Genomic DNA, 57,671 nt, shown 5'->3' on the forward strand with positions numbered 1-57,671 from the left:
ATACACCTGTACCCATGCCGAACACAGCAGTTAAGCCCTAGAACGCCTGAAGTAGTTGGGGGTTTCCCCCTGTGAGATACGGAAGTCGCTTAGCTTTTATCCGCCATAGCTCAGTTGGTAGAGCGCATGACTGTTAATCATGATGTCACAGGTTCGAGCCCTGTTGGCGGAGTAAATAGATTCTTGGATCCTGTTTAGGATTTTTTTTATTTCCCTTTTTATTAAATGGATACTTAATAAAATTCAAAAAATAAATTAATATACTGAGATGAATCCGATTGAGCTAGTTTGGGCTGAAATTAGAAAAACTTGGCAAGGAGTTTGGTAATTGAATGATTTCCTCGGTTTCCTTGCGAATGATTTTGGATAACGTCCTGTTCATTCTAAGACAGCTGTGTCTGACGACGCCGGCACCGGAACTCCTCCTTGTTGGACTGGTTGTTTAGCTGTCCTAACATAATAAGTGTGATTCAAAATGAAAAAATCTTGCATTTTCAAGCAAAAAATTATATAATAATAATGTTGAATGTTCATTAATATCTTTATAAGTGATACATTTCACAATAAAACAAGAGGTTAACCTCTAAAATATTAATTGATTTTCATAAGGAGGAAATCACACATGGTAGTTAAAGTTGGTATTAACGGTTTTGGACGTATCGGTCGTCTTGCTCTCCGTCGTATCCAAAATGTTGAAGGTGTTGAAGTTGTTCGTATTAACGACTTGACTGATCCAGCAATGCTTGCTCACCTTTTGAAGTATGATACAACTCAAGGTCGTTTCGATGGTACTGTTGAAGTTGTTGATGGTGGTTTCAATGTGAACGGTGACTTCATCGCTGTTTCAGCTGAACCAGATCCAGCTAAAATTGATTGGGCTGCTCAAGAAGTAGATATCGTTTTAGAAGCAACAGGATTCTTTGCATCTAAAGAAGGCGCTGAAAAACACTTGCACGAAAATGGTGCTAAGAAAGTTGTGATCACTGCTCCTGGTGGTAACGATGTTAAGACAGTAGTTTTTAACGTAAACCATGATATCCTTGATGGTACTGAAACAGTTATTTCAGGTGCTTCATGTACAACTAACTGTTTGGCTCCAATGGCTAAAGTTCTTCAAGATGAATTTGGCGTACAACAAGGTTTGATGACTACTATTCACGGTTACACTGGTGACCAAATGACTTTGGATGCTCCACACCGTAAGGGTGACTTCCGTCGTGCTCGCGCTGCTGCAGCTAACATTGTTCCTAACTCAACAGGTGCTGCGAAAGCAATCGGACTTGTTATTCCTGAATTGAATGGTAAACTTGATGGTGCTGCACAACGTGTTCCAGTTCCAACTGGTTCTGTAACTGAGTTGATCACTGTTCTTAACAAAGAAGTAACAGCAGCTGAAATCAACGCAGCTATGAAAGCTGCAGCTAATGAATCTTACGGCTATACTGAAGATGAAATCGTATCATCTGATATCATCGGTAGCTCATTTGGTTCATTGTTTGATGCAACTCAAACTAAAGTGTTGACTGTTGATGGTAAGCAATTGGTTAAAACTGTTGCTTGGTATGACAACGAAATGTCATACACTGCGCAATTGGTTCGTACTCTTGAGTACTTTGCACAAATTGCTAAGTAATGAGTGATATAAAAGAAGAGCTACGGTTCTTCTTTTTCTGTTTTAGTTGACTACTTTTATTAGGTTGGCAGATCGCATGGGAGAAAAGTTTAGGGTAGAATATATTAGATATAGATAGCCAAAATCGTATTCTAACAAGTTTTAGATATGCGCCTTGGCTATTTATGATAATTGTCGGCATGTAATCATACATCGGTTTAATTTCGTGGATATCATCAAGGACTAAGTCCTTTTATATTTGATATTCAGAGAATTACTGGTTGAAGACGATGAACTAAGACAATATGCCCACTTGACTATCCCAGCCTTTGACGGACATGAGCTAGAAGAATTAGCGTTGACTCAAGGACTGAGCGTAATCACCATAACTTGGTGGTTTTTGCTTGTCTGGACAATGAACACGCCATTGAGCTTTCGCTTCAGCACCTTGAGTTTTGCTTAATCCTAAGCTGGTAGAAGTGCCAGCTTTTTTGTTTACAAATGTGAATTAGGTTTTTTCTTGCAGAAAGATAAAAAAAGAAATGGAGGTTCTTTTATGAAACTTAGAAAATTGCTTGTAGGCTTGGTAGCCTTGTTAGGTGCAATTGCGCTTGTGGCCTGTGGTGCAAAAACAGGAACAGCTGACTTCCAACTTATCACAGAAGGACAAATGGATATCCGTAATCATTTAGAATATCAAGGCGATAAGATTACGCTTCTTGAAATAACTACTACAATCTTGTATTCTGCTATGGGGGTTAATTCTAAAGAGGAAGCAATGGAAGCACAGAATATTGGAGCGTGGGATGGTATCAAGGGGGTTGACCATAAGGTTGAATACCAAGATGACCGTATCGTTGAAGTTACTTCCATTGACTTAGCCAAAGCGGATCCTGATGTTCTGGGAGAATTAATGCCAATTGAAAGTGCAAATGGTGAGAAGGTAGATTATCTTAGCTTTAAAATGACCAAAGAAAACTTTGAAAAACTTGGTCTAAAAGAAGTTAAGGACGGTCAGTTCAAAGAATTAGAATAAAAAGAGAGGCTAGGACAAAAAGTTCTAGCTTTTTCTTTACTATTGTCAATGAAGTATTGCTAGGTACTTCCCGGTTTAGAAGTTTTGAAGATGGGCAATGCTGGAAATGGGAGAAAAATCGAATTTTAACGAATAATTGATTTTTGTCCTACTTCTTTTTTGTATCAAAGGACTGGACTCGAATGTGGTATAATGGATAGGAGAAATGAGAAAGCTGAGAGTCATGTTGGAAATTTTTGATACACATACACATTTAAATGTAGAAAACTTTGCCGAGACAATCTCTGATGAATTAACGCTGGCTAAAGAAATGGGGGTAACCATCCACAATGTTGTAGGCTTTGATGCACCGACCATCGAACGGGCCATTGAGCTAGCGGACCAGCACCCTGAGATTTACCTGACCTTGGGCTGGCACCCGACGGAAGCTGGCAGCTACACCGATGATGTCGAGGCTTTTTTGCGTGATAAGCTCCGTCACCCCAAGGTCATCGCGCTTGGCGAGATTGGGCTGGATTATTACTGGATGGAGGATCCTAAGGACATGCAGGAAGCTGTCTTTCGCCGCCAGATTCAGCTATCCAAAGAGCTGGATTTGCCCTTTGTGGTCCACACGCGAGACGCCTTGGAGGACACGCTGACCATCATTGAGAGCGAGGGCGTGGGTCCTCGTGGTGGCATTATGCACTCCTTTTCAGGTTCTTGGGACATGGCAGAGCGCTTTATCAAGCTAGGGATGATGATTTCTTTGTCAGGCGTGGTCACCTTTAAGAAGTCTATTGAGCTACACGAAGTCGCGAAAAAAATCCCTCTTGATAAGTTGCTCGTCGAAACAGATGCCCCTTACCTAGCTCCAGTCCCTAAACGTGGCAAGGAAAACAAGACGGCCTACACCAGATACGTTGTGGACTATATCGCAGAGCTCAGAGGTCTGACCAGCGAAGAGGTCGCACGCGTCACGACAGAAAATGCGAAGAGTTTTTTCGGATTGGAAGTGAACGATGATTGAGGCACTGGCTGTTTTATCTTCGGAATTAAGAGCAAGGTTGGATATTGAGGCGACAAAACGAGAAAATACTTATCTCCAGAAAGAAGGGATTGATTATTTTTACTCATCGCCCCTTAATTATGATGTTGTAGCTTATGTTGCTAGAGATATTTCAACCCTTTTTGAAGTTATTACAGAATTATCGACAACTAGCCTCGAGAGCCATGTTCTAGAACAAACACCAGGCTTAGTTCCGTTTTTTTGAGACAATATTGAGTGGTTGTGATAAGGAACTTTTTAATCAATTATTTTTTAATTTCTTTGATAGAATGGCAAATGGAATGCCAATCTGTCTAACACTCCAAAGAGACCAACAAGACTTTCTTTTTCTGGAGCCGTACTGTCTATTTGGAGGGTGTCGCATTTTGGAATATGAAGATTACTATACACTTTTTACAGTTTCGATTTATGATTAGAGGTAAGGGAGGGTAGATGGTAGAAAAAATCACGATTCAAGAAGTCCTTGTCGTCGAAGGCAAGGACGATACCGCCAACCTCAAGCGTTTTTACGAGGTGGAGACCTATGAGACTCGTGGCTCGGCGATTTCGGAAGAGGATTTGGAGCGCATTGAGACGCTCCATGACCTGCGAGGGGTGATTGTCTTTACAGACCCAGACTACAATGGTGAGCGGATTCGCAAAATCATCAGCTCTGCTATTCCCACCGTCAAACATGCCTTTCTCAACCGTGATGAGGCAGCCCCACGTTCAAAAACCAAGGGGCGGTCTTTGGGGGTTGAGCACGCCAGTTTTGAGGACTTGGAAAAGGCGTTGGCTGGGGTGCGTGGGCACTATGATGATGAGGACCATTTTGACATCACGCAGGCAGACTTGATTCGGCTGGGGCTCCTGATGGGAGCAGATAGCCGACAGCGCAGGGAATACCTCGGTCAGAGCTTACGCATCGGCTACACCAATGGCAAACAGCTCCTCAAACGCCTGAGATTGTTTGGAGTAAGGTTATCAGAGGTGGAGGAAATGATGGCAATCTATCGGCAATAGGAGTTGTACAAGATTTTGACAACTCTTTTTCTTTATGCTACAATGAAGAAAACAGGAGGAATTGTTATGGAAGCCGTTGCTTATTCTCACTTTCGTAATCATCTCAAGGATTACATGAAAAAGGTCAATGATGAGTTTGAGCCTCTCATTGTGGTCAATAAAAATCCAGATGAGGACATTGTGGTCATTTCCAAAAGCGAGTGGAGCAGTATTCAAGAAACCCTTGCGGTCGCTCAAAATGCCTACCTATCAGAAAAGATTTTGCGCGGTATGGCAGCCGTTCGAGCTGACAAAACACAAGAACGCCAGCTACTAGAGGACTAGCGATGAGACTTTGTTTCACAGACGAAGCTTGGGAAGACTACCTCTATTGGCAGGGGCAGGACAAGAAAACACTCAAGCGTATTAACAAAATTATCAAGGATATTCAACGCCATCCTTTTGAAGGTATTGCTAAACCAGAGCCACTTAAATACGACTATCAAGGTACTTGGTCACGACGCATTGATGCTGAAAATCGCCTGATTTATATGGTTGAAGACGATTGCTTGTATGTTTTGTCGGTTAAGGATCATTATCGGTAAGACGACCTTGAAAGAGAAAGAGGCGTGTAAAGAATAATCAATGCGATCACTCATCACTCCTCCTATTCAACTAGAAAACATATTTAAAAATTCGAGTTCTTAATACAAGATATTTGGTAAACGTTGGAGAAATGGGATGAAAAAGCAAGAAGCGAGAACGATATTAGTAAGCATAGCTCCTAAAATTGAAATAATAGAATCTGAACGATTTTCTTTTTTGGAAGATCAGCTTAAGGAACAATACTTTATTCAAAAAGAAAAAGAATACGCCGATTGGCTACGCGGTCTTCCTGATGGTTTTTTGGATAGACTGAATAAACAAGCCTCTTTTCAAGACATTAATCTCCTTTTAAAAGATTCTTTTTATCCCACGGAATTATTTAGTAATGTCGAGTGGGTTAAAATGCTTTATACTTTAGAAAAATCTCTAGCTTATCTATCCGCCTATAAGCAATCGTTATTTCCAAAAGTTAAAGAATTGCAAAAAAACTTACAATATGTTGTTGACAATGATAAAAATTCTCTATTTAGACTTTTTCAAGACCGTACGATAAAGCATAATGTTGAATTAGCAAAAAAAGAGGTTCAGTTGAATTATGGGCTGTTGGTTGATTTAGATAATCGGCTAGAAAAGTGGAATAATTTCTCCGAACCCACTGCAGTAGTCGCTTTAAGTGAGCACAAGCTAGATTATTCAGCTAAAATTAGGCAGATTTTAAAAATAGATGATAGCAATACCGAATCGTATCTTTTTCGACAATGTTTAGAAACGTTAGCACTGGCTGAAAAATTTATTAAACAGAACTCTAAGTGGAAGCTTATTGATGATGTTAAAGAAGTTTGGAATCAAATCAGAGAAACTCAAATTAAGGCTATTGAAGCCAGTTATCCGGTAGACTTATTGGGATATGCAGATGAGCGTGTTGCTAAATTTCTTCCAAACCTTTCTAGAAATTTCGACAACTTGAGTGCTATTTGGGAATGTTCTAATGACTTTTTACAGAAGATGTGTCATATTCCTGAGGAAGATATTGAATTAATCAAAACAATAATTTCTCAAATGATGAGTCAAGGAAAGGAGCATTACTATCCTAAGTTAAGAGTGGATAATCTATCATCGTTAGAATTTAAATTACTAGGTCTGTTAAAATTCTATAAAGACTATCCTAAAGACAGAGAAGCAAGAGAGAAAGCTTTTCTTGAACATATAGAGTCTTTGAAAATTAAACTTGAAAAAATAAGAGCGTTAGCTCCTAATCGGTTCATACTTAATTTTCTATCGGAGCAACAAAGAAAAGAGTGGCTTGAGGAAGAAAAAGGGCTATATACAGCTTATAATTCATTTTTGACTGCAGACGACCAAAATGATATTCTTCAATTCCCTGCCTATAGTGAGAGAGAGTTGAAAGCTGATTTCGTAGAAAATAGTGCAACTTTTCATGCTCTAATAGAGGCACTAACGGGCTCTAAAAAAATCTATACACCAAATGACTTACCAGATTTGATTGTTGATAAAGTGAAACAAGTGAACATAAACAGAGAAGGTTTAGGCGTTACGATGCGCTCTTATCAAGAATTTGGTGCTCAATACATTTTGTTCTATAGAAACGTTCTTCTGGGCGATGAAATGGGTCTTGGTAAAACGATTCAAGCCATCTCGGTTGCCAATCATCTTTTTCAAAATGATCAACAACATACGATAGTCGTTTGTCCTTTAAGTGTTTTAGAAAATTGGAATAGGGAAGTCCAAAAATGGTCGCAATTGCCGACTTTCTTGTACAGGGGGTCTGATAGGCAACGAACATTTGACAAATGGAAAAGCGAAGGAGGTGTCCTTCTGACGAATTATGAGCAAGCTAAAGCTTTATCAGAAACCATGGCTGATACTGTTTTTGATTTTTTAGTTGTTGATGAGGCTCATTATATTAAAAATCCTGAAACAAAACGTACTATTTATACGACGTTGCTTTCTAAACTGGCGCAATACAAATTATTTATGTCGGGTACACCACTGGAAAATCGTTTAACTGAGATGAAACATCTCATAAAACTTTTAAATGTGGAATTAGGAAAAAAATTAGAAAGTAGGTACTGGACGACTAAAGAATTTAAAACTCAATTATCGACTGTCTATTTAAGACGTAAGCGGGAGGAGGTGCTTGATGAGCTTCCAGAGATGGAGGTGATTGAGCTATGGTCTCGATTCTCAGAGGAACAACAATTGTTTTACGATGATGCTGTTAGAGATGGCATTAGTGGGATGATGCGGATGAGAAGAGCTGCTTTTGTTGGTGAACGGTCGAAAAAACTATTGCAAATTATAGATATTTGCAAAGAAGCTAGAGAGAATGGTCAAAAAGTACTTGTGTTCTCCTTTTTCAAGGAGGGGGTCTTGTATCGTCTACAAGAAGAATTGCCAAACGTGGCACCAGTAATGATTTTAGGCTCCATTTCGCCAGCACAAAGACAGGATATTATTGACGAATTTAGTAAAGACCCCAATCAGACAGTATTACTCAGCCAAATAGATGCTGGTGGTGTTGGTTTGAACATTCAAGCTGCAAATATTGTGATACTATGTGAGCCGCAGTGGAAACCTTCAACTGAGCAACAAGCGATTAGCCGTGTTTATCGAATGGGGCAATTACGTGATGTCGTTGTTTATCGATTACTGACAGAGGACAGTATAGACGAATCTATGATGGCACTACTTGATGAAAAAACGGCATTATTTAACGACTTCGCTAATGATTCAAGTATAGCAGAAGCGTTTGAGCAGAGAGAAAACTTCGAGAGAGATATGAGTAATGAATCCAGACTCCGCCAAAAAGTTTTTGAAATGGAGAAAAAGCGACTTGAGACAAAGACCCTTTCTCAAACCTCAGCTGTCAACGCCTTGAAAAAAGCTGAGTAGCCAAATTGAATAAAAAAGGACGAATATCATGAGAATAGCAGATTACAGCGTGACCAAGGCGGTGCTAGACCGCCACGGGTTTACCTTTAAGAAATCTTTCGGTCAGAACTTTTTGACCGATACCAATATTTTGCAGAAGATTGTCGATACCGCCGAGATTGATGAGACCGTCAACGTCATTGAGATTGGACCTGGTATCGGGGCATTGACCGAGTTTTTGGCAGAGCGTGCCGCTGAGGTCATGGCTTTTGAGATTGATGACCGCCTGATTCCCATCTTGGCGGATACGCTGGGGCGGTTTGATAATGTCCAAGTTGTTCATGCGGACATTTTGACGGTGGACTTGCAGACGCAAATCAAGCAATTCAAGAACCCTGACCTGCCTATCAAGGTGGTGGCCAACCTTCCCTATTACATCACGACACCCATCCTCATGCACCTGATTGAGAGCAAGATTCCTTTTGCTGAGTTCGTCGTCATGATGCAAAAGGAGGTCGCTGACCGCATTTCCGCCGAGCCTAACACTAAGGCTTACGGTAGCCTCTCCATCGCAGTCCAGTACTACATGACCGCAAAGGTCGCTTTCATCGTGCCCCGCACTGTCTTTGTCCCTGCGCCAAACGTGGACAGCGCCATTCTCAAAATGGTGCGTCGTTCCGAGCCTTTGGTCAGTGTCAAAGATGAGGATTTCTTTTTCCGTGTGTCCAAGGCCTGCTTTGTCCACCGTCGAAAAACCCTCTGGAACAACCTGACCAACCACTTTGGCAAGTCAGAGGAGATTAAGGACAAGCTCACGCAGGCGCTTGGCATGGCAGAGCTGGCACCGACTGTCCGTGGTGAAGCCCTGACCCTAGCTGACTTTGCTAGATTAGCCGATAGCCTGCAAGAAGTGGGGATGTAAGATGGCAAGCTCTATTCCATTTTTGACAGTCACCACAGAGCGATTGGTCATTCGCCCGCTGCAATCAAGTGACTATGAGTCCTGGTATCAGGGGTTTGATAAAAGAAGACCCGCTCAGACACTTTTTGATGAGGGGTATCTGGATATGACACCTTGCAACCAAGTCTGGTTTGATAACTTGGTGGCTCATCATCACAAACTTTGGCAATCAGACCAGCAGTATATTTTTGCTGTTTTTACCCACGATGGTCACCACGTCGGTATGTTAAATCTAGCCACCCTCGCTCGTGCCAACATGGATTGGGCAGACTTTGGTTATTCGATCCATAATTATCTCTGGCGACAAAGCTATGCTTTTGCAGCCTTACAAGCTTTTCTTTCTCTTGCCAAAAATCAGCTCAGGTTCCATCGCTTGGATGCTCATGTTGATGAGGAAAATACCCCGTCACAAGCTCTCTTGATCAAGTTAGGATTTGAGAGAGAAGGTATCTGTAAAGCTTTTCATTATCAAGATGAGGCTTGGGTAGATCAGGTCATCTACGCCAAGAATCTCTAAGAGATGATGCCCTGCAGGACGCTGGCTTGTAATTTAAGACTGAGATAGACTTTCGTGGTTGTAGTGCAAACATGGAAGCCTATCTCTTTTTTGATTGATCATCTATCATAGTTTTTTACATAAACAGCAAAAGCTAATAAGATGAGAAGGATGCCCAAGGGACCACCGGTGGCTAGAAAGGCGACAGGGTAAGAAAAATGATCTAGTAGCCAGCCTAATAGAGGATAAATCAGCAAGGAAATACCGCCGACAAGACTGCTGTTAAGAGACAAGACGGTCGATCGAATCTCAGATGGAAGGGCTAGATTTAGGTGATGGCTGAGATAGGGAAAAATGAGATCGATAAGAAGGTTCAATAAGATAAAACCGGAGATAACTGCTGGAGCCCATCCTTGACTAAGACAGAAACTGCCAAAACAGAAAAGAAGAGCAGTAGCAAGTAGAAAGTGGCGTAAGGGAATGTTCTGGCAATACCGTGCCAGAAAGGCTCCAAGGATACCACAGAAGGTTGCTAGTCCAATGAGGCTAGAAATAGCTGTCGGACTGAGTCCCAAGACGAGCAACCCACCTTGAATAAAGCGAACGAGGGCATTGATAAAAACCTCAACAAGGACCATAACTGTAATCAGGATAGCTAGTTTTAGGTTGGAGCAGATGGACTGAACCACCTGCTTGAAATGAGCAGTGGTGCCGGTGGAAAGAGTTGTAATGGACGGAGTTGTTCTAGAGTTTACAGGAGTAGAAATCAACCCGATGGCTAAACCAGCGCCAAGGTAAAAGATAGCCTGAAAGAGAAAGATAGCCCCGTAAATCACTTGAAAGATAGGACCGCCTAGTGCGGTGGTAAAGGCTAGGAAGCAAAGGGATATGACTTGACTGTTACTTAGAATTTTGAGGTAATGCTGCTCATGCTGGTGCTGGGCCAATTCTTCGTAGAGGAAGGCTTGATCGGCTCCACTTGCTAGGACGGTACCCAAGGAGTCGAGCGCAAAGAAAATAGCCAACCAGACAAAGGGAGTTGTTACCTGTGCTATTGAAAGAACAAACAATCCTAAAGTTGCAGCTGCATTGAGGCAGGTTCCTAGAAAAAGAACAGACTTTCTTTCAATCTTATCTGCTAAAATGCCTGTTGGGATTTCTGTTATTAGTCGTACGAGGTTGTAGATAGATTGAAGGGTACCGAATTCTAGGGATGAGAGACCAAGTCTGAGACAGTAGAGCATGAGAATACCACGACTAAGTTGCCCACTCATGAAAAATTGATACAGGTAAAAAAGGGAAATATTGCGTTTCATGATCGAATTCCTTTTCAAAAATAATCTATATTTAGTATATAATAGAAGAAAGAAAAGGAGGTTTTTGTTGTGAATAAGGGAAAAATAAAATTTGGCCCTATGATTCGAGAATTGAGAAAAGATCGTGGCATGACGCTGACAGAGTTAGCAGAAGGGCTTGTGGTGAAGTCCCAATTGTCTCGCTTTGAACGCGGGGAATCAGAATTGGGAGCTGGAACGTTCTACCAGTTGTTGAACCGTTTGCAAGTCTTATTTGATGAATTTTTAGTCTTTGCAGGGATGAGAGAAGATTTTAGGCGTATTATTTTAGAGATTGCTCCTTATTATGCGGAGCGTCAGGTGATGGAGCTTTATCGTATATTAGAAGAGGTTGAGAGAGATGGTCTAGCTCCCAGCTTTTTAGACACCATGATCAAAGCCTTAATCCGCAGTTTGGATGAGCAAGAACCTGGACCGAATGATGAAGAATTGAGTGCTTTGACAAACTATTTATTTGGAGTGGAGTATTGGGGTCAGTATGAGATGACCTTATTGGGAAATTGTGCGCAGTTAATGACCTACGAAACCCTCTATCTATTGACTATGGAGGTGATCAAAAAACGGCAATCAACCCTGCCCTATGATCCAGGCAATCGAAAACTGGTCATCCAGCTGGCCATTAACTGTCTAGAAGCTAGTATTGAACGTGGCTTTCTAGATAGGGCTAAAGTTTTGATTGGGCGGATTGAGGAAATCTTAATTGTCGAATCAGAATTTTTTGAAAAGACGATTTTTGAGTTTATGAAAGGCTATTATGAAGTAAGACTAGGGATTAGTTCAGGAAAAGAACGTATTGAATCGGCCTTGACTGTTTTGAAACTCATGGCTCCCGAAGGTATCTATCAAGCCTACCAAGAGCAGTTTCATGGCTGGGCTATTTAGGAGAAATATAGGTTAAAGCCAGACTGGATAAAAAAACCAATGTGATGGGAAAACATAGGAAGTGGAAAGCGTGGATTTGCTTGTTTCTGGTCAAAAGAAGTGCTATACTATCTTTGAAAACACTTACTTAAAGGAGCCTAAAATGAAACGCTTAGGAGTAATGGTGCTGGGGTTATTTCCTTTGGTGGGTTGTCAGCAGGTCAATCAACCATCTGAGAAGAAGGTGGACTCACCTACTGCCGAACAGGTCTATCAGGCCATTGTGTCTGATTACGAGACGGCTCTTCGCGCAGAGGATCGTAAATTACCTGAAGGGTCGTTGGTCAATCCGATTAGTTTAGACATGACTTGGCGATATGGTGGTTTTGAGGAAGTGACGGTCGTTTCTCAAGAGATTGATCTAGATCAAGACGGGCAAAAAGAGCTTCTAGTTGGGGCTAAGGTTCCTGGTGATGAGCAAGAATGGACCATTTATACGGGAGCTTATGGTGTGCTGGAGGGGCAAGTGGTTGACTTATTGGCTCCGATTTTGGTTGAAGAGAGCGACAATATGCTTGTTTTCTACACTAATAATCGTCTCAGCGTTAATCAAGCCAGATCTGATGCAACTCTTGTCACTGCAGTTTATCAGCTAAAGGGAGCAAGTTTTGAGGAGTTAGCTTATTTTGAAGCGCCTCTTGCAGATGATGATTCTAGACCTCGGGATCGCAAGGGCAAGCTTTATAGTCAGGAAGAGTCAGAAACATTACTAATAAAGGCCTTGGGACATGGCTGGGAGGAAGAAGTGCTTCAGTAGGTAGACAGGTCTGGTAGATTAGGCTACAAGACCTTTATTCCTCATCGAATCATTATGTTTAGAATAACCGAAATGCCCTGTAAGAGTATTAGAAGTCTCTCACAGGGCATTTGATTTTTATTTATCGCTGAAAAAGAAGGGAGGCGTATAGTTGCTCAGGGTTTTGAAACATTCCTTTGCCGCTTCGTTATCACGACAGATGATGAGACAGACATCATCGCCACAGACGGTAGCGATCACTTCGTCCAGTTGCATGGCATCTAGGATGGAGCCAAAGGACTGGGCAAGTCCAGGTAAGGTTTTAAGGACAACCTGGTGCTGGACTGGCTTGAGCATGACAAGGGCATCTTCCATGTAAAAGCGCAGGCGATGCTCCCAACGGCTGGGAGAGATTTTATGGATTTCATAGTGGGGATCCTGATCATCTGAAATCTTGACCAGATGAAGTTCTTTCATGTCGCGGGATAAGGTGGCCTGAGTGACAGAAACACCATTCTTCAAAAGAGCTTCCTGGAGCTCTTGCTGGGTCCGAATCTTAGTCTCAGTAATCAATGAACGAATCAACTGGTGGCGGGCTTCTTTTTTATTCATAGGATCCTCGAGTGGCTTTGTTAAATTGTATGTTATAATGGTATTGTACCACAAAGTGTTTGGGAAGCAAAGCAAGTATTTGTATTGAGCTATGATAAAAAAAGGGGACTCCAATGATTTCAAAGATCCACTATCAAGAATTGCGTGCTCTAGAAGACTTTCGCTATTTTTCGATGCAACAATTTGATCAGATTGTGGCAACCATGACCTTTCGTAAGGTAAAAAAGGGTCAGATTCTCTTTTTTGAAGGGGATAAGAGGGATCGTCTATTTCTTATCTTATCCGGTTATGCTAAGATTGAGCAATTTGATATTACAGGTTCTTTTCAATACACAGATTATGTTCGGCAAAAGACGATTTTTCCCTACGGAGACCTTTTTTCACAAGAAACTTATCATTTTACGGCTACTGCAGTCACTAACCTAGAGTATATCTCATTTCCTCTAGATCTCTATGAGACGTTTTCTTTGGCCAGTAGCAGGCAGATGAAAATGCTCTACCAAAAACTGTCTCAACTTCTTCGCCAACATGAGGTGCGTTTGAGAAATCTTGTTGTTTCCAGTGCATCGGTTCGGGTGACGCAGTCTTTGGCTTTTCTCATGCATGAGATGTGCGGAAATGGCAACAAACTTCCGTTTGGGATTACGACTATTGATATTGCTAACATGAGTGGTACTACGAGGGAGACGGTCAGTCATGTGTTGAAGCAACTAAAGGAAGAAGAGGTTTTGAGCTTTAAAGGCAGGCAGTTAACCTTTTTGGACAAATCTTATTTTTCAACCTATTTGGCTTGAGCGAGATTCAATATGGAACGTTTGGTAAAAACGGACTCAGGAACAGGCCTGGGTCCTTTTTAGTTTAGAGACCAATACTATGGCGTAATAGACTTTGTATGAGGGGATCATGATGAGGCAAGGAGACAGATAGTCCATGGATAAAATACTATATGAAGTGTATATCCAAAATGAAATATGGAAGCGCTTTACTTAAAGATATTTCTTCCTTTTATTTAAAAAATAAAAAAATCAATGATTTTATAAATTTATAAAAATTCTTTTTGTTGAATAAAAGGATAAACTAACAAAACTATTTAACTGGTTTTTGTATATTGATTGAAGCTGAGCGATAAAATCGTGAATTCCGTCACAGTTTCCTTGTGAAAACGCTTAATCAGAGAGCTTAGAAAACGGTTACAATATAGATGTAAATAAATGAGAGTTATGACTCTCCTCAAGAATATTTTTAAAGAAAGGAGCCACTATGGCAACTAAACACCCTATTCATGTCTTTTCTGAGATTGGCAAGCTCAAGAAAGTAATGCTTCATCGTCCTGGAAAGGAAATTGAGAACCTTATGCCAGACTACTTGGAACGTCTCTTGTTTGATGATATTCCATTCCTAGAAGATGCTCAAAAAGAGCATGATGCTTTTGCACAAGCTCTTCGCGATGAAGGCGTAGAAGTTCTTTACTTGGAAGACTTAGCGGCTGAATCACTGGTTACTCCAGAAATTCGTGAGCAATTTATCGACGAATACTTGGAAGAAGCCAATATTCGTGGTCGGGCGACTAAGAAATCGATTCGCAAGCTCTTGTTATCTATCGAAGACAATCGCGAGTTGATAGATAAGACCATGGCAGGTATTCAGAAGTCTGAATTACCAGAAATTCCATCTGAGGAAAAAGGGTTGACAGACTTGGTTGAGTCTAATTACCCATTTGCCATTGATCCAATGCCAAACCTCTACTTCACACGCGACCCATTTGCGACGATTGGTAATGGGGTTTCTCTAAACCACATGTATGCCGATACCCGTAACCGTGAAACGCTTTATGGGAAGTACATTTTCACCTATCACCCAGAATACGGTGGAAAAGTACCTTTGGTTTATGATCGTGATGAGACCACTCGTATCGAGGGTGGGGATGAATTGGTCCTTTCAAAAGATGTCTTGGCAGTTGGTATTTCTCAACGGACAGATGCGGCATCTATTGAAAAACTCTTGGTTAATATTTTCAAAGAAAACCTCGGCTTCAAGAAAGTTTTGGCCTTTGAATTTGCCAATAACCGTAAATTCATGCACTTGGACACTGTCTTTACTATGGTAGACTATGACAAGTTTACCATTCACCCAGAAATCGAAGGCGATCTTCGTGTGTACTCTGTGACTTATGAAAACGAAGCGCTTCGGATTGAGGAAGAAAAAGGCGATTTAGCAGAGCTTCTGGCAGAAAACCTCGGTGTTGAAAAAGTTGACTTGATCCGTTGCGGTGGTGATAACTTGGTTGCTGCTGGTCGTGAACAATGGAACGATGGTTCTAACACCTTGACCATTGCACCGGGTGTCGTAGTGGTTTACAAACGTAATACCATCACCAATGCTATCCTAGAATCCAAAGGCCTTCGCTTGATCAAGATTTCAGGAAGTGAATTGGTTCGGGGCCGTGGTGGACCACGTTGTATGTCAATGCCGTTTGAGCGCGAAGACATTTAAGGCCTATGGTGAAGACAATCGTAGGAAGTGAGCCATTTCAGCGAGCTGCCAGTCTCTATATCCGTTTTCAGGTATTCGTGATAGATAAGAAAATGGATATGGCAGACGAGTTTGATGGACATGATGAGGCGGGAACGGTCTATGCTGTCGTCTATGACGGCAATAGACCTCTTGCTACCGGACGCTTCCTTCCAGAGACGGACACCTGTGCTCGCCTGACGAGAATTGCCACCCTAGCTCCTCATCGTGGACAAGGGTATGGCACCCTGGTGATGGATGCTCTGGAAAACCATGCCAAGAAAGAAGGGTTTAAGGAGCTAGTGATCCACAGCGAACTAACCGCCAAAAGCTTTTACGAAGGTCTAGGCTATGTGGCTTTTGGGCCACGCTATTTAGAGGATGGCGAACCCTGCCAATCACTTAACAAACTATTATAGAATGAACGGATAAGATATTTTCAGGAGGAAACGATTAAATGACAAACGTATTTAAAGGCAAAAGCTTCTTAGCAGAAAAAGACTTCTCACGTGCAGAATTGGAATTCTTGATTGACTTCTCTGCTCACTTGAAAGATTTGAAAAAACGCAACATTTCTCACCGTTATTTAGAAGGTAAGAATATTGCGCTCTTGTTTGAAAAAACTTCTACTCGTACACGTGCTGCTTTCACTGTGGCTTCTATTGACCTCGGTGCTCATCCAGAATACCTCGGTGCCAACGATATCCAGCTTGGTAAAAAAGAGTCCACTGAAGATACTGCTAAAGTATTGGGCCGCATGTTTGACGGGATTGAATTCCGTGGTTTCAGCCAAGCCATGGTAGAGGAATTAGCAGAACACTCTGGTGTACCAGTATGGAACGGTTTGACAGACGCATGGCACCCAACTCAAATGCTGGCTGACTATTTGACCGTTAAAGAAAACTTCGGCAAGTTGGAAGGTTTGACCTTGGTTTACTGTGGTGATGGCCGTAACAACGTTGCCAACTCACTCTTGGTAACCGGTGCCATTCTTGGTGTGAACGTTCATATCTTCTCACCAAAAGAACTCTTCCCAGAAGAAGAAGTAGTAGCCCTGGCAGAAGGATTTGCCAAGGAATCTGGTGCACATGTCCTCATCACAGACAATGCAGATGAAGCAGTAAAAGGTGCGGACGTACTCTATACAGACGTTTGGGTATCTATGGGTGAAGAAGACAAGTTCGAAGAGCGGGTGAATCTCTTGAAACCTTACCAAGTTAACATGGACTTGGTGAAAAAAGCCGACAATGAAGATTTGATCTTCTTGCATTGCTTGCCAGCCTTCCATGATACGAATACAGTTTATGGTAAGGACGTCGCTGATAAATTCGGTGTTGAAGAGATGGAAGTAACAGACGAAGTCTTCCGCAGCAAGTATGCACGTCACTTTGATCAAGCTGAAAACCGTATGCACACCATCAAGGCTGTGATGGCGGCTACGCTTAGCGATAACCTCTTTATTCCAAAGGTTTAATCGCCTTTTAATAGCTTGTGTAACCAACCAAAAAGCCAAACGGGCTGAGACTAGACTTAGTCCCAGTCCGTTTTTGGACCTTGTTGGATGTAGAGGATGCTCTTAGCATCCAGTTGAGAAAGGATTGATTTGAATTTATGACAAAACGGAAAATTGTAGTAGCCTTGGGTGGCAATGCCATCCTCTCATCTGATCCATCGGCCAAAGCTCAGCAGGAGGCCTTGGTGGAAACAGCCAACCACTTGGTCAAATTGATTAAAAATGGCGATGATCTCATCATCACTCACGGAAATGGGCCGCAGGTCGGCAACCTCCTCCTTCAGCACTTGGCTGCTGATTCTGAGAAAAACCCAGCCTTCCCACTTGATTCATTGGTTGCCATGACCGAAGGTTCTATCGGCTTCTGGCTCCAGCAAGCTCTGCAAAATGCTCTCTTGAAAGAAGGCATTGACAAAGACGTGGCTTCTGTGGTGACCCAGGTCGTGGTTGATAAAAATGATCCAGCCTTTACCAACTTGACCAAGCCAATCGGCCCATTCTACACAGAAGAAGAGGCAAAAGCAGAAAGTGAGCGTACAGGTGCCACCTTCAAAGAAGATGCTGGTCGTGGATGGAGAAAAGTCGTTGCGTCACCAAAACCTGTTGCTATCAAGGAAATCGAAACCATTCGTACCCTGATTGATGCTGGGCAAGTCGTTGTTGCAGCTGGTGGTGGTGGTATTCCAGTTATCAAGGAAGACGACGGCAGTCTGCGTGGTGTTGAAGCGGTTATTGACAAGGATTTTGCATCACAACGTCTGGCAGAATTGGTGGATGCGGACCTCTTTATCGTCTTGACAGGTGTAGACTATGTCTTTGTTAATTTCAATAAACCAGATCAAGCGCGATTGGAAAAAGTAACCGTGACCGAGTTGGAAGAATACATTGCGCAAAACCAATTTGCACCAGGCTCTATGCTGCCTAAAGTTGAAGCGACCATTGCCTTTGTTAACAACAAGCCAAGTTCAAAGGCCGTTATCACTTCACTGGAAAATCTGGGTGCTCTGATCGAGTCCGAGAGTGGCACGATTATCGAAAAAGGAAATTAAAACGGATGTATAGACAGCTGTTCTAAGGGAGCAGAAGGGCTGTCTATACTGTCTTGTGATCACAATGAGGAGGATCTAAAATGAGTGATCAAACTAAAAAAGGCTTTAAGTTGCCTTCGTCTTATACTATATTGATGCTCATTATTGCCTTTATGGCAGTGATGACATGGATTATTCCTGCTGGTCAGTATCAGGTTGATGATGCCGGAAACTTGGTAGCAGGGACCTATGAAAAAGTGGCCCAAAACCCACAGGGGATTTATGATGTCTTTATGGCACCTGTCCGTGCCATGTTGGGTCATGGGGCGACTGATGCCGCCATTAGCGTTGCCTTCTTCATCATCATGGTTGGTGCCTTCCTTGGCGTTGTCAATGAAACAGGTGCTCTCGATGTGGGGATCGCTTCGATTGTCAAACGCTTTAAAGGACGTGAAAAATGGTTGATTTATGTCCTGATGTTCCTCTTTGCCCTAGGTGGTTCTACCTACGGTATGGGGGAAGAAACCATGGCCTTCTTCCCACTGATTGTCCCTGTTATGATGGCGGTTGGTTATGATTCGATCACAGGGGTAGCGATTATCCTGCTGGGATCTCAGATTGGCTGTTTGGCGTCGACTGTTAACCCATTTGCAACCGTTGTGGCGGCCGATGCGGCTGGTGTCAGTGTAGCTGATGGCATGATTTGGCGCTTGGTATTCTTTGTTGTCATCTTAGCGATGGGGATGGCCTTTGTTGCGAATTATGCAGAAAAAGTTAAGAAAGACCCAACTAAATCACTGACTTATCACCAGCGTGAGGCAGACATGGCCCACTTCAATGTAGCAGCGACTCAAGAAGTGAAGGCGGAATTGTCTCCAGCCCAAAGACGTGTTCTATGTGTCTTCGTTATGACCTTTGTCTTGATGATTTGTAGCTTTATTCCATGGGAAGATCTGGGTGTCAGTCTCTTTAGTCAATTTAACGACTGGTTGATTGGCCTGCCAGTGATTGGTCAGGTGATTGGTTCATCGACAGCTGCCTTGGGGACTTGGTACTTCCCAGAAGGCGCTATGCTCTTTGGTATCGCAGCCATTATCATCGGTTTGGTTTATGGCATGAGCGAGGAGCGTTTGGTTAAGTCCTTCATGTTTGGTGCGGCGGATATCTTCAGTGTTGCGCTGATCTGTGCCATTGCCCGTGGTATCCAAGTTATCATGAACGATGGGATGATTACAGCAAGTATCCTACACATGGGTGAGGCTGGCTTGAAGGGACTGTCGTCTCAAGTCTTTATCGTCTTGACCTACCTCTTCTACCTGCCAATGTCCTTCTTGATCCCATCTACTTCAGGGCTTGCAGGGGCATCTATGGGGATCATGGCCCCTCTGGGTGAGTTTGTCAATGTGCCAGCTAGCTTGGTTATCACAGCCTTCCAGGCAGCATCAGGTGTCTTGAACCTTGTAGCACCAACTTCTGGTATCGTAATGGGAGCTCTTGCTCTTGGACGTGTTGAAATTGGGACTTGGTACAAGTTTGTCGGGAAATTGATTGCAGGCATTATCGTCGCATCAATTGCTATCTTGGTTATCGCCACCTTCTTTTAGAAAGGTATGAATAGGTGTTGAGGCTGGGACGAAGGTACCCAGCTTCTCATTTTAGGGTTGGCTAATGAAAAAATCATTTATCAGTTATGATTAATATGATAGAATGGAAGACATATCAGAATAGAGCGATCTCTATCTGAGCGGAAAAAGCGTAAGAGAAAACAAGTGCGATAGGAGAAACAGGATGAAAACAGTTGTAACCCCACTCATCGAGCAGGAATGTGTAGCCGCAATACAAGAGCTGGTGACCTTTCCTTCGGTGCTCAATGAAGGCGAAAATGGCACGCCTTTTGGCCAGGCGATTCAAGATGTCTTGGAGCATACCTTACGGCTAACAGAAGGCCTGGGGTTCCAGACTTATCTGGATCCTGAAGGCTATTATGGTTATGCCGAAATTGGCCAGGGTGAAGAGACCTTGGCAGTCTTGTGTCACTTGGACGTGGTTCCTGCAGGGGACTTGACCAAGTGGGAGACGCCACCTTTTGAAGGTGTTATTCGCGATGGTCGACTCTATGGTCGTGGTACCCAGGATGATAAGGGGCCTTCTATGATGGCCCTGTATGCGGTTAAAGCCCTCTTGGATGCTGGTGTGACATTTACTAAGAAAATCCGCTTTATCTTTGGAACGGATGAAGAAACACTATGGCGGTGTATGAACCGCTACAATGCTCTTGAAAAACCAGCTACAATGGGATTTGCTCCAGATGCCAGTTTTCCTCTAACTTATGCAGAAAAAGGGCTTTTACAGGCTAAGTTACTGGGGCCAGGTGCGGCAGACCTTGAACTGGAAGTCGGTCAAGCCTACAATGTTGTCCCTGCCAAAGCTAGCTACCGAGGCCAGTGGCTCTCGGAAGTTAAGGCAGAGCTAGACCGTCTTAACTTTGCCTACGAGGAGGATGGCGATACTATTACAGTCTTGGGGTTTTCTCGCCATGCCAAGGATGCTGCCAAAGGTATCAACGCCTTAGTCCGCCTAGCCAAGGCCTTGCAAATCAAATCTGATCACCCAGTCCTGCGCTTTATAGCAGAAGCGGTTGGTGAAGATGCGACAGCGTCTAAGCTCTTTGGCCTGATTACGGATGAGCCATCTGGTGATTTGAGTTTCAATATCGCTGGCTTGACGCTCACAAAAGATCGCTCGGAGATCCGTTTGGACTTGCGTTTGCCGGTTTTGGCGGATAAGGAGGCCTTAGTGGCTAAGTTGACGGAGGTCGCAGCAGACTACGGCTTGACCTACCAAGAATTTGACTACCTGGCCTCGCTTTATGTGCCTCTGGATAGTGAATTGATCACTACCTTGATGGCAGTTTATCAGGAAAAGACAGGTGACCTGACACCTGCTAAATCGTCTGGAGGGGCTACTTTTGCCAGAACCATGCCTAATTGTGTGGCGTATGGGGCTTGCTTCCCAGGAGGCCTCCAGACAGAACATCAGGAAAATGAGTGCATCTCACTAGCAGACATGGTCCGCGCCATGGACATTTATGCCGAAGCCATTTACCGTTTGGCGGGACAATAGAGAGCTGACTTGCTCGGTTCATTTCAGTTGTCGTAAAATAAGAGTGGCTGTCTGGGCCATTTACAGGCTTACGACCCACTAGGACTAGCTGCACTCGGTCAGTGAAAATTCGGAGCAGGATTGTGTGCTGGTTTTGCCAGTAAACGAAGGAGAGACAATGGACATTAAAGCTTTTGGTGTGGAAGAATGGCTCAATGAGTGGGAGAATGATGCGCTTTATGATATTGCGGGCAGCTCTATTGCTTCCATGAGTCTGGATGAGATCTTAAGCCTGGGCGCAGTGGGCAAGGACAAGCTCATAGAAGACTTGCTGACGCAACAGATGAATTATGGGTGGATTGAGGGCTCGCCAGACTTCAAAGCAGAAGTCGCCAAGCTCTACCAGACCGTGACCCCAAATCAGATTTTGCAGACCAATGGTGCAACAGGGGCTAATTACTTGGCGCTTTATGCCCTGATTGAGCCTGGCGACCATGTGGTCTCCCTTTATCCCACCTATCAACAGTTGACCGATATTCCAAGATCTCTGGGGGCAGATGTTTCCTTGTGGCGGATCGATGAGGAGCAGGACTGGCTCCCGTCTCTGGCTGATTTGAGAGAATTAATCCGTCCAAATACTAAGATGATTTGCATCAATAATGCCAATAACCCAACCGGGGCAGTCATGCAGAGAGCCTTTTTGGAAGAAGTGGTAGCTATAGCAAAATCGGTTGGAGCCTATATTCTAGCTGACGAGGTTTACCAGCCCTTGGAGTTGGGTGTAGATGCCCCAGCCATTGTTGATCTCTATGACCGAGGGATTTCGGTGAATAGTCTTTCAAAAACTTACTCTGCACCTGGTTTGCGGGTGGGCTGGGTAGCTGCCAGTGAGTCACTCACAGAGCTGTTTAGGAAGTACCGTGACTACACCATGATTTGCGCAGGGGTCTTTAGTGACTATGTGGCGACCCACTTATTGAGGCATAAAGAAGAAGTGCTGGAGAGAAATCGGGCTATTGTGGCAGAGAATCTAGCGCTTGTCCGCACCTGGGTAGCTCAGGAACCACGGGTGTCCTTGGTCTTTCCCAAACACGTTTCGACGGCCTTTATCCGCTTAGATATTCCTGAGGAGACAGAATCTTTCTGTCTTCGCCTTCTAAAGGAAAAAGGGGTCTTGCTGGTGCCTGGGAACCGTTTTGATCTGCCAGGCTACGCCCGCCTAGGCTATTGCGCACCAAGAGAAGTCTTGGAGAAAGGGTTGACAGAGCTGTCTTCCTTTTTGAGGCAATACGATAAGTAAAGACAGAACTTCAGATCCATAAAAGACTTAAGGATAATAAGAGCAGGACCGTCAAGGACACGCAAAGCCGAGACGAGCCCTGCTTTTTTGGGACTCCTTTTCTAACAGTCTTTCCTGTGACGGAGAGGAGACGTCTATGGCTCTAATGGTGCAAGGTTCAGGGGATGCCCGTCTTGGGGTTCAATCATCAGATTCCTGGTCTTTCTCCATCATCCTTTGTCTAGCCATATGGTTAGGATTTCTGAAAAACAGCCTCTCGAATGAGCAAAGCTTAGCCATCTTTTCGAGATGGCAGAGGCATAGAGGTTTTGAAGGCAGCATCTGTAGATTGCCTGTTTTTTATTCAGACGGTCCTCTCTTTACAGTTGTTCTGCGATGGCTGGGGCAAAAGTGTGCTATAATAGGACTCAAAGAAAATCTGGTCAAGGCCAAAATTGGTATGATACGCTCAACTTGGATGTTGGCCTTGTCTTTCGGATTAATCACATCACGAAAAGGAGAAAACGATGACAGCAGTTGAACGGTTGATTGAAGGGTTTGTCCCTGAACATTATGACCTCTTTTTAGATATTGAGCGTCAGACAAAAACGTTTAGCGGTGAGGTGAAAATTAAGGGACAAATACTCAAAGAAACCTTTGCCCTTCATCAGTATGAATTGTCTGTTGACAAGGTAGTAGTAGCAGGCCAAGCGGTGCCTTTTAGCTTAGTTTCAGACAAGGAGATTGTCCTGATCGAAGGAGGAAGGCTAGGAGAGGTTACGTTAGAATTACGTTTTTCTGGCCATATTACGGACAATATGGACGGGATTTATCCGTCTTATTACACTGTCAATGGTCTCAAGAAGGAAGTAATCTCTACCCAGTTTGAGAGCCATTTTGCCCGTAAAGCCTTTCCTTGTGTGGACGAACCTGAGGCTAAGGCGACGTTTGATCTTGCTATTCGTTTTGATCAAGAAGAAGGTGAGCTGGTTCTTTCCAACATGCCTGAGATCCATGTAGAAGAGCGTAAGACAACAGGGATCTGGCGTTTTGATCGGACACCTCGCATGTCTTCGTATCTTTTAGCGTTTGCTATTGGTGACTTGCATGGGAAGACGGTTAAGACTAAGAATGGGACGGAAGTCGGTGTTTTTGGGACCAAGGCGCATCCTTTGACCAGTATGGATTTTGCCTTGGACATTGCGGTGCGTGTGATTGAGCACTATGAAGATTACTTTGGCGTGAAGTACCCGATTCCTCTGTCCTATCATGTAGGGTTACCTGATTTTTCTGCTGGTGCTATGGAAAACTGGGGCTTGATTACCTACCGTGAGATCTATCTGCTGGCAGATCAAAACACCACGCTCAAGAGCCGTCAAATGATTGCCCTAGTGATTGCTCATGAAGTGGCTCATCAGTGGTTTGGTAATTTGGTTACCATGAAGTGGTGGGACGACCTTTGGCTCAATGAGAGCTTTGCCAATATGATGGAATATCTGGCTATTGATGCGATTGAACCGTCTTGGAATATTTTGGAGGACTTCCAGACTAGCGGTGTACCAGCTTCTCTTTATCGAGATGCGACGGACGGGGTTCAGTCGGTTCATGTCCATGTTCACCACCCAGATGAGATCAACACACTCTTTGATGCGGCGATTGTCTATGCCAAAGGGAGTCGTCTCATGCATATGCTCCATCGGTGGTTAGGAGATGATGCTTTTCGTGATGGCTTACGGACCTATTTTGAGAGACATCAGTATGGCAATACGGTCGGCTTTGACCTTTGGCAGGCCCTTAGCCAAGCCTCTGGTAAGGATGTGGCAGGTTTCATGGACTCGTGGTTGGAACAACCTGGTTACCCTCTGGTAAGGGCTCGTGTGGAGGATGACACCCTCATTCTCAGTCAAAGTCAGTTCTTTATCGGTGAGCATGAGGATAAGAAGCGTGTTTGGCATATTCCTCTTAACAGCAACTGGACAGGTTTGCCAGATACCTTGGATACTAAGGAACTCCGGATACCAGGCTATGGTGAATTGGCTAAGGCAAACTCAGGAGCACTACGCTTAAACGATGGGAATACAGCGCACTACTTAACCAGCTACGAAGGTGAATTGTTAGATGCTATTCTAGCAGATCTTCAGGCGCTTGATCCGATCAGCAAGCGTCAAATCCTCCAAGAACGTCAGTTACTAGCTGAAGGTGGGCAGATTGCTTATGCTGATCTGATACCAATGATTGAGCCCTTGGCGGATGAAACGTCCTACCTAGTGACCTCAATGACCTCCCAACTATTAGGCGGTTTGAGCATTTTTGTTGAGGAAGACACAGAGATGTATCAAGCTTTTATGGCTCTGCGCCGTAAGGCATTTGTGCCAAGCTATGAGCGTCTGGGCTGGGAAGAAGGCGCAGCTGATTCAGAAGAGACGACTATCCTACGTCCAATGGTCTTGAATGGGGTAATCACTAGCCACTATCCACCGGCCCAAGAGCAGGCATCGGCTATTTTTAGAAAATACCAAGACCATTTAGAAGCGATTCCTGCGCATATGCGGACTGCAGTGCTTCTCAATGAAATGATTACCAATCCTTCGGATGATTTAGTCAAAACGTTCTTCAAAGCTTATGTGAAAACGGTCGATACGCGTTTCCGCTATGACTTGGTGGCTGCGATTACCAGAACCAAATCAAAAGCGTCTCTGACCTATATTTTAGAACAATTGCAAAACAAGGAAGTCATCAAGCCACAGGATCTTAAAGCGTGGTACCAATCTCTCTTAAGCCGTCCATTTAGCCAAGACCGTGTGTGGGAGTGGGCTTGTGATGAGTGGGAGTGGATCACTAAGACTTTAGGAGGTGACATGGCTTTTGAAGGTTTTGTCACAATACCTGCTGGTCTTTTCCAAACCCAAGAAAAACTGGATAGTTATAAGGCTTTCTTTGAGCCACAATTGGATGATATGGCGATTAGTCGGTCAATTGGTATGGGGATTAAGGAAATCGCAGCGCGTGTTGACTTGATTGAAAAGGAAGCAGATGCCGTCCATCAAGCCCTTCGCCCTTACTTAGAAGCCTAATGCCTAAAAAGTTCTTCTCAGCTATGCTGGGGAGAGCTTTTATTTAGCTGGAGAATATCTTTGCCGGTTGAGCTAGCCTTATGTTCTTTAAAGATTAAAGTCAGCCCTTGTCAGGTCGCTTCGATGAAGGGCAGTTCTATCATCGGTTGCATTTCCTAGGCTAGATGGATATTCTTTGAGCATTATCTGCTAAGATATCTACAAAAAAACAGAACCTTTTCACGAAATTTTTGAAAAATGATAGTTATTTTCTGAAGATTGTGATATACTGAATGAAATTCTTTTTTGGAGGTCTGATATGGTGGTCTATAATTTTTCAGCAGGGCCTGCTGTCCTGCCTAAAGAAGTGCTTAAAAAGGCTCAGGCTGAGTTTTTAGACTATGCTGGGACAGGCATGAGCGTCATGGAGTTGTCTCATCGTTCCAAGCCTTTTGAGGACATTATCCAGTCGGCAGAGCAGCTTTTGCGCGAGCTGATGGGCATTCCTGACAATTACAAGGTGCTTTTCTTACAGGGGGGAGCTTCGACCCAGTTTTCCATGATTCCCCTTAATCTGGCTCTGGGCAAGAAGGCTTACTACCACGTGGCTGGTTCCTGGGGCAAGAAGGCCTATACAGAGGCAGTTCTCTTGTCTAAGACGTTGCCTTTTGAGCCGATTTTGCTGGCTTCATCTGAAGACAGCAACTTTGACCACATTCCGAGCTTTGACGCTTCTAGCATTGACCCTCAAGCGGCCTACGTTCATATCACAACCAACAACACTATCGAGGGCACAGCGATCTACGACTTGCCCGACACCAAGGGGGTTCCGATCGTGGCGGACATGAGTTCCAATATTTTGGCGGCCCAGTATCGGGTAGCGGACTTCGGCATGATTTATGCCGGGGCTCAGAAGAACATCGGGCCTGCGGGTGTAACCATCGTCATCATTCGTGAGGACCTCATCAACACAACGCCTGCCCTGTCGTCTATGCTGGACTACAAGATCCAGGCCGACAACGAGAGCCTCTACAACACCCCGCCGACCTTTGGCATCTACATGGCCAAGCTGGTCTTTGAGCACGTTAAGAGCCTGGGCGGTGTTGTGAAAATGGCAGAGCTCAACCGACATAAGTCTGGTTTGCTCTATGACTACATTGACCGCTCAGCATTTTACCAAAACCCTGTGAAAAATCCAGCGGACCGTTCCGTGGCTAATATTCCTTTCACGACACCGAGCCCCGAACTGGATAAACTTTTCTGCCAGGAGGCGGAAAGCCAAGGTTTTGTCAATATTAAAGGGCACCGCAGCGTGGGTGGTATGCGAGCCAGCCTCTACAATGCTTTTCCGCTGGAAGGGGTGGAGGCTCTATTGAACTTTATGAAGGAGTTTGAAGACAAACATGGACATTAGACTAGCCCATCCCAATGAAGTGAAGCCGATTATGGCTGTGATTGAGGACGCTCGTGCCTTTCTGAAAGCATCAGGTAGCGACCAATGGCAGGGGGCAAATGGTTATCCTGCTGAAACAGACATCATCGATGATATCCTGCTGGGTCAGGGCTGGGTAGCTTTAATTGACCAGGACATTGTAGCCTATGCGGCTGTGATTACCGGCCAAGAGGAGGCCTATGAGAACATCTATGACGGCAAGTGGAAACACAACCATCCCCGCTACACCGTTTTTCACCGGATTGCCGTATCTGCCAAGGCCAGCGGACAAAAAGTAGCCCAGACCTTTATGCAGGGCTTGATTGAAGGGACCAAGGGGCAGGACTTCCGTTGCGACACCCACGAGAAAAATCTTATCATGCAACACATTCTTGAGAAATTAGGTTATGTCTACTGTGGTAAGGTGCCCATTGACGGCGAACGCCTGGCCTACCAAAAAATCAAACCCCGACAAGAACAGGCTTTTTATCAAGAAGTGGCAGAATTGGCCAGTTTGGACTGAAGTGTTTTAGAATGAACGCGTTAAGCGCTCAGATAGAGATATTTTCCGCAGTGCTGAAGGTAGGAGTGGGAAAGAACTCCAATAAATGAAAAAGAGTTCGTCTTCGCTATCTTATTTCAAGGCTCAGACCTGAAACTGTCCACTGGATAGTTTCACTCCTACCCCCGCACAGTTGAGTAGGGCTGTAAAAGCTGGCGAAATCAGCGCATTAGAGACCACTAGCAGTGGTTCATTGGTGCTAAAGCACCTAATGAACTGTGCAGGGGCAACTCTAAAATTGGCAAAGCCAGTAAGAGTTGCTACCAACCACTGCGTCAAGCTATTTTTTATACCATGGTTTCAACAGAGCTGACTTTTTGCACAGCCTTACTTGGAAATTTTTGGGGTGCAACAGTCCAGTGGACTGTTGAAGCTCCGAACTTGAAAAACAAAACAGCGAGGAGGGCTCAAAAGTTAGCCATGGAACTGCGATAGCAGGTCGCTGGCGCCCGTAGCACAGCCAAGCTGGTTTTCACTATCCAACTTTCAGACGCCGAACGGTTAGATTATGACTTATCAGCTAAGTAACATTATCGGGAAGTTTAGGCGACGCAGTCGCCCCAATCAGCTCGCCGCCGCGTGGTCAAGGTCTTGTTAGCAGGGCTAACAAGACAGGCAACTGGAAAGACTCTAGGTTTTCCAGTTAGCCATGAGATGCGTGGAGCAGCTGCTGGCGTGCCTGACCACCTTAGGCAGACGAGCAAAAAAATAAGACAAGAGGAATTTATGGTATTTAACATCACGACCTACAACAATATCAATAAGATTGGTCTGGCTGAGCTGGGTGACCAGTTTGCCATCGACCAGACGGGTAATGACCAAGCAGATGCCTACATCATTCGCAGTCAGAATTTGCACGGCGAGATCCTACCAAGTTCACTGAAAGCTATCGCTCGAGCAGGGGCTGGGACAAACAATATTCCTATCGACCAAGCAACCGCTCAGGGCATCGTCGTCTTCAACACACCTGGTGCCAATGCCAATGCGGTGAAAGAAGCTGTTCTGACCTCTCTCTTTCTGTCCGCTCGCGATTATTTTTCAGCGACACAGTGGGCTAACACATTGACTGGTAGCGATGTGCCTAAGCAAATCGAGGCGGGCAAGAGTCAGTTTGCAGGGACAGAGATTGCTGGTAAGACCCTTGGCATCATTGGTCTGGGGGCCATCGGGGCTCGTATTGCCAACGATGCCCGCCGTCTGGGGATGAATGTCTTGGGCTACGACCCTTATGTCTCCATTGAAACGGCTTGGAATATTTCTAGCCATGTCAAGCGGGTCGATGATTTGAAGGCGATTTTCGGTCAATCAGACTACATCACGATCCATGTGCCCTTGACAGCTGACACGGCCAATATGATTGACAGCTCTGCTATTGCCCTGATGAAAAAAGGGACGGTGCTCATCAACTTTGCGCGTGCGGAATTGGTGGACCATGCAGCTCTTTTTGATGCGATTGAGGCAGGGACCATCAAGCGTTATATCACTGACTTTGGGACGGAGGAACTCCTTAATCGTGAGGGGGTGACGGTCTTTCCGCATGTGGGTGGGTCGACCGAGGAGGCAGAGCTCAACTGTGCCATCATGGCGAGCCAGACGGTGCGTCAGTTTCTAGAGACGGGGGAAATCACCAATGCCGTCAACTTCCCTAATATGCATCAGGTCCTGTCAGCGCCGTACCGAATTACCTTGATTAACAAGAACGTGCCCAATATGGTGGCGTCCATCACAGCAGCGGTATCCGATTTGGGCATCAACATCGACAACATCATCAACCGCTCTAAGGGCGATTTTGCCTATACCATTTTGGATCTGGAGGAGCAGGACAGAAGCAAGATTGACCAGTTAGTCACAGCTTTTGAGGCGGATGAACAAATTGTCCGCGTGCGGATGATTGAGAAGGCATAGGCCTAGCTCTCTCTCTCATTTGTCGGGAGGGAGCTTTTTTGGTATAATTTTAGGAAAATAGCAGAGCAAAGGAGCAGGATATGTTTTTTGATGAGGATAAAAAGGAGCAAAAACGGGTCAAGCAAGCAGCAGCTCTTGAGCAACAAGTCTATCTACAAGAGCGGTTTGAGGTGGTTTATTTTGTGCCTGAGGGCATGGCGACGGCACCCTATTATATTCGAGATAGGGAAACAGGTGTCGAATACCTGCACCTCAATGGAGCTATTACACCTCTCCTGACTCCAGATGGCAAGCCTAAGGTTAGACAATGATTTGTTACAAGCAATTGTATCCTTCTCCTATCGGCGACTTGTCCCTGGTGGCCAGTGATCTTGGCCTGCTTGGGGTCTGGTTTATCGGTCAGGCCCACTTTGAACGAGGACTGACAGGGGAGCTTGTGCTGGCTGATCATCCTGTACTGGCGCAGACGGTTGACTGGCTGGATAGGTATTTTGCAGGACAAGAGCCTGCTCCAACTGACCTGCCTCTGGCAGTTGTGGGAACTGATTTTCAGCAGCGGGTCTGGGCAGAATTAGCTAAGATTCCCTATGGGCAGACAACGACCTATAAAGCTTTGGCTGACAAGCTCAATTGCCCTTCTGCTCAGGCAGTCGGCGGTGCGGTGGGGCGAAATCCTCTGTCCATCATCGTCCCATGTCATCGGGTTCTGGGGGCTGATGGTAGTCTGACAGGCTATGCTGGTGGCTTGGACAAGAAAATCTGGCTTCTGGAACATGAAGGGGGCGGGCTAAAACGGGATGCCTAGCTCTGCTATTTTCCCAAAAAATGAAAGGATAAGAGATGCCCTATATTTACTACGAATACCCCAAATGCAGCACCTGCAAGGCGGCCAAGAAGGAGTTGACTCAGTTGGGGGTGGACTTTACCGCCATCGACATCAAGGCGACTCCGCCATCAAGTGAGGAGTTGAAGAGCTGGATGGAAGCGACTGGTCTTGAGTTGAAAAAATACTTCAACACTAGTGGCAACAGTTATCGGGCTTTGGGCCTCAAGGACAAGTTTGACAGTCTGACGGTTGATGAGGCTCTTAACTTGCTGGCGGCAGATGGGATGCTGATTAAGCGTCCTTTACTCATCAAGGATGGTCAAATTCTGCAAATCGGCTACAAGACCCCCTATGCGGATCTTTTAAACTAAGAAAAACTCTCCCGCCTTGTCCGGTCTTAGCCTGACGAGGTAGGAGAGTTTATTTTGTGCGAAGAGCATTTGGTTGACGGGCGAAGGGCTTCCCATTTCTTAGGGGGGATGTCCGTCTTATCGCATGGTGACGAATTCTTCGGCGCCAGTTGGGTGAATGGCAACTGTGGCGTCAAAGTCTGCCTTGGTAGCCCCCATCTTGATCGCAACAGCAAAGCCTTGGAGCATCTCGTCAAGGCCGTAACCGATTCCGTGGAGGCCGACAATTTTTTCGTCAGCTCCAACAGTCACCAGTTTTAGCTTGGTCATTTGGCGATGCTGGGTAACGGCCGAATACATGGAGGCAAAGCTAGAGGTATAACTCTTGACAGCCTCTTGGCCATATTGCGCTACGGCTTGGGGCTCGGTCAGACCGACGGTTCCAATGGCTGGGTGAGAGAAAACAACCGTCGGGATATTGTCGTAATCCATCTTGGCCTGTGCTTGACCGTTAAAGAGGCGTTCTGCCAGAGTGCGCCCAGCCTTGATAGCAACAGGGGTCAACTCCTTCTCACCCGTCACATCGCCAAGGGCGTAGATATGAGGGACAACAGTGTTTTGGAAGGCATCTACTGCGATGAAGCCTCTGTCGTTTAAGGTAACACCAGCAGCTTCAAGATTAAGTTGATCGACATTGGGTTTACGTCCAATCGCCCAGATCACATGTTCTGCAGTGTGGGAGCTACCGTCTTCAAACTGCAGCTTCAACTGGCCGTCAGCTAATTTTTCAAGTGATGTAGGGACCTTGTGGGGATGCAAGCTAAGACCGGTACGGGCCATCTCCTCAACCAGGGCTTCCACAATATAGGGGTCAAAGTTACGAAGAGGGCTCTCCTTGCGCACAAAGAGGTCTGTCTTGACCCCTAGGCTATGAAGAACACCAGCTAACTCGACAGCGATGTAGCCTGCTCCAATAACTGCGACAGATTTTGGCAAACTTTCCCAAGCAAAGAAATCATCAGAAGTTTCGCCCAACTCTGCTCCTGGGATGTCAGGAATAGCAGGGACAGAACCTGTAGCGATGAGGATATGGTCTGCGGAGACTTGCTCGCCATTGACAGTTACCGTTTTATGGTCGATAAAGCTTGCGTAGCCTTCAATGTGGGTAACGCCATTTCGAGCCCAGTTGTTGGCGTAGCCATTACGGGAACGCTCTACATAAGCATCACGATTTTGGCGGAGGGTTGCAAAGTCAAATTGGATTTCTGTTGGGGTGAAACCATAGTCTGGTCCATAGTGCTGAAAGGTTTCAGCGACTTGGGCGCCGTACCACATAATTTTCTTGGGAACGCAACCGAGATTGACACAGGTCCCGCCGACCTGACCACCTTCAATGACAGCAACCTTGGCACCGTGCATGGCAGCGCGGTTGGCAAAGCCTGATCCGCCTGATCCGCCTCCAATGACAATCACATCAAACTGTTTATGCATTGTTTCAAACTCCTTTTAGTCTTTAGAGGTATTGTAGCCTTTTTTAAAGGAAAGGTCAAAAATCTGCTATGACTGGGAGAAATCTAGACCGTGAAGCAAGGGATAGGGCCCTTAGGAAATAACGACTGGAAGTCGGACTTGGAATGCAGCTCTCAGTAATTGATTAGGAATCTTACAGAATTGTAAGGCAAATCTTGCCAAATGAAAGGTTAGACAGTCTAAGTCTGAGGTATAATAAGCTTAAAGTTAATCGCTTTATAAAAAATAGCTTCAAAAATGAGTTAAGTCTTGCTAAATGGTACAAGTTATTGTATTATATAAACAAGACAAAGATACAAAAAGGAGATTCTTATGTTCAGAGGAAAAGGAAAGGCCTTTAAGGGGCTTATGATTGGTCTAGGGGGCCTGGCGGTAGTTGCTTTGGTGGCTATTTTGGGGCTTGGTTTTCTAGGGGGAAATAAGGCAGAACCTGCCGATGAATCGAGTTATACAACAGCTGAAGTCAAGGAGGGGAAGCTGACCTCAGCGACCCTTCTAACCGGGACAGTGAGAGCCAATGAAGAGCAACACGTCTATTATGATGCCAGTAAAGGAGATATTGCCAATATTGCGGTCAATGTTGGTGACCAGGTCCAGGTTGGTCAGGTCCTACTGTCTTATGATGGTAAAGATGCTCAGATGGCCTATGATGCAGCTGTCCGCGCCTTGAATAAGATTGACCGGCAAATTTATGAACTGAACACCTACGGCGTGACGGTGACGGAGACAGGGGATGAAGCGACCGATCAAGAGGCTACAGCCACAGCCCAACGTACAGTTAACTCTCAGATGAGTGATCTCCAAGATGCGCGAGCAGATGCGGTTGATGGGGTCAATAAGGCTCAGGCAGCCCTGAACGAGGCACAAGTCAAGAGCACCGTAGCTGGGACAGTGGTCGAAGTTAACCGTTCAGTTGCTAAGAGTACCACTGGTTCTGCTCAAACGGTTATCCATATCGTCAATAACAGTAGTCTGGTAGTTGCCGGAGAAATGTCTGAGTACAACTTGGCCAATATCAAGCTAGATCAGGAAGTTAGCATGACTTCCAAGGTTTATCCAGATAAGACTTGGACAGGGAAGGTCAGCTATATTTCGGACTACCCGTCCAGTGCTGGTGGAGATAGTTCATCTGCGACAGCAGGTGGATCAGGAGCAAAATACCCATTTAAGGTCCAGCTGACGAGCGACCTAGGCGAATTAAAGCAAGGCTTTACCGTCAGCATCCAGGTCAATAATAATCAAAAAGGCCTAGTCGTGCCTGTCGGAGCAGTCCTGACAGATGATGAGACCACCTATTATGTCTATACCTATGACAAGACCAGTCACAAAATTAAACGCACAGTTGTTGAAATAGGTAGCGCGGATGGCGCTAATCAGCAGATTTTGAGCGGTTTGAAGGCTGGGGATAAGGTCATCGAAAATCCGACCATGGATTTGACAGATGGTCAGGAGGTGACAGTTGATGAGCAAGCCACTAATTGATATCAAAAATATTAACAAAAGCTATCGTAATGGCGATCAGGATCTTCAAGTCTTGAAGGACATCAGTCTGACCATTGAAGAAGGGGAGTTTGTGGCTATTATGGGCCCGTCTGGTTCTGGGAAATCAACCCTGATGAATATCATCGGCCTCCTAGACCAGCCGACCTCTGGTCAGTACCAATTGGAAGGTCAAGAGGTGGAGCACTTGGGAGACAAGGATTTGGCCAAGGTCCGCAACAAGCAAATCGGTTTTGTTTTTCAGCAGTTTTTCTTGCTTTCTAAGCTCAACGCCGTTCAAAATGTGGAATTACCCCTGATTTACGCAGGTGTTTCCCAAGGCAAGCGCAAGCGTTTGGCTGAGCAGTATCTTGATAAGGTGGAACTTTCTGCGCGTAAGCATCATCTGCCATCGGAACTTTCGGGTGGTCAAAAGCAGCGGGTAGCTATTGCCCGTGCGCTCGTCAATGATCCGGCTATCATCCTTGCCGATGAGCCAACAGGAGCCTTGGATACGAAGACTGGAGCGCAAATCATGGATTTAATGACAGAACTTAACCGTGAAGGTCGGACCATTGTCATGGTTACCCATGAGCCGGAAATCGCAGCCTATGCTAGCCGAAGAATTGTTCTGAGGGACGGCGTGATTACAGAAGATGTGAGAGAGGGGGAGTAAAATGGAAAACTGGAAATTTGCCCTAACCTCTATCTGGAGTCACAAAATGCGGTCTTTTCTGACCATGTTGGGGATCATCATTGGTGTTGCTGCGGTAGTTGTCATCATGGCATTGGGAAATGGGATGAAAGAGCAGGTGATCAGTAGCTTTTCTAAAGATCAGCAGGATATCCAACTCTATTATCAACCGGAAGAATCTGAAGAAGATGGCTTTATGTTCCCCGGAGCCTTCTATGGTGAGGATGCCACGCAGATTAAGGAAGAGTGGCTACCCTCTTTGTTGGAAATTGATGGGGTTGAAAATTACTATGTCACTAACGGGGCTAATGATACGGTCAGCTATGGCAATAAAAAGGCAGAATCGGTCAATTTGATAGGTGGAAACCTGACCTACTTTGATGTGAAGGATTACAAGGTTTTGGCAGGACGTTCGTTTAGAGCTGAGGATTACCAGACTTATGCGAGTATCATCATGGTGGATCAGACTTTGGCTGAGAAATTATTTGGAGACATGACTTCCGCTCTGAATCAGATTGTGACGGTGGGGAGTCGTAGTTTCTTGATTATTGGGGTCTTTGAAGACCCAGATGCGGGGACATCCATCTATGGGATGAAGTCTGGGGGGAGTGCCCTGATGACCAATGTCCAGTTGGCAGCAGAGTTCGGGACTCCGGAGGTTGGCAGTGCCTATATTCATATCAAGGATGTGAAACAGGCAACCAACATTGGTAATCTAGCTGCGGCTAAGCTGACTGAAATCTCTGGAGTCGCTGAAAAAGGTGGGAAATTTACCACTTTTGATATGTCAGGTCTAGTGGAAGATATCAACAGTCAGTTCGGGATCATGACAACGATTATCGGTTCTATTGCAGGAATCTCACTCCTAGTCGGAGGAATCGGGGTCATGAACATCATGCTGGTCTCTGTGACCGAGCGGACACGGGAGATCGGCCTGCGAAAGGCACTTGGAGCGACTCGATTTAAAATCTTGAACCAGTTTTTGATCGAGGCCATGGTTCTGACCATGATTGGTGGTGCCATCGGGCTAGGTATCGCCTTTGGTCTGACTAAGATTTTAGAGGGAGTTTTTGCGGCTAATCCAGATATGGCTATGCCGGTCAGAGTTTCCTTGGATGTTGGCCTAGGTGCCATGCTCTTTTCTGCCTTCATCGGGGTTGTTTTTGGGATTTTGCCAGCTAATAAGGCAAGCAAGCTCAACCCAATCGAAGCCTTGCGCTATGAATGATGATTGGCTTGTTGGAGGCAGTTGTTCCCCATTCGGCGAAACGTTTTCTGCCCCAATACGATTGGCGTTAGTGTGGCTCCTTGAGAGCCACAGAGAGTTATAGTCATAAAATAGAGCTACTAGGCCTTTTAGAGGAGTTCTAGTGACTCTATTTTTATTTTCTGAAGACCTACTCCCTAATGTGTTGAGTGTGGTATTTAAAGAATAAAAAAGAAGTTTAGCAAGATTAGAGAAAACGCTTTACAAAGCTACCTAAAAAGATTATAATTGTTATAACAACATGTCACAAAAAACTATCTTTAGGAGAATGACTTATGAAAACGATTATTTTGGCTTGCTCAGCAGGTATGAGTACTAGTTTATTAGTAACAAAAATGCAAGAAGCAGCGGCAAATCAAGATTATCCTGCAACAATTTTTGCGGTCTCGGTTAGTGAACTAATTCTAGAGCTTGAAAAAACAAAAGCTGATGTTGTCTTGCTAGGACCACAGGTTGGTTATATGGAAGAGGAATTCAAAGGAAATCCTAAACTTCAAGGAATTCCGCTAGCTGTTATCAATATGATGGACTATGGCATGATGAATGGAAAAAAAGTCTTACAACAGGCAAAAGACTTGATAGGAGAACTAGAATGACAGATGAATTAGAATTAATCTGCTTTCAAATTATTTCCAGTAGTGGTATGGCTAAAACTTGTTATATAGAAGCCTTAAGAGCAGCTAAAAAAGGTAATGAAGAGTTAACCAGATTAAAGGTAGAGGAGGCGAGTAACTTTTTTGTCCAAGGTCATAAGATTCATGCTGAGTTAATTCAGAAAGAAGCAGCAGGTCAAAGTTTGGATTTTTCCTTGATTTTAATGCATGCGGAAGATCAAATGGCAAGTGTTGAAACTGTTAAGTTGTTATCAGAAGAATTGATTGAACTTTACTTGAAAAAATCAAATGAGGCTGGGCAAAAAGATTTTTAGTTTTTGAAATCACATACTATTAGCCCCTGTTGAAATAACAAAAGCGAAAAAACGAACAAAGAGAGATTATGACGTTTAGAAATCCTTCTTTGTTCGTTTTTAATGTTGGATTTTGGACTTTTTTCCCAGCTTCATTCGAGATTAGTCCAGATAAAATTTTTGTAAGTGAGAGTGTGGCTCAATAATTTCTGAATACTAATGAGAATGAGATTATTATCATGATCGTAGACAAACTTAGTGATAGTTAAAACAAGTCTTTGTTCATCATATCCCGTATCCTTTTCTGCCAAAGGAGCAATCGTATACTGTTCTTCAATAGCTTTAATACTGATATTTTTCTCCCTTAAAATTTGCTCCAAAGAATATTGTTCAATAGTTTGGGGAGAAATATTATAGAAGTGAGAATCTTTGAGAATAAGGTGCTCAGAGGCGATTATTTTTTTGTTGAGATGATGCTGGAATTTGATATGTATAAGTTTACTATCTTTCGTTAATCTCATTTTTTGTTGTAAATCAAGGGAAGCCTTTTCGAGGTTGTAGGAATAAACTGATCGGCTTATGTCAACTTCACGAGTCATATCAAAATGATTTTTGAGATCTAACATTAGGAAAGTATTTGAATTTTCCGTTTTTATATCAGAGACAAAGGAACCTTTTCCTTGAACGCGGTATATGTAACCCCGCTTTTCTAATTCTTTTAGGGCCAATCTGACTGTCATGCGGCTAACCGAATACTCTTCACCGATTTCTTTTTCAGTAGGAAGTTTATCATCGGGCTTTAAATCTTGCTGGATTGTAGAAAGCAAACTTTCAAATAGTTGGAAATATAAGGGCTGTTTATTAGAATTATCTAACACAAGTATACTCCTACATCATATTGGTTATAACATTATTTTGAACGAAAAATGGAAAATAGTCAAGAGAAAGTTAAATATTTTCTAAGAAAATATTGACAACGTTTACAATATGTATTAAAATATATTTGGTGATATGTTGTTATAACAAATAAGGAGATAATAAATGGCGAAACGATTACTGGATTTTAGCGCAAGTGATTTTTTAACAGTTACACCCTTAGAATTAAAACAGGCTATCTTAGCTTCTGAAGGGAGAACTATCATGGCAGAGAATGTGCCAACTCATCCTCCATTCCTGATGGGAGTAACTAACGCAGAGTTAGAGAGAGCTGCTGGTGCAGATTTAATATTGTTCAACGCTTTAGATGTTTTTCATCCGTTTATTAATGGAATTCCTAAAGAAGCAGAAGAAAATCCAGTCACTTGGATTAAAAAAGCTGTGGGAAGAAGTATTGGCATTAACTTAGAGCCGGTTGATCCAAATGCTTCAATGCATGAGACGCGTTCAGAAATATCCATTGGTCGACTCGTCTCTCCCAAAACACTTAAACGAGCTAATGATTTGGGTTTCGATTTCATTTGCTTGACGGGGAATCCAGGAACAGGTGTCTCTAATGATTCTATTTTTCGATCCATCTCTTTGGCTAAACAATATTTTAAGGGGCTTGTTATTGCAGGTAAAATGCATGGGGCCGGTGTAGATGAGCCTGTGATGACAATTGATATTGCAAAACGTTTCGTAGAAACAGGAATTGATGTCTTATTGGTACCTGCACCATATACTGTACCCCATTTTATGGAACAAGATCTAAGGGAAATTGTAGACTATATAAAATCTTACAATGTTGGAAAATCTATCCAAGAAAAAGTTTTAGTTTTGGCAGCGAATGGTACAAGTCAAGATTCTTCTGATACAGATACTATTCGTCAGATAGCTTTAGCTTCTAAAGCTTGTGGTGCAGATATTCAACATATTGGAGATTCGTTTAATGGTATGGCTCTACCAGAAAATATTTTTTGTCTCGGTCAAGCGATTAGAGGGCGTCGTCATCAGTTGACTATGTTGGGACGATCAAACCTAAGGTAAGTCAAATTATTTATTAACCCAATAAAGTTGGGTAGAGGAGGAAATAATGAATTTCAATACAGCTAAAGTTCAGAAATTTGCTGGTAAAATAAGTAATCAGCGGCATCTGATTGCGCTACGGGATGGTATGGCTACAGCAATGCCTTTAATCATTATCGGATCTGTTTTTATGCTAATTGCTAATTTTCCGGTAGAGTCATTTTCAAAGTGGTTGGCGTCAGTTGGCGTCTCGTTATGGCTTAATAAAGCAACAGATGCGACCTTCGGTATTGTTGGTTTAGTAGTTACTTTTGCAGTCGCCTATCATCTGGCTAAACACTATGATGTGGATCGTATGTCAGCAGGAATGATTTCACTAGCTTCTTTGGTGCTATTGACACCAATACTAACATCAGAAAGTGGGAATGGCTTTCCGACGAAATACCTTGGAACACCCGGGCTGTTTGTCGGTATTGTTGTGGCGATTGTTTCAACAGAAGTTTTTAAATTTTTTGTTAAACGAAATATCGTCATTAAAATGCCTGATACCGTACCACCAAATGTTGCTAAAGCTTTTTCAGCCATTATTCCTGGTGGAGCAATTATTGCTATATGGCTGATTGTTTTGATGATTTTAAAAGCTATGGGAGTGGATAATGTTCATGCCCTAATTGCAGATACAATTGCACAACCCTTAAGTCTATTAACTAAAACCTTGCCGGGAATTCTTCTTGTAATTCTTATACAATGTTTCTTCTGGATGTTTGGCATTCATGGGGCTCAGGTGACGGGTCCGATTTTAGAGCCACTTCTTTTGATGAACTCAGATGCTAACCGTGTAGCTTTTCAAGCTGGAGAAGAATTACCCAATATCATCACCTATGAATTCTTGTACAACTTTGTATTTTCAGGAGGTGCTGGTTGCGTTATGGCACTAGCTATTCTTGTCTTTTTAAGGTCTAAGAGTCAAGAAAATAAGACCTTGGGAAAATTATCTATAGCACCAGTCAGCTTTCAAGTTGCTGAGCCTATTCTATTTGGTTTTCCGACTATCTTAAACTTTCGCATGGTAATTCCATTTGTCATGGCTCCTGTAGTAAGTACCTTGATTACCTACTATGCCATGTACTTTGGATGGGTAGCAAAACCAATTGGTGCAGTAGTTCCTTGGACAACTCCGCCAGTTATTGCAGGTTATCTAGCTTCAGGTAATAAAATCAGTGGCGCAGTTATTCAAATCATCACTATTTTGGTTAGCATGCTAATTTATTATCCATTCTTTAAGATGGATGATGATGAAAAATTACGTAGAGAGCAAGCTTCAAAGTAAGGTTAAAAATGAGTGTAAATTAAGTTTGAAAAAAGAAAGTCCATCTCTACTGTTTAGTGTTCAACTGAATTGTGAGGTGGGCTTTTATCACAGAGCGAAAAGTGTTTCAAAGGAGAAAACTTATGAAGAAACATGTACGATATTTTATAATAGTGCTATTAATTTTCGTTAATGTACCGTGTGTGAAAGCTTATCGCAATCAAATAATAGGAATTGATCAAAGCACATTACCAAAGGAAAATACAGCAGGCTTAATAAATAATCGTTTAAGCTTGCAGGTTAATGACGGTTATCAAGCTGATGAACTACTAGCGTCAAATTTAGCTAGTATTGAGGTAAGCAAGTTGCATTTGTCGACACTAAATCATTATATAGGTGGTTTAGCTAGTGTTTCAAAAATAAGACTCTATATTACAGACGGCAAAATATCTTCGGAACCCAAGGTGAGTATTTCAGTTGATTCTCGTCAAGATGTTACCTATTATGCAGTTGATTGCCAGATTAACGAGGATGAGCACGGGGCCTATTATGAAATTTCCATTTCAGGTAATTATTTATCGCATGCTTACCAAGTAGAATTTTTGGAGAAAATAAATTTAAAATCTATTGAGGTATTTGGAAAAGTTTTTAATGAAAATATTTTCCAAGATGCTATCATAAAGCAAGATGGTAAATTGATAGATGCTTATTCTATGCTGGATCAGACTATTAAAACAGATATAACTTTACCTACCCATACTGAATTGGAGATAATTGCCCCTAAAGGAAGAGGGTATTTAATTAGTCAACTTATTTTTGCTTCAAACTTTTCCAGTGACCAAGGTGCTAGATCTATACAACTGTCTTATAGAGACTTAAATACGCGAGAATGGGTCAACTTAGAAAGTGCAGATGCAATCTACACTGAGGAGCAGGATCAACGTAGGCAATTATGGACAGTGGAACTCCCGGATATTTATACGAATCATATTAAAGTAAATATAGTCTTCAATGATAAATGGGGCAAAGGGATTTTGACAGAGCTCAATGCTATAGGAGTTCAGCGAATTGACGCGATTTCTTTAGCTGACATAATTGATCATGTTGATAAAGTTTCTCCCAGCACTACCGTCTTAAGTTTAAACTGGTTGAGAGATTATGGACTTTCTCTTGAGGATTATTCTGTTAAGTTGAAAACCACTTCAGATGCTAGTGTTATTTCTTTAGATCAACATGTTTATCATTCCACAGTAGATCAAACAGTCTCGGTGGTATATGAAATTAGTGATGCTTCTGGGACACAAGTTGAATCTCCTATGATTCAGGTCCAGGTTCCAAGAGAAGATACAAGTAAAACATATGTAGACTTAGTAAGTGATAGAACAAGCTTTATAAAAAATCCTGCCACAGGTTGGGTGGCCTATGTAGAAGGTTTTGAATCATCTGTTTATAATTTGTATGGGAAAACGGTCCATAATCCTAACGCTAGAAATAAAGGCTTAAGTTTGCAAATTGATACGGCTGTAGAAGCTAAAGAATATTGGCGACAAATTGATGAATTGACTCAAGAAGGAATGCCGATCAGTATTCTTTATATTAGACAACCGTGGTCTTGGTTTGAACCACTAGAAGGGCAGTATGCTTGGAAAGATTCTGATAGCGCTTTATATGGCCTTGTTGAAGGAGCTAGACAAAGAGGAATACAATTAGCGTTTCGTGTTTTGACCAATTCTGCTAGTGGAGGCAGACAAGCGACTCCTCAGTTTGTTTTTGATGCAGGGGCACGGAGTAAATATGTAGATGCGGGAGCATATATCGGAAAAACGAATGAACCGTATTTGGATGACAGTATCTTTGTAGAAAAATTTGATAGCTTTATAAAAGCATTTGCAGACGAATATGATAACGAAGGCACAGCGTTTATTGATGCTCATGGTCACGGAGAGTGGGGAGAGATGAACAATGGTATGTATATATCATTTCTTTCTAATATGAATCGGACAGTAGCTGTATTGCAGAATATTTATGAGAAGCACTTTGGTAATGTCCTCTTGGGAGGGCAACTAATGAGTTTAAAAGGGCAGGATACCATTCAAGAGTCTTTCAACCCTAATGGGGCAAATTTTGTGATGCGTCGAGATGCTTTTGGATCCTCCGTTTATTTAGATCCTCATAGGAAGGTTATTCAATATCTTAGAGGGGAAGGAATACCTCTTTTTGCTGAAAACTGTTATCATCATTTTCAATCTAGAGATTTTCGATGGTCTGTTGCAATAGACTTGCCTGAAGGTGGAGGCAGGAATGAATACAGTGGAGATGATCCGTTCTATACAATGAGAGCTATGATGAAGAAAGTGGTTGATGATGCTATCGATCTGAGAGCTAATACGTTGGATTTAAGGACTCTGGAAGATTGCAAGTTATTTACATATTATGGAAAAAGCTTATTGGATTATTTTAATAGAGAAGGGGGATATAGAATTTCGTTACAAGATTTATCATTTACACCATATGAAGAGAATCAGCCCGTAATTATAGAGAGCACTTGGACTAACTATGGAGAAGGGATTGTTCCAAATAAGAATAAAAGATGGGGGAATAAGATTAAAATTACCTTTGCACTGATTGACGAAAATGATGAAGTAATATATAAAGATATTGTGGGAACCGATGAAATAAACATCGGAGATTTTGAGAAGGGACACATGTACAAAAATATTCATTTATTGGATATAGATTCAGCTGTTAAAAAGGGCCAATACCGTCTGGCAGTTGCTCTCACTAATGAAAAAATGGACTATTTACCTTATATTAAGTTAGCTAACAGGGATAAAGAGACCCCAAACGGTTGGTTGGTTCTAGGAGATATTAACATTCCGTAATAAGTGTGTTATGAAAAATTGCATGTTATTGATTCTCTAAATCAAAACTATATAGGCATTTTGGTTTAAAGTCGGATGTCTAACAGGAGATTGAAGTCCTCCAGCCACCAGTTTTTTTAGAGTACCTGCTTCCTCAGTTGTAGCTTGATTGGAGGGATGACCTAACTAAAAACTAGGTAAGGCTAATGCCTCAAAATCGTAGAGTTTTGTAGAAAATGCCTATCCATAACAGTGTGGATAGGCATTTGGGGGCTGAGATTCTTTTCTAAGTTGGTGCAAAAGTATTGATAATCGTGAGGCCATTATTTAAGCTATGCAACAGTTGGTTTTTGAGGTATTTCCCTCAAAAACCAGTCTAGACACAGGGATTTTTCGGTTACTTGCTCTTGTTGCAATGGCGTGTTGCTCTAGTTCTGGCTATATTTTAAACGGTTGAGAGCGCGAAAAAATCAAGGAAGGTTAAAAATAGAGATTTCTGTGTTAAAAGACTCGATAAACGTAAGGGTTGTCAGGTTCGCTTACAGGTGTTATGGTGTCTAGGGCTACAGATGGCAAGGACTGGTTCAGCCCTTGGTGGTAGGTGACCTGAATGATCCCCGTGACGGTCACCCAAGTGTTGTCAGGATAGGGCGTCGGACTGCCTGTGACCAAGAGCCCAAAGACCCCTGAGTCGGCAATGCAGTGGATGATACCAAAACGAAAGACAAAGAGATTATTTGCCTTATCCGGATCCTGGTAGACAAAGCCTGTAAAACTGATGGTTTTTCCGACAAACTGATCTGGATAGTCGTAGATAACCTCCATCACCTCCATATAGTTTTCCGTGTTGACCTGGATATGGTCCAGATGACCATACTTGGCCAGACTCTTTTTCATTTCTTTGGTGTAGGCAGATTTGGTGAAAAAGGAGGAGGTGTCTGGGCGCAAGTACTGGGTGCTGGTGCCTTCTTGTTCTTGAGTGCCCGGATCGTTTTCGGCCGCCAGTGGAAAGCTGTAGCCCTTGGCAGAGACCGTTGTGGCATCCAAGGTGACGGTTGGGAAAAATAGTCCGACAATTAAGGGAACGAGGAGAAAGCCGAAACTGCTGATTTTAGCAGATTTGCTGGTTAAATGGCTGTGCGTTTTGAGCTGTTTGACCCAGATGATGAGTTGGACAACTGCTAGAATGAAAGACAGCACCATAGACAGGTAAGCCAGATAAGAATAGTGCAGATTGATGTACTGGTTTAATTTTCCAGACAAATGGAGGTACATGGTCAACTCAAAGTACCCCATTAAAATGAGAAAGCGAAGCATCAGAAACCTCCAAGAACAAGTGTATAGGCGATGACGACTAGGCTGGAAATGGCCAGAAACTGGATAATAGCCTTGGTCTTGAAATAATTTTTCATCATCAGCAGGTTTTTAATATCGATGATGGGGCCGATAACGAGGAAGGCCATGACAGGAGCCATGCCAAAGCTGGATAGGAGAGAGGCACCGATAAAGGCATCCGCTTCGCTACACAGTGAAAGCAAGAAGGCCAGGATCATCATCAGTAAGATAGCTGTCAAGGGATTGGTGGTCAAACTGAGCAGAATCCTGGTCGGAACATAGACCTGGACGAGACTGGCAAAGAGACAACCAAAGACCAGGTAACGCCCAGTATCAAAGAATTCATCGATGGCCTGGACCAGGACTTGAAAGAGCTTGGCTCTAGGGCTGAGGTGGGAGAAGTCGTGGTCATGAACAAGCTTGCGATCGGGCTTTAGGATAGGCTCTTCTTGGACAAAAGCCAGAAGCAGGCCGAGAACTAGGGCTACCAAAATAGCTCCTAAGGCTCGAAAGGCTAGAAAGCGCCAGCTATTTCCAAAAGCGGTGTAAGTGGCGAGTAAAACGATGGGGTTGATCACTGGGGCTGTCGCTAGGAAGGGGATAGCGGTGTAGCTGGGAACCTTTTTCTCCAAAAAGCGATTGACGATGGAAACGATGCCGCACTCGCAAGACGGAAAGAAAAAGCCGATAAAGGTCCCAAAGATAATCCGTAAAACCTTATGCTGGGGCAGGTGCTGGTGCACCTTGTCAGGGGTAACATAGACCTCTATAGCCCCTGAAATCAAGCTCCCAATCAGGACAAAGGGCAAGGCCTCAATAATGATGGATAAAAAAATGGCGCCTGCTTGGAGCAGGCTGGTCGGTAACTGGGAAAACATGGCTAAACGTCCTCAGTATCGGAAGGAGACAGTTCAGACGCTTCAGGGTCGGGGAAGGTGATAGCTTCCAGTTCATCGAACTTGGCAAATTTTTCAAAGAGTTTATCCCATTCGTCTTGTTTATGGTAGGTTACTGGCATGGTGGTGTCTCCTTTTTCTATGATCTGTTGAGGCTGGGCAAAAAGTTTAGCGGCTGTTAAAGGAATGCTTTGCCCCTTGTCTTACGATGCGGCCTAGGAAGCTCATCTTGCTGGGTTTGGCGAGGTCATCAGGTATTTAGCAATCTTACCATAGCGCTTGGCCTAGCAAATTCAGTTGGCAGATCTTGCTTAAAGCCTTGCCTAGTCCTTTTTAGTCTTCTATATTATACTACAAATGGCCAGAGAAAAACAGTCTCAGCCGTGGCTTGCTTGAGACAAAGAGAGAGGCGGTTTGTTTCTTCTTTTTAGCTGGTAAAAGGTGGCTTACTCGTGCTATAATAGGTTTTATGGATAAGAAATATTTTCAAATGGCTGAGACTTTGGGGCTCAGTCTCAAACAGATTGACACAGTGCTCAGCTTGACTGCAGAAGGCAATACCATCCCCTTCATCGCGCGTTACCGCAAGGAGGCAACGGGAGATTTGGACGAAGTGGCCATTAAGGCCGTGATTGACCTCGACAAGAGCTTGACAGCCCTCGCTGATCGTAAGGCTAGTGTTCTGGCCAAGATTGAATCGCTCGGTAAGCTGACAGAAGGTTTGAAGGAAGCGATCGAAGGGGCGGAAAAATTAGCGGATGTTGAGGAACTCTACCTGCCATATAAGGAGAAGCGTCGCACTAAGGCAACCGTTGCGCGTGAAGCAGGTTTATTGGCTTTGACACGGTTAATCTTGCAAAATGTTTCAGATTTGCAAGAGCAGGCAGTAAACTTTGTCTCAGAGAGCTTTTCTAGTGCAGATAAGGCTTTGGCTGGAGCGGTTGATATTTTGGCGGAGAGCTTGTCTGAGGATGCGAAGTTGCGGGCATGGACTTATAATGAAATCTGGACTTACTCTAGCCTGGTTTCCAGCCTAAAGGATGAGAGTCTGGACGATAAGCAGGTGTTTCAGCTTTATTATGCCTTTTCAGAGCCTGTGCAGAAGTTACAAGGCTATAAGATTTTGGCCATCAACCGTGGTGAAAATTTGGGAATCCTAAAGGTTAGCTTTGAGCACCATTTTGAGAAGATGCAACGATTTTACCAAGCGCGGTTTAAGGTGTTAAATCCTTATATTGAAGCAGCCATTACGGATGCTATTAAGAAAAAGATTGTTCCGGCCATGGAACGTCGCGTACGGGCAGAGTTGACCGAGAGTGCAGAAGATGGTGCGATTCGCCTCTTTTCAACGAATCTGAGAAACCTTCTCCTGGTGCCACCGCTTAAGGGCAAGACCGTTTTAGGGTTTGACCCAGCCTTCCGGACGGGGGCTAAGTTGGCCGTTGTGGATGCCACAGGCAAACTCCTGACAACCCATGTCATTCATCCGGTCAAACCAGCTTCCGCTCGTCAAATCGAAGAAGCCAAGCAAGAACTGTCTCAATTGATTGACCAGTATGGTGTGGAAATTATCGCTATTGGCAATGGAACAGCGAGTCGTGAAAGCGAAGCTTTTGTGGCAGAGCTTTTGCCAGCCCACGATGGTGTGAGTTATGTGATTGTCAATGAAAGTGGGGCTTCTGTTTACTCGGCTTCTGAACTTGCGCGACATGAATTCCCAGATCTGACTGTTGAAAAGCGCTCTGCCATTTCCATCGCCCGTCGTCTGCAAGACCCTCTGGCGGAACTGGTCAAAATCGATCCGAAATCCATCGGTGTCGGCCAGTACCAGCATGATGTCAGCCAGAAAAAGCTTAGTGAAGAGCTGGACTTTGTAGTGGACACGGTGGTTAACCAGGTCGGGGTCAATGTCAATACGGCCAGTCCTGCACTTTTGGCGCACGTTGCTGGCCTCAACAAGACCATTTCTGAGAATATTGTCAAATACCGTGAGGAAAATGGCGAACTCAAGAGCCGTGCCGAACTCAAGAAGGTGCCCCGTCTAGGCGATAAGGCCTTTGAGCAGGCGGCAGGTTTCTTGCGCCTGCCAAATAGCGATAACTTCCTTGATAATACTGGGGTTCACCCAGAGTCTTATCAGGCGGTCGGGGAATTGCTGGCGCTGCTAGAAATTACCAGCCTTGATGAGAAGGCTCAGGAAAAACTTAGAAAACTTGACATTGAAAGCACCGCAGAACAAATTGGTCTTGGTCAGGCGACCCTCAAAGATATCGTGGCAGACCTTCTAAAGCCAGGCCGAGACCTTCGAGATGAATTTGCGGCACCGATTCTCCGCCAGGATGTCCTTGACATGAAAGACCTGCAAATAGGACAGGAGCTGGAAGGTGTGGTTCGCAATATCGTGGACTTCGGGGCCTTTGTTGATATCGGCGTTCATGAAGACGGCCTCATCCACGTGTCTCGGATGCAGGAGCGTAAGCGCGATAAGAAGACAGGACGTCTGCCCCAGCTTCCCCACCCTAGTCAAATCTTGTCTGTCGGGGACATTGTGACCGTCTGGGTGACAGAAGTGGACATTAAGCGCAGCCGGATTGGCCTAAGCCTTGTAAAACCAAAAGTTCAAGAATAGGGAGAGACCATGAAACCATTTTCGACCAAGGACCTGAAATGGACAAGGGAGCCTGCCGTCTATGAGATTGCAGAGGATCGCATTACAATCACGACCCAACCCCATACGGATTTGTGGCAGAAGACTTACTATCAGTTTGTTAACGACAATGCTCCTGTTTTACAGATGGAGACCGAGGAACTTTATTTTTCCTTCACCGTTAAGACGGAGTTTTCAGATAGTCATACCCGCTTTGACCAGTGCGGCGTCGTAGTTTACCTAGATTCGGAAAATTGGCTCAAGGGTTCCATCGAGTATGAAAACGAGACCTATCAGCATCTGGGAAGTGTCGTGACCAATCATGGCTATTCAGATTGGGCGACAACCGCTCTTCCAGCTACTGTTAAGACCATGTGGTATCGTTTGAGCAGGCGGGGGTCAGATTATTGCCTTGAAAATTCTGAGGATGGGATCCATTTCCAGCAGATGCGGATCTGCCACTTGCATGAGGGAACAGAAAAGATTCGGTTTGGGCTCTATGCCTGCTCGCCAGAAGACTCCTCTTTTACAGCAGTGTTTACCGAGATGGCGCTGGGAGAGTGCCAATGGTTAGCCCATGATGGCCAAGCGCCAGACGAGGCCTAGGGTCATGGATTTATTGGCTTATGTTTGCGAGGTATCGCTGGAGGATTTTGGGAAACCATTTGTGCATGAGGCTTTTTGGAATAATCGCTTGCGCAGCACAGGAGGACGCTTTTTTCCAAAAGATGGGCATCTGGATTTTAACCCTAAAATTTTGGATGAGCAAGGCTTAGACGTCTTTCGGAAAATTGTCCGCCACGAACTCTGCCACTACCATCTTTACCATGCTGGAAAGGGCTACAAGCATGGGGACAAGGATTTCAAGGAACTGCTTCAGCGGGTTGACGGCCTGAGGTTCGTCCCTCACCTATCCCAGCAGACTCTGTATAAAACTTACCGCTGTGAAAGTTGTGGACAGCTTTATAGCCGTAAACGCCAGATAGACACTACAAAATACCGCTGTGGCCGTTGCCGAGGGAAACTCTGTTTTTTGGGAGAAGAACTCGCCTGAGCAGATCCAAACCAGCTCTTGTTTCTGAGCAAGTCTAAGGAGATTCTTAGGGGCTGGGTCAAAGTCTTACTTCTCTGGTTGAGGACAATTCTGCTGGTAAATTTCTAAGATTATGGTATAATATACCCTGCTGTGATTTTTAGAAATCAGAACTGAAAGTGAACAAGATGTAATGAAGAAAATTAAAATTAAGGGTAACCGTCCTTTAAAAGGAGAAATTACGATTTCGGGAGCTAAAAACTCGGTGGTTGCCTTGATACCGGCGGCTGTTTTGGCGGATGATTTAGTCATTTTAGATGGGGTGCCACAGATTTCAGATGTGGATAGCCTGATTGATATCCTCAATGTGATGGGGGTCACCGTTGAGCAGGATGGTGAGACCTTGATTATTGATCCTCGTGGCCTCAAAAGCATGCCAATGCCTTATGGTAAAATCAATAGTTTGCGTGCCTCTTACTATTTCTACGGAAGTCTTTTGGGACGTTTTGGGATCGCAACAGTCGGTCTACCAGGCGGCTGTGATTTAGGACCTCGGCCGATTGACCTGCACCTCAAGGCTTTTGAAGCCATGGGAGCGACCATTAGCTATGAGGGCGAGAACATGACCCTCGAGGCTAGAGATGGTCAGCTGCACGGTGCTACTATTTTTATGGATACAGTCTCCGTCGGTGCTACCATCAATACGATCTTGGCAGCGGTTAAAGCCAAGGGCCGGACGGTCATTGAGAATGCAGCCCGTGAACCTGAAATCATTGATGTGGCGACCCTTCTCAACAATATGGGAGCTCGTATTCGTGGGGCAGGAACGGATGTCATTACCATCGAAGGGGTGGAGCGCCTGTCAGGTACCCGCCACCAGGTTATTCCAGACAGGATTGAGGCAGGGACCTACATTGCTTTAGCTGCAGCTGTTGGCCAAGGGGTCAAGATCAACAATGTTCTTTATGAGCACCTGGAGTCCTTCATTGCCAAGCTAGAAGAGATGGGAGTCCGCATGACTGTTTCAGAAGATAGTGTCTTTGTGGAACCACAAGGAGACCTAAAGGCGGTCAGTGTCAAGACAGCTCCTTACCCAGGCTTTGCGACAGACTTGCAGCAACCCTTGACGGCCCTCTTGTTGAAGGCTACCGGCCAGGGGATCATCCATGATACCATCTATGAGAAGCGGGTGGGCCATGTTCCAGAATTAGCCCGTATGGGTGCTGAGATCAGTGTGAAGGGCGATCGAATTGCCTACCGTGGCGCCAGTCCGCTGGAAGGAGCTGAAGTGAAAGCGACCGATCTTCGGGCAGGGGCTACCTTGGTGATTGCAGGCTTGATGGCCCAAGGAGAGACAACCATCACCAATGTTGAATTTATTTTACGTGGCTATTCAAACATTATCGATAAGTTGCAGGCCTTAGGTGCAGATATTGAGCTGGTCGAAGAAGCCTAGTCCTATCCCCTCAGTTTTTGATTTAGCTGAGGGGTTTTGTCACAGACTCTGAGCCAGCCCTTAGCGAAAAAAGTGATGAAAAAAGAATTGCGTCTTGTGATAGGTTTTGTAAGTGGCCTTGCACAGGTTAGGTTAGAAATGGGGGAGATGCTATGTGGAACGCTTTAGCCAAGTGGGCATGGGTTGAGACGGAACGCTTGATTCTGCGTCCTTTCCGTTATACAGACGCCCAAGACCTCTATGCGATTTTATCCGATCCTGACAATACGCGCTTTATTCATCCCAGTCTAGATAGCCTTGAGCTATGTCAGACCCTTTTGGTGGAAGCCTTCATGCGTCAACCTCTGGGGATTTGGGCCCTGGAGGACAAGGCTAGCGGCCGCATGATTGGCTCGATTCGTTTAGAGAATATTCAAGCTAGGACAGGCCAAGCAGAGATTGGCTACTTTTTACACAGAGATTTTTGGCGAAGGGGACTGGGAAAGGAAGCTCTGGAACAGCTGGTTTTCCTGAGTTTTAGCCAATTTCCCTTAAGAAGATTGATCATCAAAACCCATGAGGAAAATAGGGCGAGTCAGGCCTTGGCTGAGAGTGTTGGCTTTGAGTTTGACCGTCAGTACAAGGGGAGTGACCGTTATTCTCACCGTATGAGCCCCTTTAAAGACTACCGTTACGACCGAAAAAATTACCAGTTAAAGGAGACAATATGATTACCATAAAATCAGCTAGAGAAATCGAATTAATGGACAAGGCAGGAGATGTTTTGGCCAGTATCCATGTCGGCCTAAGAGACTTGATCAAGCCAGGCATCGACATGTGGGACATTGAATTGTATGTAAGAAAACGCTGCAAGGAAGAAAATGTGTTGCCCTTGCAAATCGGTGTGGATGGCCATCTGATGGACTATCCTTATGCAACTTGCTGCTCCATCAATGATGAAGTTGCCCATGCCTTTCCTCGTCACCGTCGATTGGTTGAGGGAGACATGATCAGTGTAGACATGGTTCTGGGGTTAGCAGATAAGGCAGATGTAGATGTATCCAAGTTAGATTTTGACAATGTGCCTGCCATGAAGCAAGTGACTCAAAGCTTCGCCGGTGGTGTGGCGGATTCCTGTTGGACCTATGCAGTTGGGGAAGTCTCTGAAGAGGTTAAAGCCCTCATGCAAATCACCAAGGAATGCCTCTATAAGGGAATTGAGCAAGCCGTTGTTGGGAATCGGATCGGAGATATCGGTGCTGCCATTCAGGCTCATGCAGAAGGTCATGGTTATGGTGTCGTTCGTGATTTAGTTGGGCACGGGGTCGGACCAACCATGCACGAAGAGCCGATGGTGCCTCACTATGGCCGTGCAGGGCGAGGACTTCGCTTGCGTGAGGGAATGGTCCTCACGATTGAGCCCATGATCAATACAGGAACCTGGGAGATTGACACAGATCCTAAAACAGGCTGGGCCCATAAGACCATAGATGGCGGGCTGTCTTGCCAGTACGAACACCAATTTGTCATCACCAAGGATGGTCCAGTGATCTTGACTAGCCAAGGAGAAGAAGGAACCTACTAGGAGGTCGAATGTGAAAGCCCTTATCCAAAAAATCCAAAATCACCCCTTTGTTCAGAACTTTCTTCGCTTCTTCCAAGGGGCTGAGATGGATTTGAGCAGTATTGCAGTCGCTTATTACTTACTCGTAGCGATCTTTCCTGTTTTTTTCCTCCTCAGTTCGCTCTTGCCTTACTTACCCATCCAGGTGGAGGATGTCTTGGACTTCCTCAAAAATGCCTTGCCTGGAGAAATTTACGATTATCTCGGCGCTATGGTTAAAAATATTTTGACCAATCCTTCCTCTGGCTGGTTGGGACTATCGATTGCTACGACGCTTTGGACCTTCTCCCAGTCCATGATTATCCTCCAAAAAGCCTTTAACAAGGCTTATGGCATGGAAGATCACCGCGATATGATTGTGGGTCGCTTGGTCGGGATTGTGGTCGGTGTCATCTTGCAGGTCGGCTTGTTTTTGCTGGTGTCTGTCGGTTTCTTTGGCGAGACCATCATTTCCTTTGTGAACCGTTTTGTCGATCTGGATATGAAGGCCTTGAAAGCTATCCTTTCATGGACCCAGCCGTGGATCTTTTTGGGCTTTATTTTAATCATTATGATGCTTTATGCCTTCTTACCCAATGTCCGCATCAAAAAAGTCCGCTATGTTCTGCCAGGTACGGTCTTTGTGGTGGGGGTCTTAGCAGGAACCACCAACCTGGTTTCTCTTTATTTGGACCAGTACATGGATAAGTTTGAAAGCTTCCAGCTGGTTTCTTATGTCTTATTGTTAGTGGTGATGGTCTGGTTTATCCTGATTGCGCAGTTGCTGATTGTTGGTGCAGTCCTGAACGCCAGTTTCCAAGCCCTGGATGAACCTAGTTTTACAGCCCGCCGTGGGACTTTAGCAGGGCTTATCGAAAAGCTGAAAATTTTCAAACGTAAAAAGGAAAAAGGTGTCAAAGGAACGCAAGGGCTATTGGTCATGGATGTTGATAGCACGCTCATTCAGGAAGAAGCCATTGATATTCTGGGCGAATTAGCCGGTGTCGGACCTCAGGTCGCAGCGATCACAGAGAGAGCCATGCAGGGAGAACTAGACTTCGAAGAAGCGTTGAAGGCGCGTGTTGCTCTATTGAAAGGCTTGCCAGAGACCGTTTTTGACCTGGTTTTGACCAAGCTTCACTTCAATGAAGGAGCTGAGAAGTTGGTCGAAGAACTGCATGCCAGAGGCTACAAGGTTGGTCTGGTCTCGGGCGGTTTCCATGAAAATGTAGACCCCTTAGCCAAGAAGTTGGGAATTGACTATGTCAAGGCCAATAAGCTGGAAGTCAAGGATGGTCAGCTAACAGGCCAGGTCGAAGGCGACATCGTAACCAAGACGACCAAATTGGCCATGCTGATGGCCTGGGCCAAGGAAAATAACCTTGAACTATCGCAAACGATCGCTATGGGGGACGGTGCCAATGACCTTCCCATGATTGAAAATGCAGGTATCGGCATTGCCTATAATGCTAAGCCCATGGTGAAGGCCATAGCGCCTTATCAGATTGATACACCAGACCTTTATCAGGTCATTGAGATTTTGGATAAAGTGGCTCAGAACCCTCACGAAAAGGACACTTAAAAGCTTTGATTAGAACTATAAAGATAGAAGCAATTGTGCAGATGGCGCAATTGCTTCTATCTTTTTTGTCAGGAAAACCAGAGATATTTTTGACGAATTTCTCCAAAACAAGTAGAATAAGGGAGTGGGAAAGAACTCCAATAAACGAAAAAGAGTTCGTCTTCGCTATCTTATTTCAAGGCTCAGACCTGAAACTGTCCACTGGACAGTTTCACTCCCACCCCCGCACAGTTGATTAGGCCAGTTTTGGAGCTTATAAAGCGAACAAAACTACCAATCAACCACTGCGTCAAGCTATTTTTTAGAGCATGGTTTCAATAGAGCTGACTTTTTGCCCAGCCTCATTCCACTTCAAAAAGTACTTATTATAGTTTAGGAAAACAATTTTCTTTTCTCATACTTTTCTGAGCTTTCTTATTTCTAGGCTCAGACCTCAAACGGTCTATCCCCAGACCGTTTGAGTAAGTAGCACGGACGCAAGCAACCACCTTCGATGTTTCATTGCTAAATTTTGAGCCAAAGTCTCAAAATCTCCGTCGTAACCTAAGCTAAAGGATCTTAAGTCCACTTCACTTTTTTATTTCTAGGCTCAGTGCTTCAACTGTCCACTGGACAGTTGAACTGCTACGGCGTCAGTATCGCTTTTGCTCGCTATCGCTCGTACTCCACATTTTTCAAGTGGAAAAACTATAATACTCAAAGAAAATCAATCTAGCCTAGGAAACGAAGCTGATGATAGAACTGAGGTTCATTGAAGCAAGTTGACAAGGGCCATCCTTGGTTTCCAAAGAGTAAAAGTCAAAGAAAATTAAAAGCAAGGCTAAGGTGGTGTTTATCGCCAAGTCCGCTAGGGTTTGGGCTAAGAGCTGCACCTGGTTAGCAAGGCGAGTTATAGTCGTGCTGTCGCTGACGACTACCTCCATTTAAGGTTAATTTTCAAAGAGTATAAGTTTGTCAGAGGAGGTTTGTGATGGATCAATACCAATTAGTGATGGATTGCTTAGATAGACTGGGAATAGAGACAGAGCTTGTGGAACATCCACCAGCCTATACGACAGAAGAGGCAGACCGCTATATCGAGGGTATTCCAGGCGTCCGTACCAAGTCCATGTTTTTGACCAATAAGAAAAAGACAGCCTACTATCTAGTTATCATGGATGACCAAAAACGGCTCGACATGGAGAAACTCACGGACCTTCTTGCTACCACGCGTCTGCGAATGGCTTCTACCAATAGCCTAAAGGAGAAATTGGGCATAGAACCAGGTTCGGTTTCAATCTTCGGACTGTTGAATAACCGAGAAAGGGATGTCCAGGTCTTTCTGGATAAGGAAATACTGTCAGAAGACAGAATGAGTTTCCATCCCAATGACAATACCAAGACTGTTTTCTTGTCAACGATAGATATGTTAGATTTCATTGAAAATCAAGGCTATTCTTATCAGGTGATTGATTTGTAGGACTTCCCATAAATGGGTTAGGTTTTTGACATTAAAGATAGAGGCAGGGGCTAGGATCTTCTGCTTTTTTGCTGTCTAATAGTCTTTGACAATCAAAGATAGCTCTTGCCAATTCGCATCGATCGCCTCCGGTTCTATCATCAGCTTGTTTTTTTAAGCTAGATTGATTATAAATACAGAACTTTAGAACGAATCGGCTGAATACAAAAGGGGATAGGTACGATGGTTCTGCCTGTGCACTTCACAAAAGCCTAGCGCTCGGCTTTTGTTATCCGTGGATTTGTGGTAAAATAAGGAGATAATGAATGAGTGAGGGACTATTATGCGGTGTCCAAAATGTAACGGTTTAAAATCTAGCGTGATTGACAGTCGTCAGGCAGAAGATGGCAATACCATCCGTCGTCGTAGAGAGTGTGAAGAATGTGATCACCGCTTCACCACCTATGAACGGGTAGAAGAAAAAACCCTGGTAGTGGTTAAAAAAGATGGTACGCGGGAACAGTTCTCGCGGGATAAGATTTTTAATGGGATTATCCGGTCTGCCCAGAAGCGACCAGTATCCAGTAGCGAGATTGATGAAGTGGTGAACCGAATTGAGCAAAAAATCCGTAGCCAGCACGATGGTGAAGTTGAGAGCGACGTGATCGGAAATCTGGTTATGGCAGAGTTGGCAGACCTTGATGAGATCACCTATGTTCGTTTTGCCAGTGTCTACCGGAGTTTCAAAGATGTTGGTGAATTAGAGAACCTGCTCAAGGAAATTATCAAGGGCAATAAGAAAAAAGGATAAAATTATGCGACCAAACGAGACCTTTTTCTATGTGAAAAACCGACGCACTCATCAGGATATGGAGAGTTTGACGCGCTACTATTTGCCCTTGATCGGCCCTCTGGGATTGTCTCTATATGCCTACCTTATCAGCTTCCAGGATGAGGGAGAAAAGGGCCACTTGTTCAGTGATATCTTGTCTTATCTCAATGTTGGAATGTCTGAATTTGAAAAGAGTTTGGGGGCCCTGACAGCCTTACGCCTGGTTGATTTTGCGCAATTGGAAAATGGTCACTACCGCTTGGTTCTGCATCCGCCTTTAACGGCCTCTTCCTTTTTTGAGCACCAGGTTCTGGTTAATCTTTTGATGAGAAGGTTGGGAGAAAGCAAGGTAGAAAGCTTAAAACCTTCTCCTTTGGCAGCAGCCAAGTCCCTCAACCAGTCCTTGTCTTCTACTTTCAGTCAGGTGGAATCAATCAACATTAAGAAGGAAGAAGGTCCAGAAGATTTTGACTTGGACCATTTTAAGCAGTTGATGGCTCGGGACAATTTACGCTTTGACAAAGAATCTGACGATATTTTGGAACTTTTCCGCTTTTCAGCAAAAGCTCGGAAAACTTGGTATGACACCTACCAGCTCGCTAAGGAAACAGCTGTCGGCCAGGTGATCTCGACCAAGCGCCTCTTTAACAGCTTAGAGGCTCAGTCGGTACCAAATCAAACTTTCTCAGACGCAGAAAAGTCCTTGATTCGCTGGGCAAACAGCCGAGACCCCTTGGGCTTCTTAGCGGATATCAAGCAGGCCAGACAGGCCGTTGTGACAAACTCAGAGCGCCAGCTGATCAAGGAATTGACTCAGCTTGGGCTTCTGGATGGTGTGATTAATGTCGCCCTCTTTTATACTTTTCAAAAGTTAGATAGCGCTAATCTCAATGAAAAATACGCCCTGAAATTAGCCAACGACCTGTCCTATCAGAAGATAGCCAGCGCAGAGGCAGCGATTGCCTATCTACGAGCAGATCGCTCTAAGATAACTGATGCGAAGAGCAAACAGGCCAACTCGAAAAAGACATCAAGCAATGTCCCTGAGTGGAGCAAAGAAAGCTATCGAACAGAGGCGACTCCAGAAGAGTTAGAGAGATTAGAGGCTCTCAGACGTAGAATGTTAGGCGATAAGGAGGTGGAATAATGCAGGCAGTTTCTAGCCAGATGGCCAATCGGCCAACAAAAACAAACAAGACTTATGAGGAATTGAAGGCAGAGATTCTTGCAGACCAGGAAGTTCAAGCCTTTATTACCAAGCATGATATGACAGAGGAAGAAATCCTTCGTTCGGTTTCTAAGTTTTTTGAATTTATCAAGGAGCGAGATAATTACCTAACCAAGTCGGCGGCCTATATTTTAAAGGGTTATCAACCTAAGCTGATCATGAATAAGGGCTACGCTGATGTTAGCTATGAAGAGACTGAGGAACTCCTAGAAGCCGTTTCTCAAAAGGCCATTAACCAGCGTATCAATCTGGTTAATCTTCCCAAGAGCCTTCGCCAGATTTCTGCCAGAGATATGGATTTTAGTGACCCTAATCGCGAAAGTACCTACCTTTATCTGGCTGATTTTGTGGACAGTTACGGCCAGGCTTATCGGCCAGGCCTCTATCTCTATGGCTCTTTTGGGGTTGGCAAGACCTTTGTGATGGCTTATCTGGCTCGCGAACTGTCTGAAAAATGTCAGGTGGCGACCACCTTGCTTCATTTTCCAAGCTTTGCAGTTGATATTAAAAATGCCATCAACACGGGAAGTGTCAAGGCCATGATTGATGAGATCAAGGCGGCACCTGTCTTAGTGCTAGATGATATAGGAGCTGAGCAATTCAGCGCTTGGATCCGTGACGATGTTTTGCAGGTTATCCTGCAACATCGCATGCAAGAAGAGCTACCGACCTTCTTCACCTCCAACTTTAGCTTAGAAGATTTGGAGCGGCATTTTGCCAATGGCAGAGCAGGTGACGAGACCTGGCAGGCCAAACGATTGATGGAGCGAATCAAGTTTTTAGCCCAACCCATGCATCTGAAAGGAGACAACCGCAGATGAACGAAACCATTAA

The 57,671-nt window shown here is 44.3% G+C and carries 55 protein-coding genes, 1 tRNA gene, 1 rRNA gene and 1 pseudogene (1 of these 58 running past the window's edge); 51 read left to right on the plus strand and 7 right to left on the minus strand.

The genetic code is table 11. The features are described from left to right. From rrf to ABID29_RS07315, 12 genes are all read left to right on the plus strand, one after another. Positions 1-94 (plus strand): 5S ribosomal RNA (gene rrf, locus ABID29_RS07260); the annotation flags it as partial. A gap of 5 nt (positions 95-99) precedes the next feature. After that, positions 100-172, plus strand: a tRNA-Asn gene (locus ABID29_RS07265). Positions 173-622: 450 nt separating this feature from the next. Beyond that, the gene (gap, locus tag ABID29_RS07270; protein ID WP_354365494.1) at positions 623-1,633 is read left to right on the plus strand and encodes a type I glyceraldehyde-3-phosphate dehydrogenase; all 1,011 of its coding nucleotides are present in this window, start codon (positions 623-625) and stop codon (positions 1,631-1,633) included. 535 nt (positions 1,634-2,168) lie between these two features. Continuing rightward, positions 2,169-2,648, plus strand: a complete 480-nt coding sequence (locus ABID29_RS07275; protein ID WP_354365496.1) for a DUF1307 domain-containing protein — start codon at positions 2,169-2,171, stop codon at positions 2,646-2,648. Positions 2,649-2,874: 226 nt separating this feature from the next. After that, positions 2,875-3,657: a TatD family hydrolase gene (locus ABID29_RS07280; RefSeq protein ID WP_354365555.1), complete on the plus strand. Its 783-nt coding sequence runs from the start codon at positions 2,875-2,877 to the stop codon at positions 3,655-3,657. Continuing rightward, positions 3,650-3,901, plus strand: coding sequence for a hypothetical protein (locus ABID29_RS07285; protein ID WP_354365497.1), 252 nt, complete (start codon positions 3,650-3,652; stop codon positions 3,899-3,901). The genes ABID29_RS07280 and ABID29_RS07285 overlap by 8 nt, the downstream gene beginning before the upstream one ends. A gap of 227 nt (positions 3,902-4,128) precedes the next feature. Continuing rightward, the gene (gene rnmV, locus ABID29_RS07290) at positions 4,129-4,698 is read left to right on the plus strand and encodes a ribonuclease M5 (RefSeq protein WP_354365498.1); all 570 of its coding nucleotides are present in this window, start codon (positions 4,129-4,131) and stop codon (positions 4,696-4,698) included. A 66-nt stretch (positions 4,699-4,764) separates the two neighbouring features. Then, positions 4,765-5,022 carry a type II toxin-antitoxin system Phd/YefM family antitoxin gene (locus tag ABID29_RS07295; protein ID WP_354365556.1) on the plus strand — a complete coding sequence of 86 codons (258 nt, stop codon included), beginning with the start codon at positions 4,765-4,767 and terminating at the stop codon, positions 5,020-5,022. A 2-nt stretch (positions 5,023-5,024) separates the two neighbouring features. Further along, positions 5,025-5,282 carry a Txe/YoeB family addiction module toxin gene (locus ABID29_RS07300; RefSeq protein ID WP_354365499.1) on the plus strand — a complete coding sequence of 86 codons (258 nt, stop codon included), beginning with the start codon at positions 5,025-5,027 and terminating at the stop codon, positions 5,280-5,282. Between the two features lie 136 nt (positions 5,283-5,418). After that, positions 5,419-8,196, plus strand: a complete 2,778-nt coding sequence (locus ABID29_RS07305) for a DEAD/DEAH box helicase (protein ID WP_354365500.1) — start codon at positions 5,419-5,421, stop codon at positions 8,194-8,196. A 28-nt stretch (positions 8,197-8,224) separates the two neighbouring features. Beyond that, the gene (gene rsmA, locus ABID29_RS07310; RefSeq protein WP_354365501.1) at positions 8,225-9,097 is read left to right on the plus strand and encodes a 16S rRNA (adenine(1518)-N(6)/adenine(1519)-N(6))-dimethyltransferase RsmA; all 873 of its coding nucleotides are present in this window, start codon (positions 8,225-8,227) and stop codon (positions 9,095-9,097) included. A 1-nt stretch (position 9,098) separates the two neighbouring features. After that, positions 9,099-9,653: a GNAT family N-acetyltransferase gene (locus ABID29_RS07315; protein WP_354365502.1), complete on the plus strand. Its 555-nt coding sequence runs from the start codon at positions 9,099-9,101 to the stop codon at positions 9,651-9,653. A 98-nt stretch (positions 9,654-9,751) separates the two neighbouring features. Here ABID29_RS07315 and ABID29_RS07320 read toward each other — a convergent pair whose 3' ends face one another. After that, a complete protein-coding gene (locus tag ABID29_RS07320) occupies positions 9,752-10,948 on the minus strand; it encodes an MFS transporter (protein ID WP_354365503.1) in 1,197 nt (398 codons plus the stop codon). 69 nt (positions 10,949-11,017) lie between these two features. Between ABID29_RS07320 and ABID29_RS07325 the strand changes: the two genes are divergently transcribed. Beyond that, positions 11,018-11,869: a helix-turn-helix domain-containing protein gene (locus ABID29_RS07325; protein ID WP_354365504.1), complete on the plus strand. Its 852-nt coding sequence runs from the start codon at positions 11,018-11,020 to the stop codon at positions 11,867-11,869. Positions 11,870-12,011: 142 nt separating this feature from the next. Next, positions 12,012-12,665, plus strand: a complete 654-nt coding sequence (locus ABID29_RS07330; protein ID WP_354365505.1) for a hypothetical protein — start codon at positions 12,012-12,014, stop codon at positions 12,663-12,665. Positions 12,666-12,782: 117 nt separating this feature from the next. On the opposite strand, the gene ABID29_RS07335 is transcribed toward ABID29_RS07330, so the two are convergent. Continuing rightward, positions 12,783-13,256 (minus strand): arginine repressor, encoded by a 474-nt coding sequence (locus ABID29_RS07335; protein WP_354365506.1) that lies wholly within the window; start codon positions 13,254-13,256, stop codon positions 12,783-12,785. A 113-nt stretch (positions 13,257-13,369) separates the two neighbouring features. On the opposite strand from ABID29_RS07335, the gene ABID29_RS07340 reads away from it, so the two are divergent. From ABID29_RS07340 to ABID29_RS07415, 16 genes are all read left to right on the plus strand, one after another. Next, a complete protein-coding gene (locus tag ABID29_RS07340; RefSeq protein WP_354365507.1) occupies positions 13,370-14,050 on the plus strand; it encodes a Crp/Fnr family transcriptional regulator in 681 nt (226 codons plus the stop codon). 466 nt (positions 14,051-14,516) lie between these two features. Beyond that, entirely contained in the window at positions 14,517-15,749 is a 1,233-nt protein-coding gene (gene arcA, locus ABID29_RS07345; protein WP_354365508.1) for an arginine deiminase, read from the plus strand. A 5-nt stretch (positions 15,750-15,754) separates the two neighbouring features. Further along, positions 15,755-16,186 (plus strand): GNAT family N-acetyltransferase, encoded by a 432-nt coding sequence (locus ABID29_RS07350; RefSeq protein ID WP_354365509.1) that lies wholly within the window; start codon positions 15,755-15,757, stop codon positions 16,184-16,186. A gap of 38 nt (positions 16,187-16,224) precedes the next feature. Then, positions 16,225-17,241 carry an ornithine carbamoyltransferase gene (gene argF, locus ABID29_RS07355; protein WP_354365510.1) on the plus strand — a complete coding sequence of 339 codons (1,017 nt, stop codon included), beginning with the start codon at positions 16,225-16,227 and terminating at the stop codon, positions 17,239-17,241. A 137-nt stretch (positions 17,242-17,378) separates the two neighbouring features. Next, on the plus strand, positions 17,379-18,329 hold the full coding sequence (arcC, locus tag ABID29_RS07360; protein ID WP_354365511.1) for a carbamate kinase: 951 nt from the start codon (positions 17,379-17,381) through the stop codon (positions 18,327-18,329). Between the two features lie 80 nt (positions 18,330-18,409). After that, complete coding sequence (locus ABID29_RS07365; RefSeq protein WP_354365512.1) at positions 18,410-19,912, plus strand: YfcC family protein; 1,503 nt, start codon at positions 18,410-18,412, stop codon at positions 19,910-19,912. A 184-nt stretch (positions 19,913-20,096) separates the two neighbouring features. Beyond that, positions 20,097-21,431, plus strand: a complete 1,335-nt coding sequence (locus ABID29_RS07370; protein WP_354365513.1) for a dipeptidase — start codon at positions 20,097-20,099, stop codon at positions 21,429-21,431. A gap of 157 nt (positions 21,432-21,588) precedes the next feature. Further along, positions 21,589-22,710: an aminotransferase gene (locus ABID29_RS07375; protein WP_354365514.1), complete on the plus strand. Its 1,122-nt coding sequence runs from the start codon at positions 21,589-21,591 to the stop codon at positions 22,708-22,710. 136 nt (positions 22,711-22,846) lie between these two features. Next, entirely contained in the window at positions 22,847-23,230 is a 384-nt protein-coding gene (locus ABID29_RS07380; protein WP_354365515.1) for a hypothetical protein, read from the plus strand. Further along, complete coding sequence (locus tag ABID29_RS07385; protein WP_354365516.1) at positions 23,217-25,763, plus strand: M1 family metallopeptidase; 2,547 nt, start codon at positions 23,217-23,219, stop codon at positions 25,761-25,763. Before ABID29_RS07380 ends, ABID29_RS07385 begins: the two co-directional genes overlap by 14 nt. Positions 25,764-26,061: 298 nt before the next feature. After that, on the plus strand, positions 26,062-27,156 hold the full coding sequence (gene serC / locus ABID29_RS07390) for a 3-phosphoserine/phosphohydroxythreonine transaminase (RefSeq protein WP_354365517.1): 1,095 nt from the start codon (positions 26,062-26,064) through the stop codon (positions 27,154-27,156). Next, positions 27,146-27,697: a GNAT family N-acetyltransferase gene (locus ABID29_RS07395; protein WP_354365518.1), complete on the plus strand. Its 552-nt coding sequence runs from the start codon at positions 27,146-27,148 to the stop codon at positions 27,695-27,697. The genes serC and ABID29_RS07395 overlap by 11 nt, the downstream gene beginning before the upstream one ends. 765 nt (positions 27,698-28,462) lie before the next feature. After that, the gene (locus ABID29_RS07400; RefSeq protein ID WP_354365519.1) at positions 28,463-29,641 is read left to right on the plus strand and encodes a 3-phosphoglycerate dehydrogenase family protein; all 1,179 of its coding nucleotides are present in this window, start codon (positions 28,463-28,465) and stop codon (positions 29,639-29,641) included. An 80-nt stretch (positions 29,642-29,721) separates the two neighbouring features. Beyond that, the gene (locus tag ABID29_RS07405; RefSeq protein ID WP_354365520.1) at positions 29,722-29,952 is read left to right on the plus strand and encodes a DUF6440 family protein; all 231 of its coding nucleotides are present in this window, start codon (positions 29,722-29,724) and stop codon (positions 29,950-29,952) included. Next, positions 29,949-30,446: a methylated-DNA--[protein]-cysteine S-methyltransferase gene (locus tag ABID29_RS07410; protein ID WP_354365521.1), complete on the plus strand. Its 498-nt coding sequence runs from the start codon at positions 29,949-29,951 to the stop codon at positions 30,444-30,446. Before ABID29_RS07405 ends, ABID29_RS07410 begins: the two co-directional genes overlap by 4 nt. 35 nt (positions 30,447-30,481) lie before the next feature. Next, positions 30,482-30,838 (plus strand): arsenate reductase family protein, encoded by a 357-nt coding sequence (locus ABID29_RS07415; protein WP_354365522.1) that lies wholly within the window; start codon positions 30,482-30,484, stop codon positions 30,836-30,838. 117 nt (positions 30,839-30,955) lie between these two features. Here ABID29_RS07415 and gorA read toward each other — a convergent pair whose 3' ends face one another. Continuing rightward, positions 30,956-32,308 (minus strand): glutathione-disulfide reductase, encoded by a 1,353-nt coding sequence (gene gorA / locus ABID29_RS07420; protein WP_354365523.1) that lies wholly within the window; start codon positions 32,306-32,308, stop codon positions 30,956-30,958. Positions 32,309-32,659: 351 nt separating this feature from the next. Here gorA and ABID29_RS07425 point away from each other — a divergent pair, with 351 nt between their 5' ends. From ABID29_RS07425 to ABID29_RS07445, 5 genes are all read left to right on the plus strand, one after another. Further along, entirely contained in the window at positions 32,660-33,829 is a 1,170-nt protein-coding gene (locus ABID29_RS07425; protein ID WP_354365524.1) for an efflux RND transporter periplasmic adaptor subunit, read from the plus strand. Continuing rightward, positions 33,810-34,502 (plus strand): ABC transporter ATP-binding protein, encoded by a 693-nt coding sequence (locus ABID29_RS07430; protein WP_354365525.1) that lies wholly within the window; start codon positions 33,810-33,812, stop codon positions 34,500-34,502. The genes ABID29_RS07425 and ABID29_RS07430 overlap by 20 nt, the downstream gene beginning before the upstream one ends. 1 nt (position 34,503) lies before the next feature. Continuing rightward, positions 34,504-35,748 carry an ABC transporter permease gene (locus ABID29_RS07435; protein WP_354365526.1) on the plus strand — a complete coding sequence of 415 codons (1,245 nt, stop codon included), beginning with the start codon at positions 34,504-34,506 and terminating at the stop codon, positions 35,746-35,748. A gap of 314 nt (positions 35,749-36,062) precedes the next feature. Beyond that, entirely contained in the window at positions 36,063-36,383 is a 321-nt protein-coding gene (locus ABID29_RS07440; RefSeq protein WP_354365527.1) for a PTS sugar transporter subunit IIB, read from the plus strand. Continuing rightward, positions 36,380-36,715, plus strand: coding sequence for a PTS lactose/cellobiose transporter subunit IIA (locus ABID29_RS07445; RefSeq protein WP_354365528.1), 336 nt, complete (start codon positions 36,380-36,382; stop codon positions 36,713-36,715). Before ABID29_RS07440 ends, ABID29_RS07445 begins: the two co-directional genes overlap by 4 nt. Positions 36,716-36,846: 131 nt before the next feature. Here the strand turns inward: ABID29_RS07445 and ABID29_RS07450 are convergent, their stop codons facing one another. Then, entirely contained in the window at positions 36,847-37,572 is a 726-nt protein-coding gene (locus tag ABID29_RS07450; protein WP_354365529.1) for a GntR family transcriptional regulator, read from the minus strand. A 163-nt stretch (positions 37,573-37,735) separates the two neighbouring features. Here ABID29_RS07450 and ABID29_RS07455 point away from each other — a divergent pair, with 163 nt between their 5' ends. From ABID29_RS07455 to ABID29_RS07465, 3 genes are all read left to right on the plus strand, one after another. Further along, positions 37,736-38,659, plus strand: a complete 924-nt coding sequence (locus tag ABID29_RS07455) for a DUF7916 family protein (RefSeq protein WP_354365530.1) — start codon at positions 37,736-37,738, stop codon at positions 38,657-38,659. A gap of 46 nt (positions 38,660-38,705) precedes the next feature. After that, positions 38,706-39,968: a PTS sugar transporter subunit IIC gene (locus ABID29_RS07460; protein ID WP_354365531.1), complete on the plus strand. Its 1,263-nt coding sequence runs from the start codon at positions 38,706-38,708 to the stop codon at positions 39,966-39,968. A 122-nt stretch (positions 39,969-40,090) separates the two neighbouring features. Next, entirely contained in the window at positions 40,091-42,829 is a 2,739-nt protein-coding gene (locus ABID29_RS07465) for a hypothetical protein (protein WP_354365532.1), read from the plus strand. A gap of 480 nt (positions 42,830-43,309) precedes the next feature. Here ABID29_RS07465 and ABID29_RS07470 read toward each other — a convergent pair whose 3' ends face one another. From ABID29_RS07470 to ABID29_RS07480, 3 genes are read right to left on the minus strand one after another with little or no spacing between them, the layout of a single operon-like run. Next, positions 43,310-44,125 carry a TIGR03943 family putative permease subunit gene (locus ABID29_RS07470; protein ID WP_354365533.1) on the minus strand — a complete coding sequence of 272 codons (816 nt, stop codon included), beginning with the start codon at positions 44,123-44,125 and terminating at the stop codon, positions 43,310-43,312. Beyond that, a complete protein-coding gene (locus ABID29_RS07475) occupies positions 44,125-45,021 on the minus strand; it encodes a permease (RefSeq protein ID WP_354365534.1) in 897 nt (298 codons plus the stop codon). The genes ABID29_RS07470 and ABID29_RS07475 overlap by 1 nt, the downstream gene beginning before the upstream one ends. Positions 45,022-45,023: 2 nt before the next feature. Further along, complete coding sequence (locus ABID29_RS07480; RefSeq protein WP_354365535.1) at positions 45,024-45,161, minus strand: SPJ_0845 family protein; 138 nt, start codon at positions 45,159-45,161, stop codon at positions 45,024-45,026. A gap of 347 nt (positions 45,162-45,508) precedes the next feature. Between ABID29_RS07480 and ABID29_RS07485 the strand changes: the two genes are divergently transcribed. The 13 genes and pseudogenes from ABID29_RS07485 to ABID29_RS07545 all read left to right on the plus strand — a co-directional run. Further along, entirely contained in the window at positions 45,509-47,668 is a 2,160-nt protein-coding gene (locus ABID29_RS07485) for a Tex family protein (protein ID WP_354365536.1), read from the plus strand. Between the two features lie 9 nt (positions 47,669-47,677). After that, complete coding sequence (locus ABID29_RS07490; RefSeq protein ID WP_354365537.1) at positions 47,678-48,292, plus strand: DUF1349 domain-containing protein; 615 nt, start codon at positions 47,678-47,680, stop codon at positions 48,290-48,292. 4 nt (positions 48,293-48,296) lie between these two features. Then, on the plus strand, positions 48,297-48,740 hold the full coding sequence (locus ABID29_RS07495; RefSeq protein ID WP_354365538.1) for a SprT family protein: 444 nt from the start codon (positions 48,297-48,299) through the stop codon (positions 48,738-48,740). Positions 48,741-48,912: 172 nt separating this feature from the next. Next, entirely contained in the window at positions 48,913-50,175 is a 1,263-nt protein-coding gene (locus ABID29_RS07500; protein ID WP_354365539.1) for a UDP-N-acetylglucosamine 1-carboxyvinyltransferase, read from the plus strand. A 152-nt stretch (positions 50,176-50,327) separates the two neighbouring features. After that, positions 50,328-50,885 (plus strand): GNAT family N-acetyltransferase, encoded by a 558-nt coding sequence (locus ABID29_RS07505; protein ID WP_354365540.1) that lies wholly within the window; start codon positions 50,328-50,330, stop codon positions 50,883-50,885. After that, a complete protein-coding gene (locus tag ABID29_RS07510; protein ID WP_354365541.1) occupies positions 50,882-51,739 on the plus strand; it encodes a methionyl aminopeptidase in 858 nt (285 codons plus the stop codon). Before ABID29_RS07505 ends, ABID29_RS07510 begins: the two co-directional genes overlap by 4 nt. 85 nt (positions 51,740-51,824) lie before the next feature. Next, positions 51,825-52,565: pseudogene (locus ABID29_RS07515) on the plus strand (YihY/virulence factor BrkB family protein); the annotation flags it as partial. Between the two features lie 78 nt (positions 52,566-52,643). Beyond that, the gene (gene serB, locus ABID29_RS07520; protein WP_354365557.1) at positions 52,644-53,339 is read left to right on the plus strand and encodes a phosphoserine phosphatase SerB; all 696 of its coding nucleotides are present in this window, start codon (positions 52,644-52,646) and stop codon (positions 53,337-53,339) included. A 970-nt stretch (positions 53,340-54,309) separates the two neighbouring features. Then, entirely contained in the window at positions 54,310-54,798 is a 489-nt protein-coding gene (locus tag ABID29_RS07525; protein WP_354365542.1) for a prolyl-tRNA synthetase associated domain-containing protein, read from the plus strand. A 322-nt stretch (positions 54,799-55,120) separates the two neighbouring features. Then, a complete protein-coding gene (gene nrdR, locus ABID29_RS07530) occupies positions 55,121-55,588 on the plus strand; it encodes a transcriptional regulator NrdR (RefSeq protein ID WP_354365543.1) in 468 nt (155 codons plus the stop codon). A gap of 4 nt (positions 55,589-55,592) precedes the next feature. Beyond that, positions 55,593-56,756 carry a DnaD domain protein gene (locus tag ABID29_RS07535; protein ID WP_354365544.1) on the plus strand — a complete coding sequence of 388 codons (1,164 nt, stop codon included), beginning with the start codon at positions 55,593-55,595 and terminating at the stop codon, positions 56,754-56,756. After that, complete coding sequence (dnaI, locus tag ABID29_RS07540) at positions 56,756-57,658, plus strand: primosomal protein DnaI (protein WP_354365545.1); 903 nt, start codon at positions 56,756-56,758, stop codon at positions 57,656-57,658. The genes ABID29_RS07535 and dnaI overlap by 1 nt, the downstream gene beginning before the upstream one ends. Then, positions 57,655-57,671 carry the beginning of a nitroreductase family protein gene (locus ABID29_RS07545; protein WP_354365546.1) on the plus strand. It continues 697 nt past the right edge of the window, so only the first 17 of its 714 coding nucleotides appear in the window; its start codon is at positions 57,655-57,657; its stop codon lies beyond the right edge, outside the window. The genes dnaI and ABID29_RS07545 overlap by 4 nt, the downstream gene beginning before the upstream one ends.

Origin of the sequence: Streptococcus rupicaprae (assembly GCF_040545225.1) — a bacterium.
Taxonomy (GTDB): Bacteria; Bacillota; Bacilli; order Lactobacillales; family Streptococcaceae; genus Streptococcus; species Streptococcus rupicaprae.

Coding starts and splice junctions, on each gene's coding strand:
- gap (WP_354365494.1), top strand. CDS start 623: ATGGTAGTTAAAGTTGGTATTAACGGTTTTGGACGTATCGGTCGTCTT.
- ABID29_RS07275 (WP_354365496.1), top strand. CDS start 2,169: ATGAAACTTAGAAAATTGCTTGTAGGCTTGGTAGCCTTGTTAGGTGCA.
- ABID29_RS07285 (WP_354365497.1), top strand. CDS start 3,650: ATGATTGAGGCACTGGCTGTTTTATCTTCGGAATTAAGAGCAAGGTTG.
- rnmV (WP_354365498.1), top strand. CDS start 4,129: ATGGTAGAAAAAATCACGATTCAAGAAGTCCTTGTCGTCGAAGGCAAG.
- ABID29_RS07295 (WP_354365556.1), top strand. CDS start 4,765: ATGGAAGCCGTTGCTTATTCTCACTTTCGTAATCATCTCAAGGATTAC.
- ABID29_RS07300 (WP_354365499.1), top strand. CDS start 5,025: ATGAGACTTTGTTTCACAGACGAAGCTTGGGAAGACTACCTCTATTGG.
- ABID29_RS07305 (WP_354365500.1), top strand. CDS start 5,419: ATGAAAAAGCAAGAAGCGAGAACGATATTAGTAAGCATAGCTCCTAAA.
- rsmA (WP_354365501.1), top strand. CDS start 8,225: ATGAGAATAGCAGATTACAGCGTGACCAAGGCGGTGCTAGACCGCCAC.
- ABID29_RS07315 (WP_354365502.1), top strand. CDS start 9,099: ATGGCAAGCTCTATTCCATTTTTGACAGTCACCACAGAGCGATTGGTC.
- ABID29_RS07320 (WP_354365503.1), bottom strand. CDS start 10,948: ATGAAACGCAATATTTCCCTTTTTTACCTGTATCAATTTTTCATGAGT.
- ABID29_RS07330 (WP_354365505.1), top strand. CDS start 12,012: ATGAAACGCTTAGGAGTAATGGTGCTGGGGTTATTTCCTTTGGTGGGT.
- ABID29_RS07335 (WP_354365506.1), bottom strand. CDS start 13,256: ATGAATAAAAAAGAAGCCCGCCACCAGTTGATTCGTTCATTGATTACT.
- ABID29_RS07340 (WP_354365507.1), top strand. CDS start 13,370: ATGATTTCAAAGATCCACTATCAAGAATTGCGTGCTCTAGAAGACTTT.
- arcA (WP_354365508.1), top strand. CDS start 14,517: ATGGCAACTAAACACCCTATTCATGTCTTTTCTGAGATTGGCAAGCTC.
- ABID29_RS07350 (WP_354365509.1), top strand. CDS start 15,755: ATGGTGAAGACAATCGTAGGAAGTGAGCCATTTCAGCGAGCTGCCAGT.
- argF (WP_354365510.1), top strand. CDS start 16,225: ATGACAAACGTATTTAAAGGCAAAAGCTTCTTAGCAGAAAAAGACTTC.
- arcC (WP_354365511.1), top strand. CDS start 17,379: ATGACAAAACGGAAAATTGTAGTAGCCTTGGGTGGCAATGCCATCCTC.
- ABID29_RS07365 (WP_354365512.1), top strand. CDS start 18,410: ATGAGTGATCAAACTAAAAAAGGCTTTAAGTTGCCTTCGTCTTATACT.
- ABID29_RS07370 (WP_354365513.1), top strand. CDS start 20,097: ATGAAAACAGTTGTAACCCCACTCATCGAGCAGGAATGTGTAGCCGCA.
- ABID29_RS07375 (WP_354365514.1), top strand. CDS start 21,589: ATGGACATTAAAGCTTTTGGTGTGGAAGAATGGCTCAATGAGTGGGAG.
- ABID29_RS07380 (WP_354365515.1), top strand. CDS start 22,847: ATGGCTCTAATGGTGCAAGGTTCAGGGGATGCCCGTCTTGGGGTTCAA.
- ABID29_RS07385 (WP_354365516.1), top strand. CDS start 23,217: ATGACAGCAGTTGAACGGTTGATTGAAGGGTTTGTCCCTGAACATTAT.
- serC (WP_354365517.1), top strand. CDS start 26,062: ATGGTGGTCTATAATTTTTCAGCAGGGCCTGCTGTCCTGCCTAAAGAA.
- ABID29_RS07395 (WP_354365518.1), top strand. CDS start 27,146: ATGGACATTAGACTAGCCCATCCCAATGAAGTGAAGCCGATTATGGCT.
- ABID29_RS07400 (WP_354365519.1), top strand. CDS start 28,463: ATGGTATTTAACATCACGACCTACAACAATATCAATAAGATTGGTCTG.
- ABID29_RS07405 (WP_354365520.1), top strand. CDS start 29,722: ATGTTTTTTGATGAGGATAAAAAGGAGCAAAAACGGGTCAAGCAAGCA.
- ABID29_RS07410 (WP_354365521.1), top strand. CDS start 29,949: ATGATTTGTTACAAGCAATTGTATCCTTCTCCTATCGGCGACTTGTCC.
- ABID29_RS07415 (WP_354365522.1), top strand. CDS start 30,482: ATGCCCTATATTTACTACGAATACCCCAAATGCAGCACCTGCAAGGCG.
- gorA (WP_354365523.1), bottom strand. CDS start 32,308: ATGCATAAACAGTTTGATGTGATTGTCATTGGAGGCGGATCAGGCGGA.
- ABID29_RS07425 (WP_354365524.1), top strand. CDS start 32,660: ATGTTCAGAGGAAAAGGAAAGGCCTTTAAGGGGCTTATGATTGGTCTA.
- ABID29_RS07430 (WP_354365525.1), top strand. CDS start 33,810: ATGAGCAAGCCACTAATTGATATCAAAAATATTAACAAAAGCTATCGT.
- ABID29_RS07435 (WP_354365526.1), top strand. CDS start 34,504: ATGGAAAACTGGAAATTTGCCCTAACCTCTATCTGGAGTCACAAAATG.
- ABID29_RS07440 (WP_354365527.1), top strand. CDS start 36,063: ATGAAAACGATTATTTTGGCTTGCTCAGCAGGTATGAGTACTAGTTTA.
- ABID29_RS07445 (WP_354365528.1), top strand. CDS start 36,380: ATGACAGATGAATTAGAATTAATCTGCTTTCAAATTATTTCCAGTAGT.
- ABID29_RS07455 (WP_354365530.1), top strand. CDS start 37,736: ATGGCGAAACGATTACTGGATTTTAGCGCAAGTGATTTTTTAACAGTT.
- ABID29_RS07460 (WP_354365531.1), top strand. CDS start 38,706: ATGAATTTCAATACAGCTAAAGTTCAGAAATTTGCTGGTAAAATAAGT.
- ABID29_RS07465 (WP_354365532.1), top strand. CDS start 40,091: ATGAAGAAACATGTACGATATTTTATAATAGTGCTATTAATTTTCGTT.
- ABID29_RS07470 (WP_354365533.1), bottom strand. CDS start 44,125: ATGCTTCGCTTTCTCATTTTAATGGGGTACTTTGAGTTGACCATGTAC.
- ABID29_RS07475 (WP_354365534.1), bottom strand. CDS start 45,021: ATGTTTTCCCAGTTACCGACCAGCCTGCTCCAAGCAGGCGCCATTTTT.
- ABID29_RS07480 (WP_354365535.1), bottom strand. CDS start 45,161: ATGCCAGTAACCTACCATAAACAAGACGAATGGGATAAACTCTTTGAA.
- ABID29_RS07485 (WP_354365536.1), top strand. CDS start 45,509: ATGGATAAGAAATATTTTCAAATGGCTGAGACTTTGGGGCTCAGTCTC.
- ABID29_RS07490 (WP_354365537.1), top strand. CDS start 47,678: ATGAAACCATTTTCGACCAAGGACCTGAAATGGACAAGGGAGCCTGCC.
- ABID29_RS07495 (WP_354365538.1), top strand. CDS start 48,297: ATGGATTTATTGGCTTATGTTTGCGAGGTATCGCTGGAGGATTTTGGG.
- ABID29_RS07500 (WP_354365539.1), top strand. CDS start 48,913: ATGAAGAAAATTAAAATTAAGGGTAACCGTCCTTTAAAAGGAGAAATT.
- ABID29_RS07505 (WP_354365540.1), top strand. CDS start 50,328: ATGTGGAACGCTTTAGCCAAGTGGGCATGGGTTGAGACGGAACGCTTG.
- ABID29_RS07510 (WP_354365541.1), top strand. CDS start 50,882: ATGATTACCATAAAATCAGCTAGAGAAATCGAATTAATGGACAAGGCA.
- ABID29_RS07525 (WP_354365542.1), top strand. CDS start 54,310: ATGGATCAATACCAATTAGTGATGGATTGCTTAGATAGACTGGGAATA.
- nrdR (WP_354365543.1), top strand. CDS start 55,121: ATGCGGTGTCCAAAATGTAACGGTTTAAAATCTAGCGTGATTGACAGT.
- ABID29_RS07535 (WP_354365544.1), top strand. CDS start 55,593: ATGCGACCAAACGAGACCTTTTTCTATGTGAAAAACCGACGCACTCAT.
- dnaI (WP_354365545.1), top strand. CDS start 56,756: ATGCAGGCAGTTTCTAGCCAGATGGCCAATCGGCCAACAAAAACAAAC.